The organism is Planococcus alkaliphilus (genome assembly GCF_057031095.1).
Genome location: NZ_CM168060.1, coordinates 115,344 through 172,076, shown reverse-complemented (window position 1 = coordinate 172,076; position 56,733 = coordinate 115,344). Strand labels below are relative to the sequence as shown.

General features: G+C 45.7%; 61 protein-coding genes, 7 tRNA genes, 3 rRNA genes and 1 other annotated feature (2 of these 72 running past the window's edge). Of the genes, 1 reads left to right on the top strand and 70 read right to left on the bottom strand.

Annotated features, from left to right (window positions below; translation table 11 throughout):
* Together AC2EXB_RS00930 and AC2EXB_RS00925 are read right to left on the bottom strand one after the other, a co-directional pair.
* Positions 1–215, bottom strand: partial view of a GNAT family N-acetyltransferase gene (locus AC2EXB_RS00930; protein WP_483603020.1) — the 5' portion only. It extends 349 nt beyond the left edge of the window; 215 of the gene's 564 nt are visible here — the first part of the coding sequence; it begins with the start codon at positions 213–215; its stop codon lies off the left edge, out of view.
* An 11-nt stretch (positions 216–226) separates the two neighbouring features.
* A complete protein-coding gene (locus AC2EXB_RS00925) occupies positions 227–1,108 on the bottom strand; it encodes a LysR family transcriptional regulator (RefSeq protein WP_483603018.1) in 882 nt (293 codons plus the stop codon).
* A gap of 106 nt (positions 1,109–1,214) precedes the next feature.
* Here AC2EXB_RS00925 and AC2EXB_RS00920 point away from each other — a divergent pair, with 106 nt between their 5' ends.
* Entirely contained in the window at positions 1,215–2,294 is a 1,080-nt protein-coding gene (locus tag AC2EXB_RS00920; protein ID WP_483603016.1) for a citrate synthase/methylcitrate synthase, read from the top strand.
* A gap of 51 nt (positions 2,295–2,345) precedes the next feature.
* On the opposite strand, the gene AC2EXB_RS00915 is transcribed toward AC2EXB_RS00920, so the two are convergent.
* The 68 genes from AC2EXB_RS00915 to rplJ form a co-directional block, all read right to left on the bottom strand.
* Entirely contained in the window at positions 2,346–3,569 is a 1,224-nt protein-coding gene (locus tag AC2EXB_RS00915; RefSeq protein WP_483601356.1) for an ISL3 family transposase, read from the bottom strand.
* A 186-nt stretch (positions 3,570–3,755) separates the two neighbouring features.
* A tRNA-Ala gene (locus AC2EXB_RS00910) sits at positions 3,756–3,828 on the bottom strand.
* Between the two features lie 30 nt (positions 3,829–3,858).
* Positions 3,859–3,931: transfer RNA gene (locus tag AC2EXB_RS00905), tRNA-Lys, on the bottom strand.
* 9 nt (positions 3,932–3,940) lie between these two features.
* Positions 3,941–4,015, bottom strand: a tRNA-Gln gene (locus AC2EXB_RS00900).
* 10 nt (positions 4,016–4,025) lie between these two features.
* Positions 4,026–4,109: transfer RNA gene (locus tag AC2EXB_RS00895), tRNA-Tyr, on the bottom strand.
* Positions 4,110–4,117: 8 nt separating this feature from the next.
* Positions 4,118–4,193 (bottom strand) — tRNA-Val (locus AC2EXB_RS00890).
* A 46-nt stretch (positions 4,194–4,239) separates the two neighbouring features.
* Positions 4,240–4,314: transfer RNA gene (locus AC2EXB_RS00885), tRNA-Glu, on the bottom strand.
* Between the two features lie 56 nt (positions 4,315–4,370).
* Positions 4,371–4,443, bottom strand: a tRNA-Thr gene (locus tag AC2EXB_RS00880).
* Between the two features lie 39 nt (positions 4,444–4,482).
* Positions 4,483–4,598, bottom strand: a 5S ribosomal RNA gene (rrf, locus tag AC2EXB_RS00875).
* Positions 4,599–4,680: 82 nt separating this feature from the next.
* A 23S ribosomal RNA gene (locus AC2EXB_RS00870) occupies positions 4,681–7,614 on the bottom strand.
* Positions 7,615–7,820: 206 nt separating this feature from the next.
* Positions 7,821–9,370 (bottom strand): 16S ribosomal RNA (locus tag AC2EXB_RS00865).
* The 16S, 23S and 5S rRNA genes sit together here with 7 tRNA genes alongside, the layout of an rRNA operon.
* Positions 9,371–9,907: 537 nt before the next feature.
* Complete coding sequence (locus AC2EXB_RS00860; RefSeq protein WP_483603014.1) at positions 9,908–10,591, bottom strand: KinB-signaling pathway activation protein; 684 nt, start codon at positions 10,589–10,591, stop codon at positions 9,908–9,910.
* Positions 10,592–10,753: 162 nt separating this feature from the next.
* Positions 10,754–11,818: an Mrp/NBP35 family ATP-binding protein gene (locus AC2EXB_RS00855; RefSeq protein ID WP_052654045.1), complete on the bottom strand. Its 1,065-nt coding sequence runs from the start codon at positions 11,816–11,818 to the stop codon at positions 10,754–10,756.
* 307 nt (positions 11,819–12,125) lie between these two features.
* Positions 12,126–12,518, bottom strand: coding sequence for a 30S ribosomal protein S9 (gene rpsI / locus AC2EXB_RS00850; RefSeq protein WP_033542771.1), 393 nt, complete (start codon positions 12,516–12,518; stop codon positions 12,126–12,128).
* Positions 12,519–12,547: 29 nt separating this feature from the next.
* A complete protein-coding gene (gene rplM / locus AC2EXB_RS00845) occupies positions 12,548–12,985 on the bottom strand; it encodes a 50S ribosomal protein L13 (protein ID WP_235197823.1) in 438 nt (145 codons plus the stop codon).
* A 207-nt stretch (positions 12,986–13,192) separates the two neighbouring features.
* Positions 13,193–13,936, bottom strand: a complete 744-nt coding sequence (truA, locus tag AC2EXB_RS00840; protein ID WP_483603011.1) for a tRNA pseudouridine(38-40) synthase TruA — start codon at positions 13,934–13,936, stop codon at positions 13,193–13,195.
* Positions 13,937–13,947: 11 nt separating this feature from the next.
* Entirely contained in the window at positions 13,948–14,745 is a 798-nt protein-coding gene (locus AC2EXB_RS00835; protein WP_483603009.1) for an energy-coupling factor transporter transmembrane component T family protein, read from the bottom strand.
* Positions 14,742–15,614 (bottom strand): energy-coupling factor ABC transporter ATP-binding protein, encoded by an 873-nt coding sequence (locus AC2EXB_RS00830; protein ID WP_483603007.1) that lies wholly within the window; start codon positions 15,612–15,614, stop codon positions 14,742–14,744. The genes AC2EXB_RS00835 and AC2EXB_RS00830 overlap by 4 nt, the downstream gene beginning before the upstream one ends.
* Entirely contained in the window at positions 15,590–16,438 is an 849-nt protein-coding gene (locus AC2EXB_RS00825; RefSeq protein ID WP_483603005.1) for an energy-coupling factor ABC transporter ATP-binding protein, read from the bottom strand. The genes AC2EXB_RS00830 and AC2EXB_RS00825 overlap by 25 nt, the downstream gene beginning before the upstream one ends.
* Positions 16,439–16,720: 282 nt before the next feature.
* On the bottom strand, positions 16,721–17,095 hold the full coding sequence (gene rplQ, locus AC2EXB_RS00820; RefSeq protein WP_052654065.1) for a 50S ribosomal protein L17: 375 nt from the start codon (positions 17,093–17,095) through the stop codon (positions 16,721–16,723).
* A gap of 48 nt (positions 17,096–17,143) precedes the next feature.
* The gene (locus tag AC2EXB_RS00815) at positions 17,144–18,088 is read right to left on the bottom strand and encodes a DNA-directed RNA polymerase subunit alpha (RefSeq protein WP_483603004.1); all 945 of its coding nucleotides are present in this window, start codon (positions 18,086–18,088) and stop codon (positions 17,144–17,146) included.
* A 130-nt stretch (positions 18,089–18,218) separates the two neighbouring features.
* Positions 18,219–18,608, bottom strand: a complete 390-nt coding sequence (gene rpsK, locus AC2EXB_RS00810) for a 30S ribosomal protein S11 (protein WP_052654071.1) — start codon at positions 18,606–18,608, stop codon at positions 18,219–18,221.
* A 25-nt stretch (positions 18,609–18,633) separates the two neighbouring features.
* Positions 18,634–18,999, bottom strand: a complete 366-nt coding sequence (gene rpsM, locus AC2EXB_RS00805) for a 30S ribosomal protein S13 (RefSeq protein WP_052654076.1) — start codon at positions 18,997–18,999, stop codon at positions 18,634–18,636.
* 23 nt (positions 19,000–19,022) lie between these two features.
* Complete coding sequence (gene rpmJ / locus AC2EXB_RS00800; RefSeq protein ID WP_006828951.1) at positions 19,023–19,136, bottom strand: 50S ribosomal protein L36; 114 nt, start codon at positions 19,134–19,136, stop codon at positions 19,023–19,025.
* Positions 19,137–19,173: 37 nt separating this feature from the next.
* On the bottom strand, positions 19,174–19,392 hold the full coding sequence (gene infA / locus AC2EXB_RS00795; protein ID WP_006828950.1) for a translation initiation factor IF-1: 219 nt from the start codon (positions 19,390–19,392) through the stop codon (positions 19,174–19,176).
* 416 nt (positions 19,393–19,808) lie between these two features.
* Positions 19,809–20,462: an adenylate kinase gene (locus AC2EXB_RS00790; RefSeq protein WP_251480203.1), complete on the bottom strand. Its 654-nt coding sequence runs from the start codon at positions 20,460–20,462 to the stop codon at positions 19,809–19,811.
* 60 nt (positions 20,463–20,522) lie between these two features.
* Positions 20,523–21,818, bottom strand: coding sequence for a preprotein translocase subunit SecY (gene secY, locus AC2EXB_RS00785; RefSeq protein WP_235197818.1), 1,296 nt, complete (start codon positions 21,816–21,818; stop codon positions 20,523–20,525).
* Complete coding sequence (rplO, locus tag AC2EXB_RS00780) at positions 21,818–22,258, bottom strand: 50S ribosomal protein L15 (RefSeq protein ID WP_052654087.1); 441 nt, start codon at positions 22,256–22,258, stop codon at positions 21,818–21,820. The genes secY and rplO overlap by 1 nt, the downstream gene beginning before the upstream one ends.
* A gap of 34 nt (positions 22,259–22,292) precedes the next feature.
* Entirely contained in the window at positions 22,293–22,475 is a 183-nt protein-coding gene (rpmD, locus tag AC2EXB_RS00775) for a 50S ribosomal protein L30 (RefSeq protein WP_235197817.1), read from the bottom strand.
* A 14-nt stretch (positions 22,476–22,489) separates the two neighbouring features.
* A complete protein-coding gene (gene rpsE / locus AC2EXB_RS00770) occupies positions 22,490–22,990 on the bottom strand; it encodes a 30S ribosomal protein S5 (RefSeq protein WP_052654093.1) in 501 nt (166 codons plus the stop codon).
* Positions 22,991–23,010: 20 nt separating this feature from the next.
* Positions 23,011–23,373, bottom strand: a complete 363-nt coding sequence (rplR, locus tag AC2EXB_RS00765) for a 50S ribosomal protein L18 (RefSeq protein WP_235197816.1) — start codon at positions 23,371–23,373, stop codon at positions 23,011–23,013.
* A gap of 33 nt (positions 23,374–23,406) precedes the next feature.
* A complete protein-coding gene (gene rplF, locus AC2EXB_RS00760) occupies positions 23,407–23,946 on the bottom strand; it encodes a 50S ribosomal protein L6 (RefSeq protein ID WP_235197815.1) in 540 nt (179 codons plus the stop codon).
* A gap of 30 nt (positions 23,947–23,976) precedes the next feature.
* Positions 23,977–24,375 (bottom strand): 30S ribosomal protein S8, encoded by a 399-nt coding sequence (rpsH, locus tag AC2EXB_RS00755; RefSeq protein WP_052654104.1) that lies wholly within the window; start codon positions 24,373–24,375, stop codon positions 23,977–23,979.
* Positions 24,376–24,404: 29 nt separating this feature from the next.
* The gene (gene rpsN, locus AC2EXB_RS00750; protein ID WP_006828941.1) at positions 24,405–24,590 is read right to left on the bottom strand and encodes a 30S ribosomal protein S14; all 186 of its coding nucleotides are present in this window, start codon (positions 24,588–24,590) and stop codon (positions 24,405–24,407) included.
* Positions 24,591–24,609: 19 nt separating this feature from the next.
* Entirely contained in the window at positions 24,610–25,149 is a 540-nt protein-coding gene (gene rplE / locus AC2EXB_RS00745; protein ID WP_036803924.1) for a 50S ribosomal protein L5, read from the bottom strand.
* 27 nt (positions 25,150–25,176) lie between these two features.
* Positions 25,177–25,488, bottom strand: a complete 312-nt coding sequence (rplX, locus tag AC2EXB_RS00740) for a 50S ribosomal protein L24 (protein ID WP_036803921.1) — start codon at positions 25,486–25,488, stop codon at positions 25,177–25,179.
* Positions 25,489–25,523: 35 nt separating this feature from the next.
* Entirely contained in the window at positions 25,524–25,892 is a 369-nt protein-coding gene (rplN, locus tag AC2EXB_RS00735; protein WP_052654106.1) for a 50S ribosomal protein L14, read from the bottom strand.
* A gap of 47 nt (positions 25,893–25,939) precedes the next feature.
* Positions 25,940–26,203, bottom strand: a complete 264-nt coding sequence (rpsQ, locus tag AC2EXB_RS00730; protein ID WP_052654109.1) for a 30S ribosomal protein S17 — start codon at positions 26,201–26,203, stop codon at positions 25,940–25,942.
* Positions 26,204–26,227: 24 nt separating this feature from the next.
* Entirely contained in the window at positions 26,228–26,428 is a 201-nt protein-coding gene (rpmC, locus tag AC2EXB_RS00725; RefSeq protein ID WP_052654121.1) for a 50S ribosomal protein L29, read from the bottom strand.
* The gene (rplP, locus tag AC2EXB_RS00720; RefSeq protein WP_052654124.1) at positions 26,418–26,852 is read right to left on the bottom strand and encodes a 50S ribosomal protein L16; all 435 of its coding nucleotides are present in this window, start codon (positions 26,850–26,852) and stop codon (positions 26,418–26,420) included. Before rplP ends, rpmC begins: the two co-directional genes overlap by 11 nt.
* 1 nt (position 26,853) lies before the next feature.
* Positions 26,854–27,510 carry a 30S ribosomal protein S3 gene (rpsC, locus tag AC2EXB_RS00715; RefSeq protein WP_235197813.1) on the bottom strand — a complete coding sequence of 219 codons (657 nt, stop codon included), beginning with the start codon at positions 27,508–27,510 and terminating at the stop codon, positions 26,854–26,856.
* Between the two features lie 3 nt (positions 27,511–27,513).
* Complete coding sequence (rplV, locus tag AC2EXB_RS00710; protein ID WP_052654130.1) at positions 27,514–27,855, bottom strand: 50S ribosomal protein L22; 342 nt, start codon at positions 27,853–27,855, stop codon at positions 27,514–27,516.
* A gap of 19 nt (positions 27,856–27,874) precedes the next feature.
* Positions 27,875–28,153 carry a 30S ribosomal protein S19 gene (rpsS, locus tag AC2EXB_RS00705; protein WP_006828932.1) on the bottom strand — a complete coding sequence of 93 codons (279 nt, stop codon included), beginning with the start codon at positions 28,151–28,153 and terminating at the stop codon, positions 27,875–27,877.
* Positions 28,154–28,213: 60 nt separating this feature from the next.
* Positions 28,214–29,044, bottom strand: coding sequence for a 50S ribosomal protein L2 (gene rplB, locus AC2EXB_RS00700; RefSeq protein ID WP_483602996.1), 831 nt, complete (start codon positions 29,042–29,044; stop codon positions 28,214–28,216).
* A 48-nt stretch (positions 29,045–29,092) separates the two neighbouring features.
* Positions 29,093–29,377: a 50S ribosomal protein L23 gene (rplW, locus tag AC2EXB_RS00695; protein ID WP_235197811.1), complete on the bottom strand. Its 285-nt coding sequence runs from the start codon at positions 29,375–29,377 to the stop codon at positions 29,093–29,095.
* Positions 29,377–30,000 carry a 50S ribosomal protein L4 gene (gene rplD / locus AC2EXB_RS00690; RefSeq protein ID WP_251480217.1) on the bottom strand — a complete coding sequence of 208 codons (624 nt, stop codon included), beginning with the start codon at positions 29,998–30,000 and terminating at the stop codon, positions 29,377–29,379. The genes rplW and rplD overlap by 1 nt, the downstream gene beginning before the upstream one ends.
* Before the next feature lie 28 nt (positions 30,001–30,028).
* A complete protein-coding gene (gene rplC / locus AC2EXB_RS00685; RefSeq protein WP_251480222.1) occupies positions 30,029–30,658 on the bottom strand; it encodes a 50S ribosomal protein L3 in 630 nt (209 codons plus the stop codon).
* 49 nt (positions 30,659–30,707) lie between these two features.
* Entirely contained in the window at positions 30,708–31,016 is a 309-nt protein-coding gene (gene rpsJ / locus AC2EXB_RS00680; RefSeq protein WP_033542800.1) for a 30S ribosomal protein S10, read from the bottom strand.
* A gap of 254 nt (positions 31,017–31,270) precedes the next feature.
* Complete coding sequence (locus AC2EXB_RS00675) at positions 31,271–32,596, bottom strand: Na+/H+ antiporter family protein (RefSeq protein WP_483602993.1); 1,326 nt, start codon at positions 32,594–32,596, stop codon at positions 31,271–31,273.
* 234 nt (positions 32,597–32,830) lie between these two features.
* A complete protein-coding gene (leuD, locus tag AC2EXB_RS00670; protein WP_483602991.1) occupies positions 32,831–33,421 on the bottom strand; it encodes a 3-isopropylmalate dehydratase small subunit in 591 nt (196 codons plus the stop codon).
* A gap of 19 nt (positions 33,422–33,440) precedes the next feature.
* Positions 33,441–34,859, bottom strand: coding sequence for a 3-isopropylmalate dehydratase large subunit (gene leuC / locus AC2EXB_RS00665; RefSeq protein WP_483602989.1), 1,419 nt, complete (start codon positions 34,857–34,859; stop codon positions 33,441–33,443).
* 18 nt (positions 34,860–34,877) lie between these two features.
* Positions 34,878–35,978 carry a 3-isopropylmalate dehydrogenase gene (leuB, locus tag AC2EXB_RS00660; protein WP_483602987.1) on the bottom strand — a complete coding sequence of 367 codons (1,101 nt, stop codon included), beginning with the start codon at positions 35,976–35,978 and terminating at the stop codon, positions 34,878–34,880.
* A gap of 30 nt (positions 35,979–36,008) precedes the next feature.
* On the bottom strand, positions 36,009–37,550 hold the full coding sequence (locus tag AC2EXB_RS00655) for a 2-isopropylmalate synthase (protein ID WP_483602985.1): 1,542 nt from the start codon (positions 37,548–37,550) through the stop codon (positions 36,009–36,011).
* The gene (gene ilvC, locus AC2EXB_RS00650) at positions 37,537–38,571 is read right to left on the bottom strand and encodes a ketol-acid reductoisomerase (protein WP_235197807.1); all 1,035 of its coding nucleotides are present in this window, start codon (positions 38,569–38,571) and stop codon (positions 37,537–37,539) included. The genes AC2EXB_RS00655 and ilvC overlap by 14 nt, the downstream gene beginning before the upstream one ends.
* Before the next feature lie 29 nt (positions 38,572–38,600).
* Entirely contained in the window at positions 38,601–39,113 is a 513-nt protein-coding gene (gene ilvN / locus AC2EXB_RS00645; RefSeq protein ID WP_052654169.1) for an acetolactate synthase small subunit, read from the bottom strand.
* Entirely contained in the window at positions 39,110–40,837 is a 1,728-nt protein-coding gene (gene ilvB, locus AC2EXB_RS00640; protein WP_483602982.1) for a biosynthetic-type acetolactate synthase large subunit, read from the bottom strand. The genes ilvN and ilvB overlap by 4 nt, the downstream gene beginning before the upstream one ends.
* A 174-nt stretch (positions 40,838–41,011) precedes the next feature.
* Entirely contained in the window at positions 41,012–41,140 is a 129-nt protein-coding gene (locus AC2EXB_RS00635; protein WP_285835976.1) for a hypothetical protein, read from the bottom strand.
* Between the two features lie 48 nt (positions 41,141–41,188).
* Complete coding sequence (gene ilvE / locus AC2EXB_RS00630) at positions 41,189–42,088, bottom strand: branched-chain-amino-acid transaminase (protein ID WP_052654708.1); 900 nt, start codon at positions 42,086–42,088, stop codon at positions 41,189–41,191.
* A 534-nt stretch (positions 42,089–42,622) separates the two neighbouring features.
* The gene (tuf, locus tag AC2EXB_RS00625) at positions 42,623–43,810 is read right to left on the bottom strand and encodes an elongation factor Tu (protein ID WP_483602980.1); all 1,188 of its coding nucleotides are present in this window, start codon (positions 43,808–43,810) and stop codon (positions 42,623–42,625) included.
* Between the two features lie 116 nt (positions 43,811–43,926).
* A complete protein-coding gene (gene fusA / locus AC2EXB_RS00620; RefSeq protein WP_235197805.1) occupies positions 43,927–46,005 on the bottom strand; it encodes an elongation factor G in 2,079 nt (692 codons plus the stop codon).
* A 54-nt stretch (positions 46,006–46,059) separates the two neighbouring features.
* Positions 46,060–46,530, bottom strand: coding sequence for a 30S ribosomal protein S7 (gene rpsG, locus AC2EXB_RS00615; protein ID WP_008432480.1), 471 nt, complete (start codon positions 46,528–46,530; stop codon positions 46,060–46,062).
* Between the two features lie 45 nt (positions 46,531–46,575).
* Entirely contained in the window at positions 46,576–46,995 is a 420-nt protein-coding gene (gene rpsL / locus AC2EXB_RS00610) for a 30S ribosomal protein S12 (protein WP_052654186.1), read from the bottom strand.
* A 100-nt stretch (positions 46,996–47,095) separates the two neighbouring features.
* Positions 47,096–47,344, bottom strand: coding sequence for a 50S ribosomal protein L7ae-like protein (locus AC2EXB_RS00605; protein WP_483602977.1), 249 nt, complete (start codon positions 47,342–47,344; stop codon positions 47,096–47,098).
* A 130-nt stretch (positions 47,345–47,474) separates the two neighbouring features.
* Complete coding sequence (gene rpoC, locus AC2EXB_RS00600; protein ID WP_483602975.1) at positions 47,475–51,080, bottom strand: DNA-directed RNA polymerase subunit beta'; 3,606 nt, start codon at positions 51,078–51,080, stop codon at positions 47,475–47,477.
* A 108-nt stretch (positions 51,081–51,188) separates the two neighbouring features.
* Positions 51,189–54,743 (bottom strand): DNA-directed RNA polymerase subunit beta, encoded by a 3,555-nt coding sequence (gene rpoB / locus AC2EXB_RS00595; protein WP_235197802.1) that lies wholly within the window; start codon positions 54,741–54,743, stop codon positions 51,189–51,191.
* Between the two features lie 215 nt (positions 54,744–54,958).
* Positions 54,959–55,561: a class I SAM-dependent methyltransferase gene (locus AC2EXB_RS00590; protein ID WP_483602973.1), complete on the bottom strand. Its 603-nt coding sequence runs from the start codon at positions 55,559–55,561 to the stop codon at positions 54,959–54,961.
* A 124-nt stretch (positions 55,562–55,685) separates the two neighbouring features.
* Positions 55,686–56,045 (bottom strand): 50S ribosomal protein L7/L12, encoded by a 360-nt coding sequence (gene rplL, locus AC2EXB_RS00585; RefSeq protein WP_235197800.1) that lies wholly within the window; start codon positions 56,043–56,045, stop codon positions 55,686–55,688.
* Between the two features lie 56 nt (positions 56,046–56,101).
* Entirely contained in the window at positions 56,102–56,602 is a 501-nt protein-coding gene (gene rplJ, locus AC2EXB_RS00580) for a 50S ribosomal protein L10 (protein ID WP_235197799.1), read from the bottom strand.
* A gap of 35 nt (positions 56,603–56,637) precedes the next feature.
* Positions 56,638–56,733: a sequence feature (ribosomal protein L10 leader region), on the bottom strand; it runs 52 nt beyond the window's last position.

The following is a 56,733-nucleotide window of genomic DNA, read 5'->3' as shown; positions in this document are numbered from 1 at the left end:
GTCCCGATAATTTCCGACGTTTCCGGGTTCTCGACGGCAAAGATCAACACGTTGGACTGGTTCAGCCCGGATGCAAGCCACGCTTCTAACTGCTCAAAAGTTTCCACTTTCGTCAGCATGTGTTCGAAAATCCCCGGGGTATACAATTCCCAAAGCGCTTCAAAATCCTCTCTCTTCAATAAACGCAAACGAATGCCTGGCTCTTCGATTATCATTTCTTTTCCTCCTAACTAAAATAGACGGATTGGATCCGCTGCAAAAATTCCTGTTCGAGCTCGCCCATCTCTTTCGCTAAAAAATAGGTCGATACTTTAGACAATGGAAACAAGTCAAAATGGGCATCCATCAAGCGTCCTTCAATCAATTCCCGCCGCACCATGGATCTCGGCAGAAACGATACGCCGAGCCCTTCCTGGATAAACCTTTTTACGATATGTGCCTGTGTCACTTTCATCGTCCGGATTCCCGTCACTTGCAAGCGCAATTTCAGCAGCAATTCTTCCCAAAATACCGGATGGTGATGAGTAAACAAAAATGAAGATTGAAGCATCGCTTCGGCTGAAACAGTCGGTCCACTTTCATCGTCATAGGCGTCTCTCGGCAAAATGAATAAGAGTGGATCGTCGTAGACAATTTCATGGAGAATATTCCTACGCACCGGCGGCAAGGCAGAAATTCCCGCTGAAACTTCTCCTTTTTCTACCAAGTCCTCGATTTTCTCGGATTCTTCGACCTGTATGACCAGTTCAATATCCGGATGATTCAATGTGAAGGATTTTAAGATATACGGGAGAACCGTCTCAGCCATTAACGGAGAAATAGCCAACCGCCATTTCTGACGATATCCTTGTGCAAAGGCATGCAGTCCGTCAACGCTCACCTCCACTTGCGCTAAAATTTTTATTGCTTCACCGAGAAAATGGCGCCCTTCATCGGTAAGTTCTACCCGATTCCTTTCCCGCTTAAATAGAAGTATTCCTAGACTCTCTTCTAACAAGCGGATGTGTACGGTCACATTGGGCTGTGACATCAACAAACGTTCAGATGTCTTTCTGAAGTTCAAGGTCTCTGCCGCATCCACAAAAGTTTTTAACCAAGAAAGTTCCATAATTGCCTCCTTTCTCGATTAATAATTTGAATTGTTTTAATTATATATCTTTAATTTTTATAATCAATACAGCGAGGTATGATAAAAGAAAAGGAGGAGAAGGAACATGTTCCAAAAAGGCTTAAAAGGTGTAGTAGCGGTCCAGACAGGCATTGCATCTGTCGACGGGGATAAAGGGGAATTACGCTATCGCGGAAAATTAGTGCATGAAGTGATCAAAGGAAAATCATTTGAAGAAACGGCTTATTTCTTATGGCATGGGCATAGCGCAAGCGCTGCAGAACTTGAAGACTGGGAAGCTTCTTTCATTAAATACCGGAAAGTACCGGAACACATCTTGGAAATCGCGAAATTGCTGCCAAAAGAAGCCCCTATCATGGACGGGCTGCGTACTTTACTTTCAGCTTATAGCCAACAAGAATTTTCACGTACAACTCCTGAGCAACAAGCGTTATCTCTCGTTTCAGTCTTTCCGGTTTTAACGGCTTTACTCTACCGCTTACAGCAAGGACTCCCACCCATCGATGCTCGGGAAGATTTGAACCACACGGCCAATTATTTATGGATGTTAAAAGGTACAGAGCCGACAGCTGCCCAAATTGAGGCATTGGAAACTTATTTAAAATTGACCATGGAGCACGGCATGAACGCCTCCACTTTCGCCGCACGGGTGACGGTTTCTACCGAATCGGATATGGTGTCAGCCATCACATCAGCGATCGGAACGATGAAAGGCCCCTTGCATGGCGGCGCTCCTTCTGGTGTCATCGATCTGTTGGAAGAAATCCAATCTCCCGAACGAATTGAACCCGTCATTGCCCATAAACTTGATGAAGGAGAGAAAATCATGGGGTTCGGCCATCGCATTTACCGGACAGAAGATCCGCGTTCCATTTTATTGCGTGAAACTTGTTTGGCACTCGCAGGCGAAGACCCTTGGCTCGATTTAGCTGTATCTGCAGAACAGAAAATCATCCGCTTGCTGAATGAACGAAAACCAGGGCGTGCCCTTTACACAAACGTTGAATTTTATGCAGCTGCCATTATGCGCTCGATTGATATGCCACCGACTTTATTCACACCCACTTTCAGTGTCGCTCGAATAGTCGGCTGGACTGCCCACGTACTCGAACAGCAGCGGGACAATGTCATTTTCCGGCCGCAATCCGAATACATTGGAAACTAACTAAAAAAGGTTCTCCGTCAAATGTTGGGGTGAGGTGAAATCTTCCTCACTCTAACCAACGTGAACTCCCATATTCTTATACTTGTGTGTCAGTAGTATTTTGGCGCGGGCGCGTTCGAAATTCTGAAAGCCGAACGCGTTCCGCTTAATCACTTTTGTCAGGTTATTGATGCCTTCCAAGAAACCATTGGAATACTTGAACGAGAAGCTGTTCAAGATTTCCGTCTGCCAGTTTCGGAAGGTGCCCATGGCTTTCTGGAACTCGGGAATGCCCGCTTGTTCCACCAGCCGATAAAATTCCAGCAACGCTTCTTTGGTCTTGAGGATTTCCTCGGGATCTCTTTTTTTGCTTGCCTGAAACCACGTGCAATACGCTTCCTTCAGTTCGTATGCTCGTTTGAGCTCCTCATCCATTTCAAGATACCGCTTCAAGTACCAACGGTCCTTTTCGGTTAACTTCTCACTGTTTTTGTAAAAGACGTAGCGCATCCGTTTGCCTTTTTTGCGGTCATAGTCGTTCCAACTTTTCTGCACGCGTCTGCGGACCGCGTCCAGCGCCCAGTAAATGTACCGGCAGAAGTGGAAGCGATCGGCGATGATCACCGGTTTGCCGAGTGCTTTTTTGACCGCGGCTTTAAAGGAATGGCTCATGTCCATGACGACGATTTCCACCGCAGCTCCGTGCTGTTGGAGATACTGTTTGATCGTCTCTTTTTTCCGGTTGGGCAGGATATCGATCGGTTCTCTCGTTTCGCCATCGGCGATAATCAGTTGGTACTTTCCTTCGCGGGTGTCGCCTTTGTATTCGTCGATGGCGATCACACGCGGTAATTTTGCGGTTTCAGTAACTTCCTGGAGCGCCACCAGATCGAAACGCCGAACGATGGTCGAAGCGGAAGCGCCGTATTGTCCGGCCACTTCCTTGAACGTTTTCGCCTTGACGCTGCGCACATGAACCGCTTGGTTCCACTCTTTTGAGAACCGTTGATAGCGGCCGATGAATGAATTCTGTTCGGCGAATTTCTTGCCGCACGCCCCGCATACGTAGCGTCTCTTCTTATAGAAAAGGTAAGTCTGGCGTTCAAACCATTTCAGGTGTTTGATCTTTTGGATCCGGTAATCGTGGACACGCCGGGTCTTCTCCTGGCAACGCGGGCAACGGTGTGCCTTCACTTCCAACTCCACATGCAGGGCCACCCGGTCCTCCACTTGTTCCATCTTCATGATTTTCACATCTTCTAATCCGGGAAATTTCATGGTAAAATTCAAGTGCACGCATCTCCTCTTCTTTACTTGTTATTCGACATTTCAAGTATAAAAGAATTTGGAGATTGCGTGTCTTTTTTTGGGCCGAATTGTTTCAACACCCCAACAATTAGTGTAGAACCCTAAAAAAAACCCGTCTCCAAGTTAATGGAAACGGGTTTTTACACATGGATAGTACAAATACACATGGAACAATGGAGCCTAGGGGGCTCGAACCCCTGACCTCGACACTGCCAGCGTCGCGCTCTCCCAGCTGAGCTAAGGCCCCGCGCTGAACAGGCGCAGGAAAAAATAAAAATGAGCCATGAAGGATTCGAACCTTCGACCCTCTGATTAAAAGTCAGATGCTCTACCAACTGAGCTAATGGCTCGAAAAAAAATGGCTGGGGTACCTGGATTCGAACCAGGGCATGACGGGATCAAAACCCGTTGCCTTACCGCTTGGCTATACCCCAAAGATAAAACTGGTGGTGGGGGGCAGATTCGAACTGCCGAACCCGAAGGAGCGGATTTACAGTCCGCCGCGTTTAGCCACTTCGCTACCCCACCGAGAAGAATGGTGGAGGATGACGGGATCGAACCGCCGACCCTCTGCTTGTAAGGCAGATGCTCTCCCAGCTGAGCTAATCCTCCACGAAAATCAAAATTTATTTCTATAAATTGTTTTTAAAAAACAATTTGGTGACCCCTACGGGATTCGAACCCGTGTTACCGCCGTGAAAGGGCGGTGTCTTAACCGCTTGACCAAGGGGCCAATATAAATAGTATAACAGTCTCTCACCAATCTACAAAACCTTATGGAAATCAAAAAGCTTCCAACCGGGTTCGAACCGGTGACCTCTTCCTTACCATGGAAGCACTCTACCTGCTGAGCTATGGAAGCAAGGTAAAAGATTCGTTGCGGTAAAAAAAACATAGAATAGCCCAGCGACGTCCTACTCTCACAGGGGGAGACCCCCAACTACCATCGGCGCAAAAGAGCTTAACTTCCGTGTTCGGGATGGGAACGGGTGTGGCCTCTTTGCCATCATCACTGGACTATTTTTTTCAGAGTGACTTGTTCACTCAAAACTGGATATTCGACATTGAATACAGGAAACGCGCGCTTCAGAAAGCCATTTTGGTTAAGTCCTCGATCGATTAGTATTCGTCAGCTGCACGTGTCGCCACGCTTCCACCTCGAACCTATCTACCTCATCGTCTTTGAGGGATCTTACTTGCTTGCGCAATGGGAAATCTCATCTTGAGGGGGGCTTCGTGCTTAGATGCTTTCAGCACTTATCCCGGCCACACATAGCTACCCAGCGATGCCCTTGGCAGAACAACTGGTACACCAGCGGTGTGTCCATCCCGGTCCTCTCGTACTAAGGACAGCTCCTCTCAAATTTCCTGCGCCCGCGACGGATAGGGACCGAACTGTCTCACGACGTTCTGAACCCAGCTCGCGTACCGCTTTAATGGGCGAACAGCCCAACCCTTGGGACCGACTACAGCCCCAGGATGCGATGAGCCGACATCGAGGTGCCAAACCTCCCCGTCGATGTGGACTCTTGGGGGAGATAAGCCTGTTATCCCCGGGGTAGCTTTTATCCGTTGAGCGATGGCCCTTCCATGCGGAACCACCGGATCACTAAGCCCGTCTTTCGACCCTGCTCGACCTGTACGTCTCGCAGTCAAGCTCCCTTGTGCCTTTACACTCTGCGAATGATTTCCAACCATTCTGAGGGAACCTTTGGGCGCCTCCGTTACTCTTTAGGAGGCGACCGCCCCAGTCAAACTGCCCGCCTGACACTGTCTCCCACCCCGATCAGGGGTGTGGGTTAGAATTTCAATACAACCAGGGTAGTATCCCACCGACGCCTCCTCCGAAGCTGGCGCTCCGGGCTCAAAGGCTCCTACCTATCCTGTACAAGTTGCACCAAAATTCAATATCAGGCTACAGTAAAGCTCCACGGGGTCTTTCCGTCCTGTCGCGGGTAACCTGCATCTTCACAGGTACTATAATTTCACCGAGTCTCTCGTTGAGACAGTGCCCAGATCGTTACGCCTTTCGTGCGGGTCGGAACTTACCCGACAAGGAATTTCGCTACCTTAGGACCGTTATAGTTACGGCCGCCGTTTACTGGGGCTTCAGTTCGCACCTTCGCTTGCGCTAAGCACTCCCCTTAACCTTCCAGCACCGGGCAGGCGTCAGCCCCTATACGTCACCTTACGGTTTTGCAGAGACCTGTGTTTTTGCTAAACAGTCGCCTGGGCCTATTCACTGCGGCTCTCTCGGGCTATTCACCCTACCAGAGCACCCCTTCTCCCGAAGTTACGGGGTCATTTTGCCGAGTTCCTTAACGAGAGTTCACTCGCTCACCTTAGAATTCTCTTCTCGCCTACCTGTGTCGGTTTGCGGTACGGGCACCTCCCGCCTCGCTAGAGGCTTTTCTTGGCAGTGTGAAATCAGGGACTCGAGGATGAATCCTCTTGCCGTCACAGCTTAACGTATCAGGAATGGGATTTGCCTCATTCCACGCCTCACTGCTTGGACGCGCACAACCAACGGCGCGCTCACCTTATCCTTCTGCGTCCCCCCATTGCTCAAACGGCGGGGAGGTGGTACAGGAATATCAACCTGTTGTCCATCGTCTACGCCTATCGGCCTCGACTTAGGTCCCGACTGACCCTGAGCGGACGAGCCTTCCTCAGGAAACCTTAGGCATTCGGTGGACGGGATTCTCACCCGTCTTTCGTTACTCATACCGGCATTCTCACTTCTAAGCGCTCCACCAGTCCTTCCGGTCTGACTTCAACGCCCTTAGAACGCTCTCCTACCACGGACCTCAGATGAGGTCCATCCACAGCTTCGGTAATCCGTTTAGCCCCGGTACATTTTCGGCGCAGTGTCACTCGACCAGTGAGCTATTACGCACTCTTTAAATGATGGCTGCTTCTAAGCCAACATCCTGGTTGTCTAAGCAACGCCACATCCTTTTCCACTTAACGGATATTTGGGGACCTTAGCTGGTGGTCTGGGCTGTTTCCCTCTTGACTACGGATCTTATCACTCGCAGTCTGACTCCCAATCATAAATCACTGGCATTCGGAGTTTGTCTGAATTCGGTAACCCGGGATGGGCCCCTAGTCCAAACAGTGCTCTACCTCCAGGATTCTAAACGATTGAGGCTAGCCCTAAAGCTATTTCGGAGAGAACCAGCTATCTCCAGGTTCGATTGGAATTTCTCCGCTACCCACACCTCATCCCCGCACTTTTCAACGTGCGTGGGTTCGGGCCTCCAGTAAGTGTTACCTTACCTTCACCCTGGACATGGGTAGATCACCTGGTTTCGGGTCTACAACTGCATACTCATTCGCCCTATTCAGACTCGCTTTCGCTGCGGCTCCGCCTTCTCAGCTTAACCTTGCATGCAATCGTAACTCGCCGGTTCATTCTACAAAAGGCACGCCATCACCCATTAACGGGCTTTGACTACTTGTAGGCACACGGTTTCAGGATCTGTTTCACTCCCCTTCCGGGGTGCTTTTCACCTTTCCCTCACGGTACTGGTTCACTATCGGTCACTAGGGAGTATTTAGCCTTGGGAGATGGTCCTCCCGGATTCCGACGGAATTTCACGTGTTCCGCCGTACTCAGGATCCACTCGGGAGATCCGAACCTTTCAGCTACAGGGCTGTTACCTTGTCTCGCGGACCGTTCCAGGTCGCTTCGCTTAAATTCGAATTTTGTAACTCCACAATGAGTGTCCTACAACCCCAAGAGGCAAGCCTCTTGGTTTGGGCTGTTCCCGTTTCGCTCGCCGCTACTCAGGGAATCGCATTTGCTTTCTCTTCCTCCAGGTACTTAGATGTTTCAGTTCCCTGGGTCTGCCTTCTCATGTGCTATGTATTCACACATGGATACCGCCCCATTAAAGGCGGTGGGTTCCCCCATTCGGAAATCTCCGGATCATCGCTCACTTACAGCTCCCCGAAGCATATCGGTGTTAGTGCCGTCCTTCTTCGGCTCCTAGTGCCAAGGCATTCACCGTGCGCCCTTTCTAACTTAACCAAGTGGTTTGTTAAAAAGTGGATCCCAATTGGGATCGTGCTTGCATGAATTGCTTGTTTTCATTTGTTTCAATGTCGTTTTATCCAGTTTTCAAAGAACAAGTTTGAAGTCACAAAACAGGCTCACGCCTGAAGGGTGAACCTTCAAAACTGAACGCAAAACGTCAACACAAGATCCGGAGATCTTGTTTCCGAATAAATCCTTAGAAAGGAGGTGATCCAGCCGCACCTTCCGATACGGCTACCTTGTTACGACTTCACCCCAATCATCTGTCCCACCTTCGGCGGCTGGCTCCACTAGGGTTACCCCACCGACTTCGGGTGTTACAAACTCTCGTGGTGTGACGGGCGGTGTGTACAAGGCCCGGGAACGTATTCACCGTGGCATGCTGATCCACGATTACTAGCGATTCCGGCTTCATGCAGGCGAGTTGCAGCCTGCAATCCGAACTGAGAACGGTTTTCTGGGATTGGCTCCCCCTCGCGGGTTGGCTGCCCTTTGTACCGTCCATTGTAGCACGTGTGTAGCCCAGGTCATAAGGGGCATGATGATTTGACGTCATCCCCACCTTCCTCCGGTTTGTCACCGGCAGTCACCTTAGAGTGCCCAACTGAATGCTGGCAACTAAGATCAAGGGTTGCGCTCGTTGCGGGACTTAACCCAACATCTCACGACACGAGCTGACGACAACCATGCACCACCTGTCACCGCTGTCCCCGAAGGGAAAGCCTTGTCTCCAAGGCGGGCAGCGGGATGTCAAGACCTGGTAAGGTTCTTCGCGTTGCTTCGAATTAAACCACATGCTCCACCGCTTGTGCGGGCCCCCGTCAATTCCTTTGAGTTTCAGCCTTGCGGCCGTACTCCCCAGGCGGAGTGCTTAATGCGTTAGCTGCAGCACTAAGGGGCGGAAACCCCCTAACACTTAGCACTCATCGTTTACGGCGTGGACTACCAGGGTATCTAATCCTGTTTGCTCCCCACGCTTTCGCGCCTCAGCGTCAGTTACAGACCAGAAAGTCGCCTTCGCCACTGGTGTTCCTCCACATCTCTACGCATTTCACCGCTACACGTGGAATTCCACTTTCCTCTTCTGCACTCAAGTTCCCCAGTTTCCAATGACCCTCCACGGTTGAGCCGTGGGCTTTCACATCAGACTTAAGGAACCGCCTGCGCGCGCTTTACGCCCAATAATTCCGGACAACGCTTGCCACCTACGTATTACCGCGGCTGCTGGCACGTAGTTAGCCGTGGCTTTCTGGTGAGGTACCGTCAAGGTACCAATAGTTAGTTGGTACGTGTTCTTCCCTCACAACAGAGTTTTACGATCCGAAAACCTTCGTCACTCACGCGGCGTTGCTCCGTCAGACTTGCGTCCATTGCGGAAGATTCCCTACTGCTGCCTCCCGTAGGAGTCTGGGCCGTGTCTCAGTCCCAGTGTGGCCGGTCACCCTCTCAGGTCGGCTACGCATCGTGGCCTTGGTGGGCCGTTACCCCACCAACTAGCTAATGCGCCGCGGGCCCATCCTGCAGTGACAGCAGAAACCGTCTTTCCGTGAAGCCTCAGGAGAGGCCTCAAACTATTCGGTATTAGCACCGGTTTCCCGGAGTTATCCCGATCTGCAGGGCAGGTTGCCCACGTGTTACTCACCCGTCCGCCGCTAAACGCTTGGAGCAAGCTCCAAGTGTTCCGCTCGACTTGCATGTATTAGGCACGCCGCCAGCGTTCGTCCTGAGCCAGGATCAAACTCTCCATTATAGAGTAGTATTGATTGCTCAATGCTGGCGCATCGCCGCCTCCGAAAAGACGCGCGATTCGCTTTGATCTGGCTAAGCCTGATCAGTAATCTTTTGCTCGACTGCTTGCGCAGCCTTCGCAAATTCTCGTACTCGCGATAAACGCTCGTATCGAGTATTCGTTGACGTTTTGCTGTTCAGTTTTCAAGGTTCATGTTGCCGCCGTTATTGTTTGTGTTGTTCGTTGTTGCTTGGCGACTTTTATTATATTAAAGCATGTTTATATTCCTGTCAACACTTTTGAAAAACTTTTTACCGAAGTTCTTTTTTTGTTTTCTTCATTCTTGAATTCACTTCACCAAAACCCTATTGCACCGCGATTCCAAGGAATTTCAATCAGCGATTTTAATAACCGAATGAGCGTGATTTTTGGAAGTAATACTTTTCTGAAATTTTATTTGTTGGCAGTTTCGTTTTCTTCCTCGATTTCGTTTATTCCTTTCTTATAAGAAAAAGCGTTTTGAACTTCTTCTATATAGAGAAGTTCAAAACGCTTTTTTTATTTTTTTGCAGTTGCTTGAGCCGCTGCTTTACGAGCTGCTCGCCGCTCTTCCAATCTCTGGCGGTCGATGTCCGACTGCTCATTGTATTTTGGCAAGACCAGTAATTGATAAGCATTTACCGCAAGGAACGGGAATAACAGCAAAGTTACCCAGCTATCGATATTCCCTGCCTCCACCATCAATGCAGGCAGCCATTCTACGGTAGTAATGACGATCATGAAGAATAAAGCTGAGATGAACGTGTCTTTGTTTGTCCATTTCGCTTTGAAGTAAGCTGTTACCACAGCTGTGATTAATAAAATCGCCAGCAATACGCCGTAGAGCCAAACTTGTCCGACCGTTTCCGCGTTAGGTGCAAAGCGGAACACAATCAAATCGAGAATGACTACTGCAATGATCAACAGCTGAACCCAGTTCCATAGCCGCAGCGTGCGGAAAATGTTCATGCCGATTTGGTGAACCGTCAAGTAGGCAAAGAAACAAAGCTGACTGATGATGCTCATTGTTAAACCGATAATGACCATCCAGACAAAGCCTGCCAATACTTCGCCCCATGCTCCGTCCGCTACTGCTTGTGAAAATATATCATCCCAGCGAATGAATAATCCTAGTACCCCAGTTACTCCTCCACCGATTAAAAGCGCTTTAAAGAAAAATTTGACCCAATTTCGTATCGTCACATCAATGCCTCCATTGTTTAAAATCCTCTTAAGATTGTACCAACCCCAGAGGAAAAATCCATTGAGCTCTCAGCTAAGATGTGAACAAAGCTTGAAAGTCGTGACAATTTGCCATATATAGAAGAAAAACCCGAGAGCCGGCATCGGCAATCGGGTTCAGCATTATTGTTTTTTAGCAAACTGGGCAAGAATCTGTTCAGCAATTTCGCCGTAGATTTTTCCAGTTGGATGGTCTTCCAAGTAAACCGAAGGCGCGAAATCTTCTTCGTTCCAATCCGGCTGGCCAAGTGGGATCTGGCCCAGCAATGGCGCTTGCAATTCTTCTGCAAGTTTCGGGCCGCCGCCTTGTCCGAATAAATATTCTTTCTTGCCTGTTTCTTTGCTTTCAAACCACGACATGTTTTCAATGACGCCTAATACTTCATGGTCGGTTTGAATCGCCATCGCTCCTGCACGTGCAGCAACAAATGCTGCAGTCGGGTGAGGAGTGGTAATAACGATTTCTTTAGATGCAGGAAGCATCTGGTGGATATCAAGCGCTACGTCTCCAGTCCCTGGTGGAAGATCCAATAGAAGGTAGTCCAGGTCGCCCCATTCTACATCACGGAAGAATTGGTCCAAGACTTTCCCAAGCATTGGGCCACGCCATACAACCGGCATATTGTCTTCAACGAAGAATCCCATCGAAATGACTTTCACTCCGAAACGTTCAACCGGAATAATCGTATCGCCGCGCACGACTGGGGATTTGTCGATGCCCATCATGTCTGGAACACTAAATCCGTAGATGTCCGCATCGATTAAACCAACTTTTTTGCCGAGGCGCGCTAATGCTACAGCCAAGTTGACCGATACTGTTGATTTACCGACGCCGCCTTTACCGCTGGCAATCGAAATGAATTCGACTTTATTCAGCGGAGACAATAAATCTTGTGCTTCCGATTCGCTGGCAGTCCCACGGAATTGCGCCAAAGCTTCAGGCGGCAGTTCTTCGAAACGGATTCCGACAGATCCTGCTCCCGCTCCTTTTAGCACTTCGACCACTTTCATCTGAAGCTGCATCTGTTCTGGTGTATTCGCTTTCGCAATCGCCAGTTTCACACTTACGTGGTTTTTCTCTTCTTTTATCTTCACGGACGTAATGCCGTTTGTCTCAGTCAGCGATCTATGTAAAAACGGATCTTGAAGCTCTCCGAGTAATTCGCGAACTTGTACTTCAGTCAACATATCTCAAACACTCCCTATCACTTTTGCTCACCCTAAAGTATAACATACCGACTTTTAAATTAAATCTAATGCGACTTAGAAAAGCGGAGGTGCCCGCTTAGCTCTGACCGGCATAAGCCGATTCGGCGAAGCGGCGTTTATTTGCTGTACAATCGGATCGGCTTATGACCCAAAGAATTGGGCACCGCAGCTGGACACTCAGAAAATCGGTGACGCCCATTTTCATTCCTAAAAGCAATATCGTTCTACCAGTTTCAAAGCAAAATAAAACCCCTTTTCTCCAAAGAGAAAAGGGGTTTCTGTAATATTAACGTTTTGAGAACTGTGGTGCACGACGAGCTGAACGCAAACCTGGTTTCTTACGTTCTTTCATACGTGGGTCACGAGTTAGCAATCCAGCAGATTTAAGTGCTGGACGGAAAGCAGGGTCTACAGTAAGTAGAGCGCGTGCAATTCCGTGGCGTACTGCTCCAGCTTGACCTGTGAAGCCTCCGCCTCTTACGTTTACAAGTACATCATAGCTTCCAAGAGTTTCAGTAGCTACTAATGGTTGTTTGATGATTTGCTCAAGTGTTTCGTATGGAACGTAGTCCGATACGTCACGGTTGTTGATTGTAATTGTGCCGTCTCCTGGTACTAAACGTACGCGAGCTGTTGAGTTTTTACGGCGACCTGTACCTAAATATTGAACTTGTGCCAAAGGTGTATCCTCCTCTTATTTACTAATGATTATCCGCGAAGCGTGTAAGCTTCTGGTTGTTGTGCTTGGTGAGCATGTTCTGGTCCAGCATAAACGTGTAGTTTTCTGAACATTTGACGTCCTAAAGAGTTTTTAGGAAGCATCCCTTTGATAGCCAATTCAAGCATTTTCGTTGGGTATTTTGTGCGCATTTCAAGTGCAGTACGCTGTTTCAACCCGCCGCTGAATTGTGTGTGGCGATAGTAGATTTTGTCAGTTAACTTTTTACCAGTTAAGTGGATTTTGTCAGCGTTGATGATGATCACGTGATCACCTGTGTCAACGTTTGGTGTGAATGTTGGTTTGTATTTACCGCGTAAGATTGAAGCGACTTCAGAAGCTAAACGTCCAAGAGTTTGCCCTTCTGCATCGACAACTAACCATTTACGCTCGACTTCGTGACCTTTAGCCATGAATGTTGTACGCATGTATATTGTCCTCCTAATATATCATCTCTTTTTTAAAATCACATGTTCCTATAGTTCCGTTGTTCCGTTGTTCCGTTTTTTCGTTATCCCTAAACACAAATAACCTTCCGGGGCATATCGTGGGGGTAATGAAAATACCATACATCATCATATAATGGATAGCCCTTAAAGTCAAGGGTTTTTATAAAAACACCAGGAAAAGTTGCTTCAGCTTTCATACTCCACATTTTCCAAGTATAAACCGTGTGCTGACGCCGTTTTACCAGCCAAGCTGCGGTCCGCTCCAGCGATGATTCCAGCCATCTCAGAAGCCTCCCTGCGCCCCGTTCCGATTTCCATCATCGTACCTGCAATAATCCGCACCATATTATAGAGGAAGCCGGTACCTTCGATCACCATATGCAATTCTTCCCCATGCTCTTCGAATTCCAGGCGGCGAACAGTCCGCACTTTATCCACTACAGCCGTATTCGCGGCACAGAAACTCGAGAAATCATGTGTCCCAAGAACCGCTTCCGCCGCTTTCCGCATTTCTTCGACATCAGGCTTCTGTTTGACATGAACCATATAATTCCGGGTAAACGGACTAATGATTGAACTGCGGTCCCATTTATAGCGGTACGTCTTGCCCGCCGTATGATAGCGTGCATGAAACGCTGGATCTGCCTCTTCAATCTCGAACACCCGAATATCCTCCGGCAATAAAACATTCAGTGCTTTTAGCCAACCGCTCATCGGAATCGAAAGAGGCGTATCAAAATGGATCACTTGACCCGTGGCATGCACTTTTGAATCGGTGCGCCCGCTCGCCACCACTTGAATCGTTTCGCCCTTATGGATGGTTTTTAGGACTTTCATTAATTCTGCCTGAACGGTTCTAGATTCCGGCTGAACTTGATACCCTGCAAATCCTGAACCGTCGTAGGCGATTTTCGCTTTTAATCGTTTCATGCTTTCTCTCCTTAAGTGCGGAAATACCAAAGTGCAGCCGTAAACCCAGCTAGAAGCAATAAACTCAAGCTGTCAATCAGCCGCCAATCCAGCTGCCGGTAGCGTGTCCGTCCTTCACCGCCGCGATAGCCCCGCACTTCCATAGCTGTCGCTAAATCTTCTGCCCGTTTGAACGCACTGACAAATAACGGGATCAAAAGTGGCACAACCGCTTTGATGCGCTCTTTGATCGGACCTGAGCCGATATCCGAACCTCTTGCCATCTGTGCTTTTAAAATCTTGCCGGTTTCATCCATTAAGGTCGGGATAAAGCGCAGCGAAATGGACATCATCAAGGCCAATTCATGCACAGGCAATTTAACCCGCTTAAACGGCCCCAGCAGCACTTCAATCCCGTCCGTAATCGAAATCGGCGATGTGGTCAAGGTCAGGATGCTCGTAATGAACACCAGAACCAAGAACCGGATGGAAATGAAAATCCCTTGCCTTAAGCCTTCTTCATACACTTCAACGAACCAGAAGCTGAACAGCACATCCCCTTCTTTTGTGAAGAAGATATGCAAAAGAAACGTAAAGATCAATAAAATAAAGACCGGCTTTAATCCATTAATCAAGAAATACAAACGAATCTTCGATAAAAAGACCACGAGCAAAGTGAATACCAACAAAAGCAAATACGTCAGGGCATTATTCGCCACAAAGACGATAGCGATAAACAGGAATACAAATAGGATTTTAGCTCGCGGGTCCAAACGGTGAACCAATGAGTCTCCCGGAATAAACCGTCCGAAAATCATTTTCTCCATCATTCAGCGCCACGCCCTTTCGCAAGAGCCAACGCGATGTTCTTCGCCAAAGCTTCTTCCGTTAACGAAATCCCGTCCAACTCGATTCCCAGCTTCTCTTCCAGCATCCGCTGCAATTTCACTGTCCGCGGCGGCTCCAGCCGGTAATCCATCAATTGTTCTTCATTCGCAAAAATGTCTCTCGGCTCTCCGGAAACGACGCATTTTCCATTATGCATAATCGCGATTTGATCGGCATACCGCGCAGCATCTTCCATGCTGTGCGTCACCAATACCGTCGTCAGCCCTTTTTGCACATGCAATTGATGGAATAAATCCATAATCTCCCGGCGCCCTCTCGGATCGAGCCCTGCCGTCGGTTCGTCCAACACCAGCACTTCCGGTTCCATCGCGAGGACTCCCGCAATAGCCACACGGCGCATCTGCCCTCCGGACAGATCAAATGGCGACTTTTCAAGCACTTCCGGCGGCAACCCCAGCTGAGCTACCAATTCAACAGCCCTGCGTTTTGCCTCTTCTTCCGGCACGCCATAATTCATCGGCCCAAACATGATATCTTTTAATACCGTTTCTTCAAATAATTGCTGTTCCGGAAATTGAAAGACGATCCCTACTTGCCGGCGGATTTCCCGAAGGTTTTTCGCTTTAACGCCCGCTTCCACTTTACGGTCGCCAATGATGACGGATCCTTCTGTCGGTTTCAATAACGCATTTAAATGCTGTAGAACGGTTGATTTCCCGGATCCCGTATGGCCGATAATCGCTGTATAAGATCCCGAAGGAATGTGGATGTTCACATGATGCAGCGCCCTTTTCTCAAAAGGCGTATTTTCAGCGTAGCTATAGCCTACTTCTTGGAGTAGAATGTCCATAAATCCTCCACCAGCCCGTCTTCTGACATATGTTCATTGCTCAATTGGACGCCGGCTTCCGTTAAGAGCTTTGACATCCGCATCGCAAACGGCAAATCCAGTCCAAGATCCGTTAACTTATTGCCCGCGAAGAATACCGTTTCCGGCGTTCCTTCCAATTGCTTATGGCCAGCATTCATCACGATGATGCGATCTGCCAATGCTGCTTCCTCTAAATCATGGGTAATCGAGATAACCGTCAAACCGGTCTCTTTCCGCAATTCCCGGATGGTCTCAATCACTTCCATGCGCCCTTGCGGATCGAGCATCGAAGTCGCTTCATCCAAGATCAGGAGCCTCGGACGCAAAGCAAGTGCCCCTGCAATTGCCACACGCTGCTTCTGGCCCCCTGAGAGGTGGTGCGGTTCATGATTCAGGTAATCCTCCATCTTCACTTGCCGCAGCGACTCATGCACGCGCTGCACCATTTCTGCATGCGGGACGCCGTTATTTTCCAAAGCGAAAGCTACGTCATCTTGCACCGTCGCTCCCACAAATTGATTGTCCGGATTTTGAAAGACCATACCCATCTGCGAACGGATTTCCCATAAGCTTTCTTCGGACATCTTCTGTTCCATCGTGGTCACTGTGCCGCTTTGCGGAAACAGCAACCCGTTCATCAATTTCGCAATGGTGGATTTCCCGGAACCGTTATGGCCCACGAGAGCGATCCACTCCCCTTGTTCAATGGAAAAGGAAAGTCCTTCAACTGCCGGCTTTACTGTTTCATCATCTGGCATATATGTAAATGTCACATTTTCAAAAGACATTATGTTCAAAGTCATCTCAGCTAACCTCCTCTGGCTGTTCTCATCTCTACTCTACTCGGTTTCCTAAGCATCTGTAAATATTGGTATAAATAAAAAAAGCGCGCACCTCATTCAGAGAAATGCGCTTTTCTGTCTCTATGGCTCCCCGGTTGCTTAAGCCAGGGTTGAATGAGGTGCGTAGAGCTAGACAAGACGCCGCCTTTCGGCTCGCTCATCATAACACTCAGCTTTTCATATATGTCGTATAAATCATTATGCTAAAAGAAGAGGGCGTTAACCCTCTCCCCGTAATTCAAATTAAACTAATTCAATAATGACAATCGGTGCGCCGTCTCCGCGACGAGGCCCCATTTTCATGATGCGCGTGTAACCGCCTTGGCGTTCTGCGTAGCGTGGAGCAACGTCATCAAACAATTTTTGCAAAGCAAAGATTGTGTTTTCGTTACCTTCAGCGTCCGTAGATGTTACTAGCTCACGACGAATATATGCTGCAGCTTTACGGCGTGCATGGATATCTCCACGTTTACCAAGCGTAATCATTTTTTCTACAGTTGAACGCACTTCTTTCGCACGAGCTTCAGTCGTTTGAATGCGTTCGTGTACGATTAAGTCTGTTGTAAGGTCACGTAATAGTGCTTTACGTTGAGAACTTGTACGTTGAAGCTTTCTCATTGAAGTTTCCCTCCTTTGTTGAATAGTTCGGATCAGAATTTAAGGCAATCAGTCTTCTTTGCGAAGGCCTAGTCCTAAATCTTCCAACTTCACTTTAACTTCTTCTAGTGATTTGCGTCCAAGGTTGCGGACTTTCATCATGTCGTCTTCCGACTTGCTTGCCAGTTCGTGTACCGTATTGATACCCGCACGTTTCAAACAGTTGTAAGAGCGAACCGAAAGATCAAGTTCTTCGATTGTCATTTCCAAGACTTTTTCTTTTTGATCTTCTTCTTTTTCAACCATGATTTCAGCCGTTTGTGCCTCATCAGTCAAACCAACGAAAATGTTTAAGTGCTCAGTGAAAATTTTTGCCCCAAGTGCAATTGCCTCTTTCGGACCAATGCTTCCATCTGTCCAAACATCAAGAGATAATTTATCGAAATTAGCGAGTTGACCTACTCGTGTATTTTCAACTTGGAAATTAACGCGTGAAACTGGAGTGTAAATAGAGTCAATCGGGATAACGCCGATCGGAAGATCTTCACGTTTGTTCTGATCTGCACGGGCATATCCGCGGCCTCTGTTCGCATACATGCGCATACGGAGATGGCCACCTTTAGCGATTGATGCAATATATAGATCCGGATTCAGAATTTCCACGTCACTATCGTGAGTGATATCTGCAGCCGTAACCGTTCCATCACCTTTAACATCAATTTCAATGACTTTTTCTTCGTCAGAGTAAATTTTAAGAGCCAGTTTCTTTATGTTCAAAATGATTGACGCAACATCTTCTTCTACACCTTCAACAGTGGAGAATTCGTGCAACACACCATCAATTTGAATTGAAGTAACAGCAGCGCCTGGTAAAGATGAAAGTAAGATTCGACGTAAGGAGTTTCCTAAAGTGGTTCCATATCCACGCTCAAGGGGTTCAACAACAAACTTGCCAAGTTTGGCATCGTTGCTGATCTCAACCGTTTCAATCTTTGGTTTTTCTATTTCGAGCATTCATTTTACCCTCCTTCAAAACGTCGGTGTTTTTTCGTTTCATCAAGAATTCGATAGTCACAGACTTTCGTTACGATTTAGATCCATCCAGCAAGTCGTGATGTTCAAAAATCCCATTCAGAATTAACGATTACACGCGACGGCGTTTAGGCGGACGGCAACCGTTATGAGGAACTGGAGTTACGTCTCTGATTGCAGTAACTTCTAGTCCAGCAGCTTGAAGTGCACGAATTGCAGCTTCACGGCCTGAACCAGGACCTTTAACAGTAACTTCTAAAGTTTTAAGACCATGTTCGATTGACGTTTTAGCAGCGGTTTCTGCAGCCATTTGAGCAGCGAAAGGTGTAGATTTACGTGAACCTCTAAATCCTAGAGCACCAGCGCTAGACCATGATACTGCGTTCCCTTGCATATCTGTAATCGTAACAATTGTGTTGTTAAATGTTGAGCGGATGTGAGCAATACCTGATTCGATATTCTTTTTCACACGACGCTTACGAGTTTGTTGTTTACGTGCCATGTTAAGAAGAAACCTCCTTTACTGATTATTTTTTCTTGTTAGCTACAGTTTTACGAGGACCTTTACGCGTACGCGCATTGTTCTTCGTATTTTGTCCGCGAACTGGAAGTCCACGACGGTGGCGGATACCTCGGAAGCTAGCAATTTCCATCAAACGTTTGATGTTCATTGAAACTTCACGGCGAAGGTCACCTTCAATTTTGTATTGATCCAATTGTTCACGGATATTGTTCAACTCGTCTTCAGTAAGATCGCGTACGCGAGTATCTTCTGAGATACCAGCTCCTGCAAGTACTTTCTGAGCAGTAGTTTTACCAACACCGAAAATGTATGTTAATGAAATAACAACGCGTTTGTCGCGCGGAATATCAACACCAGCAATACGTGCCATGTGTATGATGCACCTCCTTCTTATTAGCCTTGTCTTTGTTTATGTTTCGGATTTTCACAGATTACCATTACTTTACCGTTTCTGCGAATAACTTTACATTTTTCGCAGATCGGTTTCACAGATGGTCTCACTTTCATCTAACCCAACCTCCTTAGTAGTCCGGAGTGCAAAAGATTATTTAAAACGGTATGTGATACGACCGCGTGTTAAATCGTAAGGAGAGAGTTCCACTGTAACTTTATCTCCTGGCAGAATGCGGATGAAGTGCATGCGGATCTTGCCAGATACATGCGCAAGAATCGTATGGCCGTTCTCCAGTTCCACTTTAAACATCGCGTTAGGCAAAGTCTCAACGACTGTTCCTTCGATTTCAATTACATCGTCTTTCGCCATCGACCCAGTCTCCCTTCTGTATACAAATCAGGTTCTCATCTTCAAACAGTATTTGCTGATTGAATAATAGTATTCATTCACCAGGAATGCATGAGTGACAGTTGAAAGACAGTCTCCGAGTTCCGCTTTCCGCATAGCAGCGAATAGGGGGTAATCCGGTTAAGCCAGTCTGCCTCATGAATCCTCGACCGCCCGGACTGCCTAGGATGAGTTCCAAACCCGTTACACAGATGCTTCCACGAAACCCATTATACTATTTCCAGTGCGGGATTGCACGGTTCAGACATGGTCTGGAGCAATCTGCACCGGATTTCATATAACCAGGCATTTTATGCTTTTGCAGCTCTCGAAAATTCATATCTCCGGTGCTCCTTAAAGCCACATGGAGGCAACTAACTGCGCCCGGCGCCGAAGATTTAGCCTCGGTCGCCCTTTAGAAGAGCATCAATGTCAGCAAATACTTTTTGAATATCCTGCTGTCCATTTATATTTTTCAACACGCCTTTGCTTTCATAGAAATCAAGAAGCGGCTGAGTTTGTTGGATATTTACTTCTAAACGGTTTGTGACGGTTTCTGGATTGTCGTCTGCACGTTGGTAGAGTTCGCCGCCGTCTTTATCGCACACACCCTCAACTTGAGGAGGATTGAAAATAAGATGGTAAGCTGTTCCACAAACTTTACAGATACGGCGACCCGTTAATCGTTTGACAAGTTCGTCTTGTTCAACTTGGATGTTTACGACATGCTCGATTCTTTTGCCGAGATCGACAAGAAGAGATTCCAGCGCTTCAGCTTGTGGGACTGTACGCGGAAAGCCGTCTAATAGAAAGCCTTCTGCACAATCCGCAGCGCTAAGACGCTCACGGACGATACCGATAGTCACTTCATCAGGTACTAATGCACCTTTATCCATGAACGATTTTGCTTCCAAGCCTAGTTCCGTTCCACCTTTGATAGCAGCGCGAAACATATCACCTGTAGAAATATGAGGGATGTCGTACTTCTCAACAATTTTGTCTGCTTGAGTACCTTTGCCGGCACCAGGCAGACCCATTAATACGATATTCATACGTTTGCCCCCTCAGACAATTGGACAAGGAACGTCTTCACGTTCCTAAGCGCCCATTGATTATTTCATAAAGCCTTTATAATGACGTTTAACAAGCTGAGATTCCAGTTGTTTCATTGTCTCAAGTGCTACACCTACGACAATCAGAAGACTCGTTCCGCCAATTTGTGCCGATTGGGGCAAGCCCGCAAGGTTGATGAAGAAAATTGGCATTACGGCAATCAGTGCCAAGAAGATAGCGCCGACAAATGTTAAACGGTATAACACACTTGTTAAATAATCTTGCGTATTTTTACCCGGACGGATTCCTGGAATATAAGCACCTTGCTTTTTCAAGTTGTCCGACACGTTTTCAGGGTTAACCTGAATGAATGCATAGAAGTAAGTGAATGCCACGATCAAAGCGACATAAATGATCATGCCGACCGGACGCGTGTAATCAAATGTATTCTGGATTGCATCCGTAAACGCGTTGGCACCAAAGAAAGAAGCGATGGTTTGCGGCGTAATGATGAACGCCACTGCGAAGATTACCGGGATAACTCCGGCCGCGTTTACTTTCAAAGGCAAATGCGTCTGTTGTGCACTCGTTGTTTGGCCACGGCCAGCAACTCGTTTTGCATACTGAATTGGAATCTTGCGCAGCGCTTGCTGAACATAAATAACCAATACGGTAACAGCAACAACTGCTAATGCAAGCAACGCCATGATAGCGATATTGATTGGAAGCTGATCGCCAGCCCCTTCAATTTGCTGTGCATATAATTGGTTGATAGCTCCAGGTATTGCAGCGACAATCCCAGCGAAGATGATAATCGAAATACCGTTCCCCACACCTTTTGCCGTAATCTGCTCACCAAGCCACAGTAGAAATGCTGTACCGCCAGTTAAGACAATCGCGATTACCACATAGGTCATAATCGAGTCATCTTGAATCAAAGAGCCACCATAAATTTGGTTAAACCCATAAGACATTCCAATCGCTTGGATAAAGGCTAATACAATTGTGAAGTAGCGAGTGAATTGAGCAAGTTTCCGTCTTCCGACTTCTCCTTGTTTCGCCCACTCAGCAAATTTCGGTACAACATCCATCTGCAATAATTGCACGATGATCGATGCTGTAATGTATGGCATAATTCCCATTGCTAAAATCGAAAAGTTAGCAAGGGCGCCACCACCGAAAGTATTTAAGAATCCAATCAAGCCAGCTTGATCGGTAGCTTGCAGTACATCCGCATCAACATTCGGTACCGGAATGAAAGTTCCGATACGGAAAATGATGAGCATCAGTAATGTAAAGATGATTTTATTTCGAATATCAGTCACGCGCATAAAATTGGAGATTGTCTGAAACATTAAAGCACCTCAGTTTGTCCGCCAGCAGCTTCGATTGCTTCCTTAGCTGATCCAGAGAATTTGTGAGCTTTAACAGTCAATTTTTTCTCTAAGCTTCCGTTACCAAGAATCTTGATACCTGAACGTTCGTTGCTCACGACACCTGATTCGATTAACAATGCAGGTGTAATTTCTGTGCCTTCGTCGAAACGGTTCAATACATCAAGGTTCACAATAGCGTAGTCTTTACGGTTAATGTTCGTAAATCCACGTTTAGGCAAACGACGGAACAATGGGTTTTGTCCACCTTCAAATCCAGGACGAACTCCGCCGCCTGAACGTGCGTTTTGTCCTTTATGACCTTTACCTGCTGTTTTACCAGTACCTGAACCGATACCGCGTCCGATACGCTTTCTAGAACTGCGTGAACCTTCTGCTGGTTTTAATTCATGAAGTTTCATGTGGTTTGGCACCTCCTTCTATAGAAATCAGGGATTAAACTTCTTTGATAGTTACTAAGTGAGCGACTTTAGTGATCATACCACGGATAGCGGCATTATCTTGCTGCTCAACTGTTTGATGCATTTTACGCAAGCCCAAAGCTTGAACAACTTTACGTTGCCCTGGTTTTGAACCGATTACTGATTTTGTGAGGGTAATTTCTAGTTTAGTAGCCATGTAATTTTCCCTCCTTATCCTAATAGCTCTTCTGTAGTTTTGCCGCGAAGTTTTGCAACTTCATCAGCGCTCTTCAGTTGAGTTAAACCGTTAATAGTAGCACGTACCATGTTTATTGGAGTGCTTGAACCTAGAGATTTAGACAAGATGTCTTGTACTCCAGCTAATTCAAGTACCGCACGAACAGGTCCGCCTGCAATAACTCCAGTACCAGGTGAAGCTGGTTTGATAAGAATTTGGCCTGCACCAAAACGACCAGTTACTAAGTGTGGAGTTGTACCTTTAACCATAGGTACTTCGATTAAGTTTTTCTTCGCATCTTCAATAGCTTTACGGATTGCATCTGGAACTTCTTGTGCTTTACCAGTACCAAAACCGACTTTACCATTTTTGTCGCCTACAACAACTAATGCGGAGAAACGGAAACGACGTCCACCTTTTACAACTTTCGCTACGCGGTTAATCGTAACTACGCGTTCTTCAAGTTCAAGTTTGTTTGGATCAATACGACGCATGAAATGTGTCCCTCCTTCTTTTAAAATTGTAAACCGTTTTCACGTGCTGCTTCTGCAAGAGCTTTGATACGTCCGTGATATAAATAACCACCGCGGTCGAAAACGATTGAGTTTAAGCCTTGTTCAGTTGCACGTTTAGCGATTGTTTCGCCGATTTTTGCAGCAGCTTCCAAGTTGCCAGTAGATTCGCCTGTGAAATCTTTTTCCATAGATGAAGCACTAACAAGTGTAACGCCGTTTGTATCGTCGATCAATTGAGCGTAAATGTATTTATTTGAACGGAATACGTTTAAACGTGGGCGTTCTGCTGTACCCGTAATTTTAGAACGTACGCGTGCATGACGTTTTTTACGAGATGCGTTTTTATCGAGTTTCGTAATCACTGAGGTCACTCCTTTCAGCCTGCCTAAGCAGCATTATTTACCTGTCTTACCTTCTTTGCGGCGAACAACTTCACCTTCATAACGAATACCTTTGCCTTTATATGGCTCTGGCGGACGTGTTTGACGGATGTTTGAAGCAAGAGCTCCAACGCGTTCTTTATCGATGCCTTTTACAACGACCTTCGTGTTAGCAGGAACTTCAACTTGAACTCCTTCTTCCGGAGTAAATTCTACCGGGTGAGAGTATCCAACGTTAAGAACTAGCTTCTGGCCTTGTAATTGTGCACGATAACCGACACCGACTAATTCAAGCGTACGCTCGAATCCTTCTGAAACTCCTTGAACCATGTTCGCTAACAAAGCACGAGTTGTACCGTGGATTGTGCGGTGTTCTTTCGAATCTGAAGGACGTGTCGCTGTTAGTACGTTTTCTTCTACTGTAATTGCAATATCTTTATTGAAAGTACGAGTTAACTCGCCTTTAGGGCCTTTTACAGTTACGACGTTATTGTCAGCAATAGTGATCGTAACGTTAGCAGGAACCTCAATTGGTTTTTTACCTACACGTGACATTCTGTTGCACCTCCATTCGTTTGTTGTTTATTACCAAACGTATGCTATGATTTCTCCGCCGATTTTTTTCGCGCGGGCTTCTTTATCAGTTACCAAACCTTGTGATGTAGAGACTAAAGCGATACCAAGACCGTTTAGTACACGTGGCACCTCATCAGTTTTAGCATATACACGTAGTCCTGGTTTAGAAATACGTTTCAAACCAGTAATAACGCGTTCGTTGTTAGCACCGTATTTTAAGAAAATGCGGATCATGCCTTGTTTGTCATCCTCAACGTACTCAACGTCACGAACGAAACCTTCACGCTTAAGAACTTCAGCGATCTCTTTTTTCACATTAGAAGCTGGAAGCTCTAATTTCTCGTGACGAACCATGTTCGCATTACGGATGCGTGTCAGCATATCTGCAATCGGATCTGTCATTGTCATTACATTTACCTCCTTCCCAAATTAGGGGATTACCAGCTGGCTTTTTTCACGCCAGGAATTTGTCCCACATATGCAAGTTCACGGAAACAAATACGGCAAAGTTTAAATTTGCGTAATACTGAATGCGGACGTCCGCATCTTTCACAGCGTGTGTACTCTTGTACTTTAAACTTTGGCGTGCGTTTTTGTTTTGCGATCATAGATTTTTTAGCCACGTTTACGCCTCCCTCATATTTACTTTTGGAACGGCATTCCGAATTGTGTTAATAACTCACGAGCTTCTTCATCAGAGTTCGCAGTTGTTACAATTACGATGTCCATACCGCGTACTTTCGAAACTTTATCATAATCGATTTCAGGGAAGATTAACTGTTCTTTCACACCAAGTGTGTAGTTGCCGCGGCCGTCGAAAGATTTCTTCGAAACCCCACGGAAGTCACGAACACGTGGAAGTGAGATAGCAATCAATTTATCCAGGAAGTCATACATACGCTCTCCGCGTAGTGTAACTTTACATCCGATTGGCATACCTTCACGAAGACGGAAGCCAGCGATAGATTTCTTAGCTTTAGTAATAACTGGTTTTTGACCAGTGATCGTTTGTAATTCTTCAACAGCTGAGTCAAGTGACTTAGTGTTTTGGACAGCCTCGCCCACACCCATGTTGATAACGATTTTATCAACTTTCGGTGTTTGCATTACTGATTTATATTCAAACTTGCTCACTAGAGCAGGAGTGATTTCATTCACATATTTTTCTTTTAGGCGGTTCATGTGTGTACCTCCCTTCATTCAGGAATTTTATTTATCTAATTTTTCACCGGATTTTTTTGCAACACGAACTTTTTTACCATCTTCAACCTTGTATCCTACACGAGTCGGCTCGCCGGATTTAGGGTCAAGTAACATAACGTTAGAAACGTGAATTGCTGCTTCTTGGCTGACAATTCCACCTTGTGGGTTTGCCTGGTTCGGTTTTGTGTGCTTTTTGATGATATTGATACCTTCAACAAGCACGCGGTCTTTCTTAGGTAGAGCAGCTAAAACAACACCTGTTTTGCCTTTGTCTTTACCTGAGATTACCTTAACTGTATCGCCTTTTTTAACATGCATTCTGTCGCACCTCCTTGGTATGGCACATTGATTTATTAAAGAACTTCAGGAGCAAGTGAAACGATCTTCATGAAACTGTTGTCGCGTAGTTCGCGTGCAACAGGTCCGAAAATACGTGTTCCGCGTGGACCTTTGTCGTCACGAATGATAACACATGCATTTTCATCAAATTTGATGTAAGTACCGTCTTTACGGCGAGCTCCGCTTTTCGTGCGAACGATGACAGCCTTAACGACTTCACCTTTCTTAACAACGCCACCTGGTGTTGCTTTCTTCACGGTACAAACGATTACGTCACCGATGTTTGCAGTCTTACGACCAGAACCACCAAGTACTTTAATCGCTAGTACTTCACGAGCACCCGAGTTGTCTGCAACTTTTAAACGACTTTCCTGTTGGATCACTTAGGTTACCTCCCTTCGGAATTTCTTAGGTTCCGAAATTATTTAAATTAGATAATAACCGCTTTTTCTACAATTTCCAATACGCGGAAACGTTTAGTAGCTGATAGCGGACGAGTTTCCATGATGCGAACGATGTCGCCCATTTTAGCTTCGTTTTGCTCATCATGAGCCTTAAATTTCTTAGAGTATTTTACACGTTTGCCATAAAGTGCGTGCTTCTTTTGAGTTTCAACCATTACTGTAACGGTTTTGTCCATTTTGTCAGACACAACACGGCCTGTGTATACTTTGCGTTGGTTACGCTCAGTCATACTTGCAAACCTCCTCTCGAATTATCAGTTAGTTCCACTGATTTCTCTTTCATGAATCACAGTTTTCATACGGGCAATCGCTTTACGTACTTCGCGGATGCGAGCAGTATTTTCTAATTGACCAGTAGCCAATTGGAAGCGAAGGTTGAAAAGCTCTTCTTTCAGTGATTTCACTTTTTGTTCGATTTCAGCAGTGGTTAAGTCACGGATTTCTTTAGCTTTCATTCGATTCACCACCAATTTCTTCGCGTTTTACGAACTTCGTTTTGATCGGAAGTTTGTGAGATGCAAGGCGCAATGCTTCGCGTGCCACTTCTTCTGATACTCCTGCAAGTTCAAACATAATTTTACCTGTTTTTACTACTGCTACCCAGCCTTCAGGTGAACCTTTACCGGATCCCATACGAACCTCAAGAGGCTTTTTCGTATATGGCTTATGTGGGAAGATTTTAATCCAGACTTTACCGCCACGTTTCATGTAACGAGTCATGGAAATACGTGCTGCTTCGATTTGGCGGTTAGTGATCCAAGATGATTCCAAAGCTTGGAGACCAAATTCACCGAATGCGATTTCTTTGCCGCCTTTAGCTTCTCCGCGCATCTTGCCACGGTGCTCACGACGATATTTAACGCGTTTAGGCATTAACATATTATTTGCCTCCTTCCTCAGATTTCTTCTTAGTTGGAAGGACTTCACCGCGGTAGATCCATACTTTTACGCCAAGTTTGCCGTAAGTAGTGTCTGCTTCAGCATGTGCATAGTCGATATCAGCACGAAGCGTATGGAGCGGAACAGTACCTTCACTGTAGTGTTCAGCACGCGCAATGTCAGCGCCGCCTAGACGTCCAGATACTTGAGTTTTGATCCCTTTAGCGCCAGAACGCATAGTGCGCTGGATTGCTTGTTTTTGTGCACGGCGGAAAGACACGCGGTTTTCCAATTGACGTGCTACACTTTCAGCAACTAGTCTCGCATCAAGGTCAGCTCTTTTGATTTCAATGATGTTGATGTGTACACGCTTGCCAGTCATTGTGTTAAGTTGCTTGCGAAGTACTTCTACTTCAGAACCACCTTTACCAATTACCATACCTGGTTTCGCAGTGTGAATTGTTACGTTTACACGGTTTGCAGCGCGTTCGATTTCAACTTTAGAAACTGAAGCTTCTTTCAAACGTGCTTCGATGTATTCACGGATTTTAATATCTTCGTGAAGAAGTGTCGCATAGTCTTTTTCAGCGTACCATTTTGACTCCCAGTCACGAATGATTCCGATACGCATCCCGATTGGATGTATTTTTTGTCCCACGAATTATCCCTCCTTCTTCTCAGATACCACTAGTGTGATGTGGCTTGTACGTTTGTTGATTGCGCTTGCGCGTCCCATTGCACGTGGACGGAAACGTTTCAATGTTGGACCTTCATCAACGAATACTTCGCTGACGATCAAGTTGTCCAGGTTCATTTCGTAGTTATGTTCAGCGTTTGCAGCTGCAGATTTTAGTAACTTCTCAACAACAATAGATGATGCTTTCGGAGTATGTTGTAAAATCGCAACGGCTTCGCCAATTTGCTTGCCTCGGATTAAATCTACTACTAAACGGACTTTACGAGGAGCAATACGTACTGTTCTAGCGACAGCTTTTGCTTGCATGGGGAAATCCTCCTCTCAATTAACGTCTTGTTTTCTTATCGTCTGCACCATGGCTTGCGTATTTGCGTGTTGGAGCAAATTCACCAAGTTTATGGCCTACCATATCTTCTGTTACGTATACGGGAATGTGTTTGCGACCATCGTAGACTGCAATTGTTTGTCCGATAAATGTCGGGAAAATTGTAGAACGGCGAGACCACGTTTTAATCACTTGTTTTTTCTCAGAGTCCTTTTGTGCTTCAACTTTTTTCATAAGATGATCATCAACAAAAGGTCCTTTTTTCAAGCTGCGACCCATTTGGGATCCTCCCTTCGTGATTGCACCACGGCTCTTTTGGCGAACCGCAGCGGAATCAAATTATTTTTTACGACGACGCACGATGAACTTGTCTGACTTGTTCGTTTTCTTGCGTGTTTTGTATCCAAGAGTTGGTTTGCCCCATGGAGACATTGGTGATTTACGTCCGATTGGCGAACGTCCTTCACCACCACCGTGTGGGTGATCGTTAGGGTTCATTACAGAACCACGGACTGTTGGGCGATTGCCCTTCCAGCGGTTACGTCCTGCTTTACCAATGTTAATCAATTCGTGTTGCTCGTTCCCTACAGCACCGATAGTAGCACGGCAAGTAGCAAGGATCATGCGAACTTCCCCTGATTGCAAACGTACAGTTACGTATTTGCCTTCTTTACCAAGCACCTGAGCTGAAGTTCCTGCTGAGCGTACTAATTGTCCGCCTCCGCCTGGCTTCAATTCGATGTTATGGATTGTAGAACCCATTGGGATGTTTGATAGTGGCAAAGCGTTACCCGCTTTGATATCAGCTTCTACGCCTGACATGATCTGCGTTCCAACTTCGATTCCTTTAGGAGCCAAAATGTAACGTTTTTCACCATCAGCATAATTAATCAATGCGATGTTTGCAGAGCGGTTTGGATCGTACTCGATTGTAGCAACGCGTCCTGGAATGCCATCTTTGTTACGTTTGAAATCGATGACACGGTATTGACGTTTGTGTCCACCACCGTGGTGGCGTACAGTGATTTTACCTTGGTTATTACGGCCGCCTTTACGCTTCGTCGGTTGCAAAAGCGATTTTTCTGGCTTGTTCGTAGTGATTTCAGCGAAATCCGAAGTTGTCATGTTACGACGACCGTTTGTGGTAGGTTTATATTTTCTAATCCCCACGTTGTGTCCCCTCCTTCTTTTATTAGTTCCTAAAAGAACTTATGAGAATTAAATCTCGAATAATTCGATGTCTTTAGATTCAGCAGTCAATTTAACGATCGCTTTGCGGCGTTTGTTAGTGTATCCTGCGTGTTTGCCCATGCGTTTGAATTTCCCTTTGTAGTTCATGATGTTGACTTTCTCAACTTGAACTCCGAAGATTTCTTGAACTGCATGTTTAACTTGTGTTTTGTTAGCGCGAGTGTCCACTTCAAAAGTGTACTTCTTATCTGCCATTACTTCAGAAGAACGCTCAGTAATGACCGGACGCTTTAAAATATCACGTGCTTCCATTAACTAAGCACCTCCTCTATTTTTTCTACTGCTGCTTTTGTCATAACAACTTTGTCATGTCCAAGCAAGTCTAAAACGTTGATGCCAGTCGCTGCTACCACTGTCATACCTTGGATGTTGCGAGCAGATAATGCTACGTTTTCATCCGGGTCAGCAGTTACGAACAAAGCTTTTTTACCGATTGAAAGGTCTGAGATCAATTGAGTAAATGCTTTTGTTTTTGGTGCATCGAAAGTCAAACCTTCAAGTACCATCAATTTTTCTCCAACTACTGTTGATGAAAGTGCAGAGCGTAAAGCTAAGCGACGGACTTTCTTAGGTAATTTATAGCTGTAGCTGCGTGGTGTCGGTCCGAAAACGATACCGCCTCCGCGCCATTGTGGTGAACGGATAGAACCTTGACGCGCACGTCCAGTTCCTTTTTGGCGCCATGGTTTTTTACCGCCGCCTGCTACCTCAGAACGATTTTTTACTTTATGGTTACCTTGACGAAGTGAAGCGCGTTGAGCGATTACAGCGTCAAATAACACGGCTTCATTTGGTTCGATACCGAATACGAAATCATTCAATTCGATGTCGCCCACTTGTGAACCTGTTTGATTTAATAAAGCTACTTTAGGCATTCCTGTTTCCTCCTTTCATTTAAAAATATTATTTCGCTTTAATAGCCGATTTTACTCGGATAAGTGCTTTGCGAGAACCAGGAACATTACCTTTGATTAGAAGCAAGTTACGATCCGTATCAACTCGTACGATTTGCAAGTTTTGGATTGTAATTGTTGTTCCACCCATTTGACCAGGTAATTTCTTCTGTTTGAATACACGGTTTGGAGCAACCGGACCCATTGATCCAGGACGACGGTGGTAACGTGAACCGTGAGCCATTGGCCCGCGTGATTGTCCGTGGCGTTTAATAACACCTTGGAAACCTTTACCTTTTGTTGTACCTGTGACATCTACTACATCGCCTTCTGCGAATACATCTACTTTGACTTCTTGACCAACCTCGTAATCAGCTAAGTTTACATTGCGAAGTTCGCGAATGAAGCGCTTAGGAGCAGTGTTCGCTTTAGCTACGTGTCCTTTAGCAGGTTTGTTGGAAAGCTTTTCGCGCTTATCTTCAAAACCTAACTGGATTGCTTCGTAGCCGTCAACCTCAACTGTTTTCTTTTGAAGTACTACGTTTGGAGCAGCTTCAACTACAGTTACAGGGATTAAATCACCGTTCTCAGCAAAAACTTGCGTCATACCGATTTTTCTACCTAAGATTCCTTTGGTCATGTTGTCACACCTCCTGATAATATTTGTGTTTTTCTATTTCGTTTACCGATTAAAGTTTAATTTCAATGTCTACGCCGGATGGTAAATCCAGTTTCATTAACGCATCCACAGTTTGTGGTGTTGGGTTAACGATATCGATTAGACGTTTGTGTGTGCGCATTTCAAATTGCTCACGAGAATCTTTATAGATGTGGACTGAACGCAAGATTGTGTAAACCGACTTTTCAGTTGGCAACGGGATTGGACCCGATACACTTGCACCTGAACGTTTAGCTGTTTCCACAATTTTCTCTGCAGACTGATCTAGAATTCTGTGATCATATGCTTTTAAACGGATACGAATTTTTTGTTTTGCCATTATTTTCCCTCCTTTTCGCCTATTTTTGATAGACATTCTCCACGAAAATTTTCTGCACACTCGCCATGGCAAAGCGGCCGGGTGTATCAGTAACCTCTCGCTTCATCGCAGTCAAAGACCAACATTCACCATTATACAAAAGAAAAAAGAATTCCGCAAGTGTTTCCACGAAATTCTTTTCAATTCGCTTTTATTAGTATAACAGGATTTCTCGAGAGTTCAACACATACGATAATAGTCCGAACATTTTAATCTTAAGCCAGTACCATGACGGCAATCCAGCCGAAAATTACGAGCGGAATATTGTAATGGATGAAGGTTGGAACGCATGTATCCCAGATGTGGTTATGCTGTCCGTCCGCGTTCAGCCCGGCAGTCGGTCCGAGCGTCGAATCGGATGCCGGTGATCCTGCGTCTCCAAGCGCACCCGCTGTGCCGATCAAAGCGATGATGGCAATCGTTGAAAATCCGAACTCCATGCTGAGCGGCACGAAGATGGCTGCAATGATCGGAATGGTGGCAAACGATGAACCGATGCCCATCGTGACGACCAAGCCGACGATCAGCATCACGAACGCCGCGATTCCTTTATTGCCTGCAAATAAATCTGCGACGCTTTCAACGAGCGGCTCGATCGCTCCCGTCGCTTGGATGACGGAAGCAAAGCCGTTCGCTGAAATCATGACGAAGCCGATGAATGCCATCATCCGCATGCCAGCTGTCAGCACTTCATCCGCTTCGCGCCATTTCATCGCTCCGAACAGATTAAGGACGATGATGCCTGCAAGCGCTCCAATGAGCATCGAATCCGTTTCAATTTGCCCGTACAGAGCAGCAGCGAGCGCAAGGATCGTCACAACAACATCTTTCTTCGAAGCCGTTTTGTTTGGAGTTTCTTCTATAATATTTGTAGTTGGTTCATTATAGTCCCGAGGTTTGCGGTACGAGACGAAAACCGCCACTGCCAAACCGATGGCCATGCCCACTACCGGAATCGCCATCGCTGTCGGAATATCTGCCATATCGATCGGCAAGCCCGCAAGACCCATTTGCTTTTCAATGATTTCATGGAACAGTAAACCGAAGCCGTAAGGCAATAAAATATACGGCGCGGTCAAACCGAATGTCAGCACAGAAGCAATCAGGCGGCGATCGATCCGCAGCTCGTTCAAAATGTGCAAAATCGGCGGAACCAATAAAGGAACAAAAGCGATGTGGATCGGAATAAGGTTTTGGGAAAAGATCGCCATGACAAGCAAAGCCAAAATGATCAGCGCTTTCGCCAAGTTTTGCCGCGTTGCTTCTCCTTCTTTATTGACCAGCTTTAATACACTACCCACCAGAAGCTCCGGGATTCCCGTTCTCGAAATAGCCACTGCAAATCCGCCGAGCATGGCGTAGCTGAGAGCAATGGTTGCCCCTGCCCCTAATCCGTCGGTAAATGATGACACGGTATCCATAAATGATAAACCGCCGCTGACTCCACCTGCGAGCGCTCCGATCAATAGGGCAAAGACTACATTGACCCGCAGCAAGCTCAATACAAGCATGACCAGGACGGCAACTAGTACTGCATTCATATCATTATATCCTTTAGTTTGCTAAAGCGCTAAAGTGTACACTTTAAATTAACAAATCTTTGATGGCGTTGTCAACACAAAATGCCTCTACTCCTTAATGAAGAAAAAATCTGAAAATCTTGTGGTCCCCATTAACCTTAGTAATCCCTTTTTCGGCCACACAAAAACCCTTCATGCCATTCATGAAGGGTTTCACTGTATAACTATTTGTCTTTTTGGAGCCAATTTTATTAGCTACGCTTGCTGTTGTTTTTGCTCATAAGCGGCAATATACGAATCGTACTGGATGGTCAATGCGATTTCGTCCCATCCTTTTAACAGCATTTCTTTCCAATACGGATCAATCGAAAAAGCATAACGGCTTCCGTCTTGGCCTGTGACCGTCTGCTCTTCTAAGTTGATGTCCAACTGGAAAACTTCTTGCTGCCCTTTCCGGATCAATTCATCCACTTCCTGCTCACCTAAGCGAATCGGCAAAATGCCGTTCTTCACGCAGTTATTATAGAAGATATCCGCATAACTCGGTGCAATGACGACACGGAAACCATAATCAAGAATCGCCCACGGGGCATGTTCACGTGAAGATCCGCAGCCAAAATTCTCTTGCGCAACAAGAATTTCAGAGCCTTGGAAGCGCGGATCGTTCAATACAAATTCTTGGATCGGCGAGCCATCCGGGTGGAACCGCCAGTGGTAAAATAAATACTTGCCGAAACCGGTGCGCTCAATGCGCTTCAGAAACTCTTTTGAAATAATTTGGTCGGTATCAACGTTTTTACGGTCAAGCGGGGTCATGACGCTTGTGATTTTATTGATCGGTTCCATTTTATTGCCTCCTTGTCTCTTACGCTGTCGGTACAGGTTCTCTCATATACTTGCGGACGTCGGTCAAATGCCCTTCAATCGCTGCTGCCGCTGCCATTACCGGACTGACTAAATGCGTCATCGACCCGGCGCCTTGGCGTCCTTCGAAATTCCGGTTGGAAGTAGAGGCACAACGCTCTCCAGCCGGCACAGCGTCATCATTCATCGCCAAGCACATGCTGCAGCCCGTTTCCCGCCATTCAAATCCGGCTTTTAAGAAAATCTGATCCAGCCCTTCCGCCTCTGCAGCCCGCTTAACCGATTCAGAACCCGGTACCACAATCGCCGTGACCGAAGGATGAACTTTTTTGCCGGCAATGATCTCACTTGCTGCCCGTAAATCCCCGATCCGGGCGTTCGTACAAGATCCAATAAAGACATGCTGGATTTCAATTGAAGCTAACGGTGCACCTTCTTCAAGCTGCATATAAGCCAAAGCCTGTTTGAGCGCTTCCTGATCTGCCGGATCTTTGTAGTCTTTTGCGTAAGGAATGTGCTCTGCGATTCCAGATCCCATCGACGGGTTCGTGCCCCATGTAACGAAAGGAGAAATTTCATCCGCATGAATGGTGCGCGTTACATCGTATGCCGCACCTTCATCTGTCGCCAGCGCTAACCATCCTGCCGCCGCTCTGTCAAACGCCTCTCCTTGCGGCACATGTCTGCGCCCTCTCATGTACTCAATCGTCGTTTCATCCGGGCTGATCAAACCGGCACGAGCTCCCGCTTCAATTGACATATTGCAAATGGTCATGCGCTCTTCCATCGAAAGCCGGCGGATGGCTTCACCTGTATATTCCACGATATGGCCCGTTCCCATATCGACGCCGTATTTTGAAATGATCGCTAAAATCACATCTTTTGCAGAAACGCCAAATCCAAGTTCTCCGTCAATGCGGATCTGCATCGTTTTCGGCTTTGATTGCCATAGCGTTTGAGTGGAAAGCACATGCTCGACTTCACTGGTGCCGATCCCGAAAGCAAGCGCCCCAAAAGCACCGTGCGTCGACGTATGGCTGTCGCCGCAGACAATCGTTTTCCCCGGCTGCGTCAACCCAAGCTCTGGTCCGATAACATGTACGATGCCTTGGTCTGGATGATTGATGCCAGCAAGCGGAACACCGAACTCTTCGCAGTTCTCCTGCAAAGTCTTGATTTGCTTGCGGGAAATCGGATCAGTGATCGTCTCCCGGTTCCGCGTCGGCACGTTATGGTCCATCGTTGCAAAACATAGATCCGGGCGGCGCACTTTCCGTCCGTTCAACCGCAGCCCTTCAAACGCCTGAGGAGAAGTGACTTCGTGCAATAAATGAAGATCAATATAGAGAAGGTCCGGCTTCCCTGCTTCTTCAAAGACAATATGCTGTTCCCAAATCTTTTCAATAATCGTTTTTGCCATTTTAACCGCTCCTCTTACTTAGACATATGAATACATGATGTGTTCTGACACCAATTCGCGCTCTAGCTCTTCGATGACTTTCTCAACAAACCGTCCGGTTGAAACGACGCGCTTTCCTGTACCTGACAAGTCCCCTGTGCAATAGCCGTCTTCCAAAACGCTCATGACAGCTTCTTCAATCGCCGCTGCTTCTGTCTGCATTCCGAACGAATGGCGCAGCATCATCGCCGCTGACAAAATAGCTGCGGATGGATTGGCTTTATTTTGTCCAGCAATGTCCGGTGCCGATCCGTGTACCGGTTCGTAAAGGCCAAAGCCATCTGAACGTACACTTGCGGATGGCAGCATGCCAAGTGACCCCGTGATCACCGAAGCTTCATCGCTCAAGATGTCGCCGAACATATTTTCCGTCACCATGACATCAAATGCCCGCGGATCGGTGATTAACTTCATCGCAGCTGAATCGACTAGCATATGCTCCACTTCAACATCTGGATAGAATGCCTTGCGTTCTTCTACGACTTCTCTCCAAAGTTTGCTCGTCTCCAGTACATTCGCTTTATCGACCGACGTCACTTTCCCTCTTCGGCCGCGTGCAATTTCAAATGCCTGATCCACAATCCGCTCGATTTCCTTTCGGGTATATACAAGCGTATCCACCGCTGCTTTTTCTGTCCGGCGTTTCGGTTCCCCAAAATACAAACCGCTCGTCAACTCACGGACAATCACCATATCCACTTCTTTCGCCACTTCCTCCTTTAATGGAGAAGAGCCAAGCAACGCAGGCACAGCTTTGACCGGGCGGATATTCGCGAATAAATCAAAATGCTTCCGGATATTCAGCAATCCTTTTTCCGGACGCTGATGCGCAGGTTTCTGATCCCATTTCGGACCTCCGACAGCACCAAGGAGAATCGCGTCGCTCGCCTCGCATGCTGCGATGGTTTCATCCGGAAGCGGTGTCTCATGCGCATCTACAGCACTGCCTCCGATCAACGCGTGCTTCAAATGAAAAGTATGTCCATAACGCATTGCAATGGATTGCAGCACTTTTACTGCCGCTTCTGTTACTTCTGGTCCGATTCCGTCTCCTGGCAATACCGCTATTGTTTTTTTCATTTTAAATTCCTCCTCTTTCGATTTATCCGTTTAAACTACGGCTGCTTTTGCTTTCTGCCCCACTTTTACCAATTGGCGGTTAACGGCATTTAAATAGGCTTTCGCTGTAGCTTCCAAGACATCTTGCGCGACATCGCGGCCTGTTACGGTTTCCCCGTTATATGTCATATTGACGACTGCTTCGCCAAGTGCGTCCCGGCCTTTGCCGATTGAAGTGACGCGGTAATCTAAGATATGCACTTCTCCTGCAACCACTCGCTCCAATGTGTTGAAAATCGCTTCCACGGAGCCGGCACCGGTTGCTGCTTCTGTCACCAATTCACCGTTCGGATGAGTGGCTGATACCGTCGCAGTCGGAATATTTACGGAACCATAATGCACTTGCACACTTTCCAATTCGTAGACCGCGACCTCTTTTTCATTGATTTGCTGATCCGTCAATAAAACAAACAAATCATCTTCCACAATTTCCTTTTTGCTATCCGCTAATTTCTTGAACTCCGCAAAAGCTTTATTCAATTTCTCGTCCGTCAATTCAAAGCCCATTTTAATCGCGCGGTCTTTGAAAGCATGTCTGCCGGAATGTTTGCCAAGCACCAATTCAGTCGATGCATCGCCAATCAATTCCGGCGTAATAATTTCATACGTCAACGGATTTTTCAGCATGCCGTCCTGATGGATGCCGGATTCGTGGGCAAATGCATTTTTGCCGACTACCGCTTTATTGGGCTGGATCAGGCTGCCGGTCAATTGGCTGACCAATTGGCTGGTCCGTTTGATTTCTTTTAACTGAATGCCCGTTTCAGTTTGATAGATTTTATTGCGAATATGCAGAGCTACTGCAATTTCTTCCAAAGCGACGTTCCCGGCCCGTTCTCCAATGCCGTTGATCGTTCCTTCAATTTGCGTCGCTCCGTTTTCGATTGCCGCCAACGTATTCGCTGTCGCCATCCCGAGATCATTATGGCAATGCGCCGATAGTTTTACATGTTCAATGCCGACTACATTTTCCTGGATATAGCGGAACATGGCACCGTATTCTTCTGGCGTTGCGTATCCGACCGTATCCGGAAGGTTGATCGTTGTCGCTCCAGCCGCGATGACTTTACGGATAATATGAGCCAAGAATTCTGGATCTGAACGCGAAGCATCTTCTGCTGACCACTGGACAAGCGGGAAGTATTTGCGGGCGTATTTGACTGACTCTACCGCGATCTCAACCACTTGTTCCGGTGTTTTCATTAACTTATGTTCCATATGGATCGGTGACGTAGCCAGGAAAATATGGACGTGGGGCTGTTCGCCGCCTTTTAACGCTTCCCACGCAGTGGAAATATCTTTTTCAACCGAACGGGCAAGGCCCGTTACGATTGAATTCTTCACTGTATCAGCGATGCGTTTGACTGCATCGAAATCACCGGGTGAAGCTGCCGGAAATCCGGACTCGATGATTGTAGCGCCAAAACGTTCCAGCTGGCGGGCAATCTCGATCTTCTCCGCTGTATTTAAGTTAATCCCAGCCGACTGTTCTCCGTCCCGAAGCGTTGTATCAAAGATGTCAATTTTGCGCACTGGCGACCACCTCTTTTGTTTTTGTCTTTTTGCCTTCATTTACAAACGGCATCATCGCACGAAGCACGCGGCCGACTTGTTCGATTTGATGCGTTTCTTCCGCTTTTTCGATAGCCGTAAACTCAGGGCGGTTCAATTGGTTCTCAAGCAGCCAGCCTTTCGCGAATTTGCCTGTCTGGATATCCGTCAACACATCTTTCATACGCTCTTTCGTCGCCGCATCCACAATGCGCGGCCCTGAAACGAAATCGCCCCACTGAGCAGTATCCGAGATGGAGTAGCGCATTCCTGAAAGTCCGCCTTCATACATCAAATCGACGATCAATTTCAGTTCATGCATACATTCGAAGTAAGCAACTTCCGGCTGATAACCCGCTTCCACCAATGTTTCAAATCCAGCTTTCACTAATGATGTAACCCCGCCGCACAGTACCGCTTGTTCTCCGAATAGATCCGTTTCCGTTTCTTCTTTAAACGAAGTTTCAAGCACCCCGGCGCGTGCAGCCCCGATTCCTTTGGCATAAGCAAGTGCCACTTCCTGGGCTTGCCCCGAAACATCTTGATGGATAGCGAACAATGCCGGAACTCCAGCTCCCGCCTCGTATGTACGGCGAACAAGATGGCCTGGCCCTTTTGGTGCTACTAAGAACACATCGACATCTTCCGGTGCAACGATCTGGTTGAAGTGGACGTTAAAACCATGAGCGAAAACTAAAGACTTTCCAGCTGTCAATGCCGGTTTGATTTCTTCGTTGTAGATTTTCGTCTGCTTTTCATCCGGCACTAAAATCATGATGACATCTGCTGCCTGTGCCGCTTCGGCTACCGTCGTTACATTCATGCCATCTTCTTTTGCCTGTTCGAACGATTTTCCAGGTCTTACCCCGACGACTACGTTAAAGCCTGATTCTTTTAAGTTTTGTGCATGTGCATGGCCTTGTGAACCATATCCGATGATTGCGATCTTTTGTCCTTTTAGTACTTCCTCGTTTACATCTTGGTTATAATACATTTTCGCCATTTTCATTTCCTCCTCGGATTTTTAGGTTTTTATAAAATGGATAGTTGTGCTGTATGTGTTTTCTGAGTTTCACGGACAAACGCGGATACGCCCGTTCTCGTTAACTCCTTGATGCCATAAGGCCGCATTAAATCAATAAAAGCTTCAATTTTCTCGGGATCGCCTGCCACTTGGAAAGTGGTGACGTTTTTGCTCATATCCACTACCGTCGCCCGGAACGGTTCGACGATACTGTAGATTTCATTTCTCGCAGCCGGTGGCGTGACCACTTTGATTAACGCGAGTTCTCTCATCACCATCGCTTTGTCGGTGATATCATTTACCTTGATCACGTCAATTTGCTTTTGAAGCTGTTTTAGCAGCTGCTCCAGTTTCCCTTCATCTTCGACATTTACGACAAAGGTCATTTTCGACATTCCGGGCTGCTCGGTGTGCCCGACTGAAATGCTTTCGATATTGAACTGCCTTTTCATCAAAAGCCCAGTCACACGATTTAAGACGCCGCTTTGATTGATTACCGTCGTTGTTATGACTCGTTTCATTCGATTTTCACTCCTATCATTTCATTCAGCCCCTTGCCTGGTGCTACCATTGGATAAACGCATTCCATCTGAACCACTCTGCAATCGATCAATACCGGTTCATTTGAAGCTAACGCTTCGGCAAAAACCACTTCCGCTTGTTCCATCGTTTCCACTTTATAGCCTTTTACATCGTAGGCTTCAGCAAGCTTGACGAAATCCGGCTGTACGTGCACCAATGATTGAGAATAACGTTCCTCGTAGAAAGTCTCTTGCCATTGCCGGACCATCCCGAGGCTTCGATTGTTCAAGATGATGATTTTGACCGGAAGCCTCAATTCTTGCAATAACGATAATTCCTGCAACGTCATTTGGAAACCTGCATCTCCAACAATAGAGATGACTTGGTCATTCGGTCTGGCGAGCTGTGCTCCGATGGCTGCCGGGAATCCAAAGCCCATCGTTCCAAGCCCTCCGGAAGTCACCCAATTATGCGGATGATTGAACTTATAATACTGGGCCGTCCACATCTGGTGCTGCCCGACATCTGTCGTAACCACTGCATTTCCATCAGTCAATCGCTGGATTAACTCAATCGCTTGTTGAGGGAGAATGCCTTTTTCTTCACCCGTTTTATAGCAAAGCGGATATTCTTCTGAATTCGCGGTCAGCTTGTCCAGCCATTCCGCTTTCTCTGATGTTTCAAAGTTCTGTTCCAGCAATGCTTTTAGCGCCTCTTTTGCATCTGCCACAATCGGAATCGCCGTCGGCACATTTTTGCCGATTTCCGCTGGATCGATATCCACATGAATCACTTTTGCATTCGGAGCAAAGTGGGCTAAGTTACCAGTCAGCCGATCATCAAAGCGGGCTCCGATATTCAATAACACATCACATTCGCAAATTGCAGTGTTCGCGGTATATGTTCCGTGCATTCCAGCCATCCCGAGGAATAAAGGATGAGTGCCTTCTATCGTTCCAAGCCCGAGCAAAGTATTCGTAATCGGGATTTGGTGCCGTTCGATAAACGCCTTCAGCTCTTCAGTTGCTTCCGCTGCAAGTACACCCGCACCCGCCAAGATCAAAGGTTTTTCGGCTTTTGATAAAAGCTGGACTGCTTTCTGGATTTGCAGGTAATTTGGATGCGTCGTCGGCTGATAGCCTGGAAGATTTACTTTCGACTGTTCTTCAGTGCCTTTGAACAATTCGTTTGAGATATCTTTCGGAACATCTACCACTACCGGTCCCGGGCGCCCCGTGGAAGCGATATAAAAAGCTTCTTTGATAATCCGGGGGAAATCTTCTACACTTTTCACTTGGTAATTATGCTTCGTGATCGGCTGCGTGATGCCGATGATATCGGCTTCTTGGAAAGCATCTGTTCCGATGACGGTGCTGGCAACTTGTCCAGTAAATACCACCAATGGCAGCGAATCCAGCATCGCATCTGCAATTCCCGTTACCAGGTTAGTCGCTCCCGGCCCTGAGGTCGCAATCACCACTCCCGGCTTTCCTGACACCCGAGCGTATCCTTCGGCGGCGTGGATCGCGCCTTGCTCATGTCGCGCAAGCACGTGCCGGATTGGGTTTCTATGCAAAGCATCGTAAATCGGCAGCACCGCTCCTCCTGGGTAGCCAAAGATGATATCCACACCTTGCTCTTTCAAAGATTGAATCAGGATATCAGCCCCGCTGCCTTTCAGTTTTTGTTCCGTTTTTTCTTCAACTTCTACGTTTACTCCCAATCTCTCCGCCTCCTTTTGGATTATGTCTTCGGTAGAATAAAAAAAGCTTTTTCATCCCTACACAAAGAAACTTGTTCTTTGCATAGGGATGAAAAAGCTTCATGGTACCACCCTATTTCGCTGCGCAACCGCAGCCTCATGGATAAGTTGAACTTATCCTTTGTTAACGATAACTTATTCAGACCAGTTACCGGGAATGCCTAAACGGTTCGAACCTTTCAGCACTCCACTCAGAGGGGATGTCGCTAATGGCAGTAATGCCGGCTTCCACCAATACCGGCTCTCTGTGATTACAAATCCCATTAACTTTAACCTCGTCATCGAATTGTTTTATGTAATTGTCTAGAAAAATCAAACGACATTCAATTGCTCTGAATAAACTTTTACTCCATCTTGCTGTACGAGTTCTCGGAATGAACCAAGCAAATCGTTCGTTACAGGCCCAGGAGTTCCATCTCCAATCACTCGGCCGTCTACTTTGACTACGGCGATCACTTCTGCTGCAGTACCGGTTAAGAATACTTCGTCCGCCACATATACATCGTGTCTTGTAAAGACGCCTTCTTGGATGTCATATCCTTTCTCAGCAGCTACTTCCATGATGGCGTTTCGGGTAATGCCTTCAAGCGCTCCAACATAACCTGGAGGTGTGAGCAATTTGTTCTTTCGAACGATAAATATATTATCGGCTGATCCTTCGGCAACATATCCTTGGTCATTAAGCATAAGCGCTTCAGAAACGCCGGCAAGATTAGCTTCGATTTTCACTAGAATATTATTCATGTAATTTAAGGACTTCACTTTTGGGCTTAAGACATCTGAGCGATTTCTTCGGGTTGCCACTGAAACAATCTCAATGCCTTTTTCATATAATGCTTTTGGAAACAAGGACAAAGCTTCTGCAATGACAATGACGCTTGGTTTAGAACATGTCTGCGGATCAATTCCTAAGTTCCCGACGCCTCTTGAAACAATCAATCGGATGTAAGCATCCTTTAATTGATTTTGCCGGAGCGTTTCAACAACAAGACTCGTCATTTCTTCAAAAGTATGTGGAATTTCAAGCATGATTGATTTTGCTGAATCGTAAAGGCGTTCCAAATGTTCCTCTAGCCGGAATACGTTTCCGTTGTAAGAACGAATTCCTTCGAAGACTCCGTCTCCATATAAGAATCCATGATCATAAACCGAAACTTTCGCATCTTCCTTTTTAACAAATTCACCATTCATGTAGATAACTTGTTGTCCCATGCTTTCCACTTCTTTCTGAAAAAGTTTTGTTTACTTTAACGTCAAATAATTGTTTCCTTCTTGTAAATTGTTGTTATCATATCGCCTATTCTAAGGGCTGTCAATCGCCTTTTTACGACTTTTTAGTTTATTTTGAATATTATATTTTTATGTATCCGTTTACATTGTTGTGATACCAACGGTTTGAAGAAATCTAAAAAAGCGAAAAATTTTTGTACGCAATATATTACATATGCGATAAAATCAAAAAAAGAGCAGCCTATTTGCTGCTCCTAACTTATAAGAAATTCTTTTTTAATGACTAATTATGATCCATAAATCCAATCAATCAATCTATTTAAAAAGTTATCAGAGAGGGCTCAAATTGACGAAAAAAGTTAGAAAACAAACGAGAAATGTGTAAATAGGTTGTCCTTTCTAACTTCCTAACTCTAAATAAAGAGAGTGCCTGAAAAATCTAATCAGCCACCTGTCTTTTATTCCACAAAAAAATCCCTAGCTCATTTAATGAGCTAGGGATTAAACACTTACGAATTACTTCTGGATAGAAGCTACAACGCCAGCGCCTACAGTACGTCCACCCTCACGGATAGAGAACTTAGTTCCTTCTTCGATAGCGATTGGAGAGATTAGAGATACCGTCATTTCAACGTTATCTCCAGGCATAACCATTTCTACGCCTTCAGGAAGGTTACAAACACCAGTTACGTCAGTTGTACGGAAGTAGAACTGAGGACGGTAGTTTGAGAAGAATGGAGTGTGACGTCCACCCTCTTCTTTTGAAAGAACATAAACTTCAGCTTTGAAATCAGTGTGTGGAGTGATTGTGCCTGGTTTAGCCAATACTTGTCCACGTTGAACGTCGTCACGAGAAACCCCGCGAAGAAGAGCACCGATGTTATCGCCAGCTTCAGCATAGTCTAACAATTTACGGAACATTTCTACACCTGTTACAGTAGTAGGTTTTGGTTCTTCAGTAAGACCGATGATGTCAACAGTGTCACCAATTTTAACTTGTCCACGTTCAACGCGACCAGTTGCAACTGTACCACGACCAGTGATTGAGAATACATCCTCAACTGGCATCATGAATGGTTTGTCAGTTTGGCGTTCTGGAGTTGGGATGTAGCTATCTACAGCGTCCATCAATTCCATGATTTTTGCTTCCCATTCTGCTTCGCCTTCAAGAGCTTTAAGTGCAGAACCTTTGATTACAGGAATGTCGTCGCCAGGGAAATCGTATTCAGAAAGAAGATCACGAACTTCCATTTCAACTAATTCTAGTAATTCTTCGTCGTCAACCATATCACATTTGTTCATGAATACAACTAGGTATGGAACACCTACTTGTTTAGACAAAAGGATGTGCTCACGAGTTTGTGGCATTGGGCCGTCAGCAGCAGATACTACTAGGATCCCGCCGTCCATTTGCGCAGCACCAGTGATCATGTTTTTAACATAGTCAGCGTGTCCTGGGCAGTCAACGTGTGCATAGTGGCGAGTAGCAGTTTCGTACTCAACGTGTGAAGTATTGATAGTGATACCGCGTTCTTTTTCTTCAGGTGCGTTATCGATTTGGTCGTAAGAACGAGCTTCCCCGCCTGATGCTTTAGCAAGTACTGTAGCGATTGCAGCAGTTAAAGTTGTTTTACCATGGTCAACGTGACCGATTGTACCAATATTCGCATGTGTTTTAGAGCGATCAAATTTAGCTTTTCCCATTAGAAAAATCCTCCTCGAAATATAAGTTAATTGGTCGTTTGAAGTGCCTGGAATAATAGGGCCCTATTATTCCAGGCATACAAACTATTTATACTTTATTAAAGATCAAAATTCAATTATTGACCTTTATTTTTTTTGATAATTTCTTCAGAAATTGATTTTGGTACTTCTTCATAGTGATCGAAGTGCATTGAGAACACACCACGGCCTTGCGTATTAGAACGCAATGAAGTTGCATAACCAAACATTTCTGCAAGAGGAACCATAGCACGGACAACTTGTGCGTTTCCGCGAGCGTCCATACCTTCTACACGGCCGCGGCGTGACGTAATGTCACCCATGATATCTCCAAGGTATTCCTCAGGGATAACAACCTCAACGCGCATAATAGGCTCAAGAATTACAGGGTTAACCTTAGAGATAGCGTTTTTAAGAGCCATAGATGCAGCTACTTTAAATGCCATTTCGTTCGAGTCAACATCGTGGTAAGATCCATCAAACAATTTAGCTTTGATGTCGATCAATGGATATCCGGCGATAACACCGTTGTCTAGAGAGTCACGAAGACCCGCTTCAACAGCTGGGATGTATTCACGTGGAACAACACCACCAACGATAGCATTTTCAAACTCAAAACCTGCTCCTTCTTCGTTTGGAGAGAACTCGATCCAAACGTGTCCGAATTGTCCGCGACCACCAGATTGGCGTACAAATTTACCTTCAACTTGAGCTGAACTGCGGAATGTCTCACGGTAAGATACCTGAGGCGCCCCTACGTTAGCTTCAACGTTGAACTCACGGCGCATACGGTCAACTAGGATATCAAGGTGAAGTTCACCCATACCTGCGATGATCGTTTGACCAGTTTCCTGATCTGTATGCGCACGGAATGTTGGATCCTCTTCTTGCAATTTAGCAAGGGCTTGACCCATTTTGTCTTGGTCCGCTTTTGATTTCGGCTCAACTGACAATGAGATAACTGGTTCTGGGAACACCATGCGCTCAAGGATTACTTGGTGTTTCTCATCACTCAATGTATCTCCAGTTGAAGTATCTTTTAAGCCGATTGCAGCAGCGATATCTCCGCAATATACTTCAGAGATCTCTTCACGGGAGTTTGCGTGCATTTGAAGGATACGTCCAACGCGCTCACGCTTGCCTTTAGAAGAGTTTTGTACGTAAGAACCTGATTTCAAAGTACCAGAGTATACGCGGAAGAATGTTAATTTCCCTACGTATGGATCTGTCATTACCTTAAACGCTAGCGCTGAGAACGGCTCGTCTTCGCTAGGTTTACGCAATACTTCTTCATCAGAATCCGGAAGTACACCAGTCATTGGAGGTACATCCAATGGTGATGGTAGGTAATCAATTACTGCATCAAGCATTAACTGAACACCTTTGTTTTTGAAAGCAGTTCCGCAAACCACAGGATAAAACTCAACGTCTAAAGTTCCTTTACGGATAGCCGCTTTAAGTTCATCAACTGTGAGTTCTTCCCCACCAAGATATTTTTCCATCAATTCTTCGTCAAGCTCAGCAACAGCTTCCACTAATTTAGTGCGCCATTCCTCAGCAAGTTCACGATGAGTTTCAGGAATATCTCCCTCAGTAATATCAGTTCCCAAATCGTTTGCATAGAAGCGCGCTTTCATTTCTACAAGATCAATGATCCCTGAAAATTCGTCTTCAGCACCGATTGGCAATTGGATCGGGTGTGCATTCGCTTGTAGGCGGTCATGCAATGTTCCTACAGAATATAGGAAGTCAGCTCCGATTTTATCCATTTTGTTGACAAACACAACACGTGGCACGCCATATGTTGTTGCTTGACGCCAAACTGTTTCAGTTTGAGGTTCAACACCTGATTGTGCATCAAGAACCGTTACCGCACCATCAAGTACTCGTAGTGAACGTTCAACTTCAACAGTGAAGTCTACGTGTCCAGGAGTATCGATGATATTAACACGGTGGTTTTTCCATGCAGCAGTTGTCGCAGCAGAAGTGATCGTGATTCCACGCTCTTGCTCTTGCTCCATCCAGTCCATTTGAGAAGCACCTTCATGTGTTTCTCCGATTTTGTGGATTTTACCTGTGTAGTACAAAATACGCTCCGTAGTAGTCGTTTTACCGGCATCAATGTGTGCCATGATTCCGATATTACGTGTTTTGTCTAAGGAGAACTCTCTAGCCATGTTGTTTTTCTCCTTCCGTTTCGGATTAAGATGCCATAGGCATCTCGAAAGAAATTACCAGCGATAGTGAGCAAACGCTTTGTTTGCTTCCGCCATTTTATGAATATCTTCACGTTTCTTAACAGCTGCACCAGTGTTGTTAGCAGCATCTAAAATTTCATTAGCCAAACGCTCTTCCATTGTTTTCTCTCCACGAAGACGTGAATAGTTTACAAGGTAGCGAAGACCTAAAGTTGTACGGCGTTCAGGGCGAACTTCAACCGGTACTTGGTAGTTAGCTCCACCAACACGGCGAGCGCGAACTTCAAGAACTGGCATAACATTTGTCAATGCTTGTTCGTATACTTCAATCGGATCTTTACCGCTGCGTTCTTTAACTAGTTCAAACGCTCCGTATAGGATCTTTTGTGAAGTACCTCTTTTTCCGTCAACCATCATTTTATTAATTAAGCGTGTCACCAATTTCGAATTATAAATTGGATCTGGCAACACGTCACGTTTAGCTACAGGACCTTTACGAGGCATGTATGTTCCTCCTTTCAAACGAATTCTCTTCGTTATTTCAAGTTATTATTTTTTGACTTTAGGGCGTTTAGTTCCGTATTTAGAACGTCCTTGCATACGGCCGTTTACTCCAGCAGTATCAAGTGCTCCACGTACGATATGGTAACGTACACCCGGTAAATCTTTTACGCGTCCTCCGCGTAGAAGTACAACACTGTGCTCTTGAAGGTTGTGGCCTTCGCCGCCAATGTATGCATTGACCTCAATTTGGTTTGTTAACCGTACACGCGCGTATTTACGTAATGCGGAGTTAGGTTTTTTCGGTGTCATCGTACCAACACGAGTACAAACGCCGCGTTTTTGAGGTGAGCTCACGTTAGTCTGAGACTTTTTGAAGCTGTTATACCCTTTGTTCAACGCTGGTGAGTCTGATTTCGTGCTTTTTGGTTTACGAGGCTTGTTAACTAATTGGTTAATTGTAGGCATCGATTTTTTCCTCCTCTCAAAAGGTGTTCTAATACCACATATCCAGGTGGTTCATTTTTTGGGTAAAAACAAAGTCTTTGTGTTTTCTACACAAAAACTGTTATCCAGTAATCGCTACAGCAGCTGCACCGACATGAATGCCATATGCTTTTCCAAGCTTTAATCGTGAATCTGCAAATCCGATCGGAATACCTTTTTCTTGAGCTAGTTCTATAATCTGTTCGGTCATTCGATCGTCCGCGTCTTTTGCCACTATTACCTCTTGGACAATGCCGCTTTTCAATGCTTTTACTGTCTGCTTTGTACCGATGATCGTTTTGCTTGCCTGCTTTACTTTTTCATAAGACATTTGCATATCCTCCAAAGTTCCAGACGGTTAAACCATCAACCCTCAACATGTTACCACTGTATTCAAATGGTGTCAACAATATTTCTAAAAAAACCCCGGAGAGTTTTACGAACTCTCCGGAATCCAAATTTTATGATTCTGTTCCGACAATTTCTTCTTGCGCTTGTTTTTCACTTTGCGCAATCTTAATTTGGCGGTAACGCTGCATTCCTGTTCCAGCTGGAACAAGTTTACCGATGATAACGTTCTCCTTCAGACCTAACAATTCATCACGTTTTCCTTTGATCGCTGCATCTGTAAGGACGCGAGTCGTTTCTTGGAATGATGCTGCTGACAGGAAGGATTCTGTCTCAAGTGAAGCTTTCGTAATACCGAGAATTACCGGACGGCTAGTAGCTGGCAAGTTACCTTCTAGAACCGCTTTTTCGTTCGCTTCTGTAAATTGGTGAATGTCTAAAAGTGAACCTGGCAACAAGTCAGTATCGCCGGCTTCGATTACGCGGACTTTACGGAACATTTGACGAACCATAACTTCTACGTGTTTATCGCCGATTTCTACCCCTTGCATACGGTAAACTTTTTGAACTTCTTTCAACAGGTACACTTGGACAGATTGAACATCTTTAACTTGCAATAATTGCTTAGGATCAATCGAACCGTCTGTCAATACTTCTCCACGGCGGATTACATCGCCTTCTTGCACTTTCAAACGCGCATTATATGGAGCAAGATATTTACGAGTTTCGACATCGCCTTGAATCGTGATTTCTTTTTGGCCTTCGCGAATTTCATCCACTTCGGTAATCGTACCGTTGATTTCTGAAATGACTGCTTGACCTTTTGGATTTCTTGATTCGAAAATTTCTTGGATACGCGGAAGACCTTGTGTAATATCGTCTCCTGCAACCCCGCCTGTATGGAATGTACGCATTGTAAGCTGAGTTCCTGGCTCTCCGATTGATTGAGCGGCAATAATACCTACTGCTTCGCCCACTTCAACTTCATCGCCAGTCGCCAAGTTTGTACCGTAGCATTTCTTACAAACGCCGTGCTTCGTATTACATGTAAACGCAGAACGGATTGTCACTTCTTTTATGCCCGCTTCCATAATCAAACGAGTCAAATCTTGAGTGATCAGTTCGTCTTTCGCTACAATTACTTCTTGTGTTTCAGGATGGCGGATCGTTTTCTTCGCGTGGCGGCCTAAGATACGTTCATCCAGCTCTTCGATCACTTCTGTGCCTTCCATCAATGCTCCAACCAGCAAGCCGCGGTCCGTTCCACAGTCGTTTTCGCGGACAATTGCATCTTGTGCAACGTCAACTAGACGGCGTGTCAAGTAACCTGAGTCAGCTGTTTTCAGTGCTGTATCGGCAAGACCTTTACGGGCACCGTGAGTAGAGATGAAGTATTCCAATACTGTTAAACCTTCACGGAACGAAGATTTAATCGGAAGTTCAATGATTCGTCCAGCCGGGTTGGCCATCAATCCGCGCATACCAGCAAGCTGTGTAAAGTTGGACGCGTTACCACGTGCTCCAGAATCACTCATCATATAAATTGGATTCAGTTTGTTAAGAGATGCCATCAGTTTTTCCTGGATGATATCTTTTGCACTGCTCCAATAAGAAATAACACGTGAGTAGCGTTCTTCTTCAGTAATCAATCCACGGCGGAATTGTTTCATTACTTTATCAACGTTCGCTTGCGCTTCTTCTAGGATTTCCCCTTTATCAGGAAGAACGACGATATCTGCAACACCAACAGTGATTCCTGCTTGTGTTGAATATTTGAACCCAAGACTCTTCATGCGGTCAAGCATTCTAGAAGTTTCCGTAATGTGGAAACGTTTGAAGACTTCCGCAATGATTTCTCCAAGAATTTTCTTCTTGAATGGAGTTACTAATTCAGCTTCCGCAAAATAGCTGCGGATATCTGTAGTAGTTGGAACAAAATATTTCGAAGGTGTCTCTACCTGCAAATTATAATCAGTCGGTTCGTTGATGTACGGGAACGACTCCGGCAGAATTTCATTGAAAATGACTTTACCGACAGAAGTCAATAAAAGCATTTTGTTTTGTTCTTCTGTGAAAGTCGGGTTTTTAACCGATCCGGCAAGGATTGCAATTCTTGTGTGAAGGTGGACATGGCCATTTTGATAAGCGACCAGCACTTCTTCAGGACCTGAGAATGTAGCACCTTCACCAGTAGCTCCTTCGCGTTCAAGAGTTAAGTAGTAGTTTCCTAATACCATATCCTGAGACGGCGTTACAACCGGTTTACCATCTTTAGGGTTCAAGATGTTTTGAGCAGCAAGCATGAGAAGACGTGCTTCAGCTTGCGCTTCTGATGACAATGGTACGTGAACAGCCATTTGGTCACCATCGAAATCGGCATTGTAGGCTGTACATACAAGCGGATGCAGACGGATCGCTTTACCTTCAACAAGTGTCGGTTCAAATGCCTGGATACCAAGTCTGTGAAGAGTTGGTGCTCGGTTCAATAGAACCGGATGCTCCTTGATTACGTCTTCTAATACATCCCAGACTTCTGAATGCAGACGTTCAATTTTGCGTTTCGCACTCTTAATGTTATGGGCAAGTCCGCGCTCAACAAGTTCTTTCATTACGAAAGGCTTGAACAGCTCAATCGCCATCCCTTTCGGCAATCCACATTGATACATTTTCAAGTTCGGTCCAACAACGATAACGGAACGGCCTGAATAGTCAACACGTTTACCAAGAAGGTTCTGACGGAAACGACCTTGTTTCCCTTTAAGCATATGAGAAAGAGATTTTAATGGACGGTTACCTGGTCCAGTTACTGGACGGCCACGGCGACCATTATCGATTAGCGCATCTACAGCTTCCTGAAGCATGCGTTTTTCATTTTGAACGATGATGCTTGGAGCGCCAAGATCTAATAGACGTTTTAAACGGTTGTTCCGGTTGATTACCCGGCGATACAAATCGTTTAAGTCGGAAGTTGCAAAACGTCCGCCATCTAATTGAACCATTGGGCGAAGCTCAGGTGGAATAACCGGAAGAACATCTAGAATCATCCAGTCAGGGTTGTTCCCAGAGTTACGGAAAGATTCTACAACCTCAAGGCGTTTAATCGCACGCGTACGGCGTTGGCCTTGAGCAGTTTTCAATTCTTCTTTCAACGAATCTGTTTCGCGTTCAAGATCGATTTCTTGAAGAAGGCGTTTGATCGCTTCTGCACCCATAGCAGCTTGGAATTTCTTGCCAAACTTGTCGCGGTATGCACGGTATTCTTTTTCTGAAAGAAGCTGTTTCTTCTCAAGCGGTGTATCTGCAGGATCGATTACTACGTAAGAAGCAAAGTAAATTACTTCTTCTAGTGAGCGCGGAGACATATCCAAGATAAGGCCCATGCGGCTCGGAATCCCTTTGAAATACCAAATATGTGATACAGGAGCTGCAAGTTCAATATGCCCCATGCGTTCACGGCGAACTTTCGAACGAGTGACTTCAACGCCACAGCGATCGCAGACTACGCCTTTATAACGGACACGTTTGTATTTTCCGCAGTGGCATTCCCAGTCTTTTGTAGGACCGAAAATACGTTCACAGAACAAACCGTCTTTTTCTGGTTTTAATGTACGGTAGTTAATTGTTTCTGGCTTTTTGACTTCTCCATAAGACCATGAGCGGATTTTATCGGGTGAAGCTAATCCGATTTTCATATACTCAAAATTGTTAACATCTATCAAGGAGCCTACCTCCCTTTTGTCTCGAGTTTCTATGTGGCTCTTCCTCGTTTACGACCAAGTGATTAGAAGACAGACGGTAGGCTTGGACCGTCTGCTTCCAAAATTTTATCAATCAACTGTTCCAACTGTTTCTTCTTTATCTGCAATTGGCAGGATATTCAATGAATCCGCAGGTTGAAGATCTTCTTCTTCGTCCAAATCGCGCAATTCAATTTCTTCGTCATCGATCGTTAGCATTTTTACATCCATACCTAAACTTTGAAGCTCTTTGATCAAAACTTTAAATGATTCTGGAACGCTTGGTTCAGGAACACTTTCGCCTTTGACAATCGCTTCATAAGTTTTCACTCGGCCAACAACATCATCCGATTTGACCGTTAAGATTTCTTGGAGTGTATGAGCGGCACCGTATGCTTCAAGTGCCCACACTTCCATCTCACCGAAACGCTGTCCACCGAATTGAGCTTTACCGCCAAGTGGCTGTTGTGTAACCAATGAGTATGGTCCAGTAGAGCGGGCGTGCAATTTATCGTCAACCATGTGGGCAAGTTTGATCATGTACATGATCCCTACCGATACACGGTTATCGAATGCTTCACCTGAACGGCCATCATAAAGGATGGTTTTTCCGTCACGTGACATCCCTGCTTCTTCCATCGTTTCCCATACATCCGCTTCATTTGCACCGTCAAATACTGAAGATGCCATGTGAATACCAAGTGAACGAGAAGCCATACCTAAGTGTAGCTCAAGTACTTGTCCGATATTCATACGGGATGGTACACCAAGCGGGTTAAGCATGATATCAACCGGAGTTCCATCTGGCATAAACGGCATATCTTCTTCTGGAAGAATGCGTGAAATTACACCTTTGTTTCCGTGACGTCCAGCCATCTTATCCCCGACTTGGATTTTACGTTTTTGGACGATATAAGCGCGCACTAATTGGTTTACACCTGGTGGCAACTCATCGCCGTCTTCACGATTGAAGATCTTCACGTCAAGAACAATACCGCCGGCGCCGTGAGGCACTCGTAATGAAGTATCGCGGACTTCACGTGCTTTTTCTCCAAAGATTGCATGCAATAGACGTTCTTCAGCTGTCAGTTCCGTTACACCCTTAGGCGTTACTTTCCCAACCAGGATATCTCCGTCTTTCACTTCTGCTCCCACACGGATAATTCCGCGGTCATCAAGATTACGAAGTGCATCTTCACCAACGTTTGGAATGTCGCGTGTGATTTCTTCAGGTCCGAGCTTTGTATCACGCGAATCTGATTCGTATTCTTCGATATGGACAGAAGTATATACATCATCTTTTACAAGACGTTCGCTCATAATGATCGCATCTTCATAGTTGAAGCCGTCCCAAGTCATGAATGCGACAAGAACGTTGCGGCCAAGAGCCATTTCTCCGCGTTCCATCGAAGGGCCATCTGCTAAGATATCGCGTTTTGACACGCGGTCGCCGACTTTTACAATCGGACGTTGGTTATAGCTGGTACCTTGGTTTGAACGGACGAATTTTTGCAATTTATAAGTAGTCAGGTCACCTTTTACTTCTTTGCCATCGATTTCTTCGATGCGGCGAACTTTGATTTCTCTTGCTTCTACGGATTCTACGATACCTTCGTATTTTGCAATTACAGCTGCCCCAGAATCACGCGCTGCCAAATGCTCCATTCCTGTACCGACAAACGGCGCTTCAGGGTTTAACAATGGAACTGCTTGGCGTTGCATGTTTGCTCCCATTAACGCACGGTTGGAGTCATCATTTTCAAGGAACGGAATACAAGCTGTCGCTACAGATACTACCTGTTTTGGAGAAACGTCCATATAATCAATGCGGTCGCGTTTGATCAATGTGTTTTCCCCGCGGAAACGTGCTACTACTTCTTCTTCTACGAAAGAGCCGTCTTCCGATAACTCGGAGTTGGCCTGAGCCACTACATAGTTATCTTCTTCGTCTGCAGTCAAGTAGTCGATGTGAGGAGTAACCACTCCAGTTTCCGGGTCAACCCGGCGGTAAGGCGTTTCGATGAAACCGAATTTGTTCACTTTCGCGAATGTTGAAAGTGTATTGATCAATCCAATGTTCGGCCCCTCAGGCGTTTCAATCGGACACATGCGGCCATAATGCGAATAGTGAACGTCACGCACTTCAAATCCAGCGCGCTCACGTGTCAAACCACCAGGCCCAAGCGCTGATAGACGGCGTTTGTGCGTCAACTCACCCAATGGATTTGTTTGATCCATGAACTGGGAAAGCTGCGAACTTCCGAAGAACTCTTTAATTGACGCAATAACCGGACGGATATTGATCAATTGCTGAGGCACGATTGCCTGCGTATCATTGATAGACATACGCTCACGCACAACACGTTCCATACGGGATAAACCGATGCGGAACTGGTTTTGCAGAAGCTCTCCTACTGAACGCAAACGGCGGTTACCCAAGTGATCGATATCATCTGTGTTTCCAACTCCGTAAAGAAGGTTAAAGAAGTAACTGATGGATGAAATAATATCAGCTGGCGTTACATGTTTGATCTTGTCTTCAATATAAGCATTGCTGATGACATTGATCTCTTTTTGGTTTTCGTCATTCGGCGCATAGATCTTAACTGATTGCAATGTAACATCGCCTTCAAGAACTCCGCCCGTTTGACTTACCGTATGGAAATTGACGCCACTTTCCAAATAAGGAATTAGACGATCCAATACTCGGCGGTCAATGACTGTACCAGCTTCCACTAAAATTTCGCCTGTTTCAGGATCCACCAAAGTTTCAGCTATGGTTTGGTTGAAGAGGCGGTTTTTGATGTGAAGCTTTTTGTTCATTTTATAGCGGCCCACATTCGCTAAGTCATAGCGTTTTGGGTCGAAGAAACGCGAATAAAGTAAGCTTTTTGCACTTTCAACTGTCGGCGGCTCGCCCGGACGTAAACGTTCGTAGATTTCAAGAAGCGCTTTTTCCGTGCTTTCCGTATTGTCTTTTTCAAGCGTATTTTGAAGGAATTCGTTATCCCCAAGCAAATCAATGATTTCTTGGTCAGATCCGAAGCCAAGCGCTCTTAAAAGAACTGTTACCGGCAATTTACGTGTGCGGTCGATTCTTACGTAAACGACGTCTTTTGCATCTGTTTCATATTCCAGCCAAGCTCCACGGTTCGGAATAACCGTAGCTCCAAAGCCTTTTTTACCGTTTTTGTCGGTTTTGTCGTGGAAATAAACGCTTGGTGAACGCACTAATTGAGAAACAATAACGCGTTCTGCTCCATTGATGACAAAAGTTCCTGTTTCAGTCATTAATGGGAAATCACCCATAAAGACATCCTGTTCTTTCACTTCATCTGTCTCTTTGTTGTGCAAGCGAACTTTCACGCGCAAAGGAGCCGCATAAGTGACGTCGCGCTCTTTCGATTCAGAGACTGGATACTTTGGTTCCGCGAGACTGTAATCAACAAACTCAAGCGATAGATTTCCTGTGAAATCTTCGATCGGCGAGATATCTCGGAACATTTCGCGCAGTCCTTCTTCGAGGAACCACTCATAAGACGCTGATTGGATTTCAATCAGGTTAGGAAGTTCAAGCACTTCTTTAATTCTCGAAAAACTTCTACGTTGACGATGTTGCCCGTACTGAACTAGTTGACCTACCAACTTATTCACCCCTCAATAAAACGATTATAGGTCTTTGCGATTCCCACTAAATAGTGTATGATATCGAAAAGACAAAAAGAAAACGAGGCTAAAAATTAGCTCATTCTCGGTTTACCGTGATCAAATCTGTCGCTATGCCATGCCCTAAAAAGGGCAAACGACCTCAAAATAATAAATTTTGCATTTAGTTATAATACCATAGCGGTTTTGTCAAGTCAAACTTTTCTTGCCTCGAAAATAAAATACCCTTTTTTCTTGTCAATTACTTGGCAATCTCCGAAAAGCTCCGTTAATTTCTCTTGAGTCGAAGGCGCCCCTTGCTTTTTCTGTATCACAACCCACAACGATCCACCCTGCTTCAGCTTCTCGTAAGCTTCTTCATAAAAACGGAAAATCGTTTCTTTGCCTGCGCGGATTGGCGGATTGGTCAAAATCGCTGAGAAGTCGTTTTCTGCTATAGCAGACAACCCATCGCTTTCATAGATCTTCACGTTCTCAATGCTGTTTTTTTCCGCATTTTTCTTTGCTAATTCAATTGCGCGTGTGTTTACGTCAACCATGTGGACTTCTTTTTGAGGAAACGCTTTGGCGATCGCCATTCCGATCGGTCCATACCCACAACCCACATCTAAAACGGGGCCATCAATTGATGAATCTTCATACGTTTCAACCAATAAACGGGAACCAAAATCAATATCACCTTTGCTGAATACGCCTGAATCTGTCTGAAAATGGAATTTCTCGCCTCGCAATGTATTTGTCCATTCTTGAGGATTGCTTTTTGTTTGAGGATTTTTAGAATAATAATGCTGGGACATCGATAGCCCTCCTTACCATAATCAACTTACCCGTGAAACCTTCAGCTGATTTGAATATAAAAAGAAGAAAAAGCCCGTCGGTATAAACTGACGAGCTTTCTTTCTTATTCATAAGTTGTTGAAATTATTTAACTTCTACAGAAGCGCCGACTTCTTCAACTTTAGCTTTGATTTCTTCAGCTTCTTCTTTAGAAACGCCTTCTTTAAGTGCTTTAGGAGCTTCGTCAACTAGTGCTTTAGCTTCTTTCAAGCCTAGCCCAGTAACTTCGCGTACTGCTTTGATAACTTTGATTTTTTGATCTCCAGCAGAAGCTAGGATTACATCAAATTCAGTTTGTTCTTCAGCAGCAGCACCGCCAGCAGCAGCTGCAGCAACAGGAGCAGCAGCAGTTACGCCGAACTCGTCTTCGATTGCTTTTACTAGGTCGTTAAGTTGAAGAACTGTCATTTCTTTGATTGCGTCTAAGATTTGTTCTTGTGTCATTATAGTTTCCTCCTATGGAAAGTTGATTTTTTTGTCGTGCTTATCCGGCTAACTTATTAAGCGCCTTGTTCTTCTTTGCTGTCTGCAACTGCTTTTGTAATAGCAGCGAAGTTGCGGACTGGAGCTTGTAGTACGCTGAGTAGCATAGAAAGTAGACCTTCGCGTGATGGAAGTTCTGCCAATGCTTTGATATCGTCAGCAGATGATACAGTGCCTTCGATGATACCCGCTTTAATTTCAAGCGCTTCGTTCTTTTTAGCGAAATCGTTGATGATTCTCGCTGGTGCTACTACATCTTCGTTAGAAAATGCAATCGCATTTGGTCCTGTAAAGTGTTCGTTGATTGCTTCAAGTCCGTGCATTTCAGTAGCACGACGAGTCATTGAGTTTTTGTAAACTTTAAACTCAATGCCTTCTTCACGAAGCTGTTTACGAAGTTCTGTTAATTGAGCAACGTTCAAGCCGCGGTAATCCACAACTACAACCGAAGCTGCAGCTTCGAATTTGTCAGCGATCGTTTGCACAACAACTTTTTTCGTTTCAACTGCTTTTCTCATTTTGGCACCTCCTATAGATTTTTCATTCGTACCGTTCGTCCATAAGAAAAGCCTCTGGTCTTTACAGACACAGAGGCATAAGTTCAGCATCAAAAAGATGTTTACTGAATTCATCATGTCCTCGGCAGGGA

Coding starts and splice junctions, on each gene's coding strand:
- AC2EXB_RS00925 (WP_483603018.1), bottom strand. CDS start 1,108: ATGGAACTTTCTTGGTTAAAAACTTTTGTGGATGCGGCAGAGACCTTG.
- AC2EXB_RS00920 (WP_483603016.1), top strand. CDS start 1,215: ATGTTCCAAAAAGGCTTAAAAGGTGTAGTAGCGGTCCAGACAGGCATT.
- AC2EXB_RS00855 (WP_052654045.1), bottom strand. CDS start 11,818: ATGTTGACTGAAGTACAAGTTCGCGAATTACTCGGAGAGCTTCAAGAT.
- rplM (WP_235197823.1), bottom strand. CDS start 12,985: ATGCGTACAACATTCATGGCTAAAGGTCACGAAGTCGAGCGTAAATGG.
- truA (WP_483603011.1), bottom strand. CDS start 13,936: ATGAAACGATTAAAAGCGAAAATCGCCTACGACGGTTCAGGATTTGCA.
- AC2EXB_RS00835 (WP_483603009.1), bottom strand. CDS start 14,745: ATGATGGAGAAAATGATTTTCGGACGGTTTATTCCGGGAGACTCATTG.
- AC2EXB_RS00830 (WP_483603007.1), bottom strand. CDS start 15,614: ATGGACATTCTACTCCAAGAAGTAGGCTATAGCTACGCTGAAAATACG.
- AC2EXB_RS00825 (WP_483603005.1), bottom strand. CDS start 16,438: ATGACTTTGAACATAATGTCTTTTGAAAATGTGACATTTACATATATG.
- rplQ (WP_052654065.1), bottom strand. CDS start 17,095: ATGAGAAAGCTTCAACGTACAAGTTCTCAACGTAAAGCACTATTACGT.
- AC2EXB_RS00815 (WP_483603004.1), bottom strand. CDS start 18,088: ATGCTCGAAATAGAAAAACCAAAGATTGAAACGGTTGAGATCAGCAAC.
- rpsK (WP_052654071.1), bottom strand. CDS start 18,608: ATGGCACGTAAACAACAAACTCGTAAGCGTCGTGTGAAAAAGAATATC.
- rpsM (WP_052654076.1), bottom strand. CDS start 18,999: ATGGCACGTATTGCTGGTGTTGATATTCCGCGCGACAAACGCGTTGTT.
- rpmJ (WP_006828951.1), bottom strand. CDS start 19,136: ATGAAAGTGAGACCATCTGTGAAACCGATCTGCGAAAAATGTAAAGTT.
- infA (WP_006828950.1), bottom strand. CDS start 19,392: ATGGCGAAAGACGATGTAATTGAAATCGAAGGAACAGTCGTTGAGACT.
- AC2EXB_RS00790 (WP_251480203.1), bottom strand. CDS start 20,462: ATGAATATCGTATTAATGGGTCTGCCTGGTGCCGGCAAAGGTACTCAA.
- secY (WP_235197818.1), bottom strand. CDS start 21,818: ATGTTTCAGACAATCTCCAATTTTATGCGCGTGACTGATATTCGAAAT.
- rplO (WP_052654087.1), bottom strand. CDS start 22,258: ATGAAACTTCATGAATTAAAACCAGCAGAAGGTTCACGCAGTTCTAGA.
- rpmD (WP_235197817.1), bottom strand. CDS start 22,475: ATGGCTACTAAACTAGAAATTACCCTCACAAAATCAGTAATCGGTTCA.
- rpsE (WP_052654093.1), bottom strand. CDS start 22,990: ATGCGTCGTATTGATCCAAACAAACTTGAACTTGAAGAACGCGTAGTT.
- rplF (WP_235197815.1), bottom strand. CDS start 23,946: ATGTCACGTGTAGGTAAAAAACCAATTGAGGTTCCTGCTAACGTTACG.
- rpsH (WP_052654104.1), bottom strand. CDS start 24,375: ATGACAATGACAGATCCGATTGCAGATATGCTGACACGCATCCGTAAT.
- rplE (WP_036803924.1), bottom strand. CDS start 25,149: ATGAACCGCCTAAAAGAAAAATATGTGAATGAAATCACTCCTGCTCTA.
- rplX (WP_036803921.1), bottom strand. CDS start 25,488: ATGCATGTTAAAAAAGGCGATACAGTTAAGGTAATCTCAGGTAAAGAC.
- rpsQ (WP_052654109.1), bottom strand. CDS start 26,203: ATGACTGAGCGTAACCAACGCAAAGTATACACAGGCCGTGTTGTGTCT.
- rpmC (WP_052654121.1), bottom strand. CDS start 26,428: ATGAAAGCTAAAGAAATCCGTGACTTAACCACTGCTGAAATCGAACAA.
- rplP (WP_052654124.1), bottom strand. CDS start 26,852: ATGTTAATGCCTAAACGCGTTAAATATCGTCGTGAGCACCGTGGCAAG.
- rplV (WP_052654130.1), bottom strand. CDS start 27,855: ATGCAAGCAAAAGCTGTCGCTAGAACAGTACGTATTGCTCCTCGTAAA.
- rpsS (WP_006828932.1), bottom strand. CDS start 28,153: ATGGGTCGCAGCTTGAAAAAAGGACCTTTTGTTGATGATCATCTTATG.
- rplW (WP_235197811.1), bottom strand. CDS start 29,377: ATGGAAGCACGTGATATTTTAAAGCGTCCGGTCATTACTGAGCGTTCT.
- rplD (WP_251480217.1), bottom strand. CDS start 30,000: ATGCCTAAAGTAGCTTTATTAAATCAAACAGGTTCACAAGTGGGCGAC.
- rplC (WP_251480222.1), bottom strand. CDS start 30,658: ATGACCAAAGGAATCTTAGGTAGAAAAATCGGTATGACGCAAGTTTTT.
- rpsJ (WP_033542800.1), bottom strand. CDS start 31,016: ATGGCAAAACAAAAAATTCGTATCCGTTTAAAAGCATATGATCACAGA.
- AC2EXB_RS00675 (WP_483602993.1), bottom strand. CDS start 32,596: ATGAATGCAGTACTAGTTGCCGTCCTGGTCATGCTTGTATTGAGCTTG.
- leuD (WP_483602991.1), bottom strand. CDS start 33,421: ATGGAACCGATCAATAAAATCACAAGCGTCATGACCCCGCTTGACCGT.
- leuC (WP_483602989.1), bottom strand. CDS start 34,859: ATGGCAAAAACGATTATTGAAAAGATTTGGGAACAGCATATTGTCTTT.
- leuB (WP_483602987.1), bottom strand. CDS start 35,978: ATGAAAAAAACAATAGCGGTATTGCCAGGAGACGGAATCGGACCAGAA.
- ilvC (WP_235197807.1), bottom strand. CDS start 38,571: ATGGCGAAAATGTATTATAACCAAGATGTAAACGAGGAAGTACTAAAA.
- ilvN (WP_052654169.1), bottom strand. CDS start 39,113: ATGAAACGAGTCATAACAACGACGGTAATCAATCAAAGCGGCGTCTTA.
- AC2EXB_RS00635 (WP_285835976.1), bottom strand. CDS start 41,140: ATGGGATTTGTAATCACAGAGAGCCGGTATTGGTGGAAGCCGGCATTA.
- ilvE (WP_052654708.1), bottom strand. CDS start 42,088: ATGGGACAACAAGTTATCTACATGAATGGTGAATTTGTTAAAAAGGAA.
- tuf (WP_483602980.1), bottom strand. CDS start 43,810: ATGGGAAAAGCTAAATTTGATCGCTCTAAAACACATGCGAATATTGGT.
- fusA (WP_235197805.1), bottom strand. CDS start 46,005: ATGGCTAGAGAGTTCTCCTTAGACAAAACACGTAATATCGGAATCATG.
- rpsG (WP_008432480.1), bottom strand. CDS start 46,530: ATGCCTCGTAAAGGTCCTGTAGCTAAACGTGACGTGTTGCCAGATCCA.
- rpsL (WP_052654186.1), bottom strand. CDS start 46,995: ATGCCTACAATTAACCAATTAGTTAACAAGCCTCGTAAACCAAAAAGC.
- AC2EXB_RS00605 (WP_483602977.1), bottom strand. CDS start 47,344: ATGTCTTATGAAAAAGTAAAGCAGGCAAGCAAAACGATCATCGGTACA.
- AC2EXB_RS00590 (WP_483602973.1), bottom strand. CDS start 55,561: ATGTCCCAGCATTATTATTCTAAAAATCCTCAAACAAAAAGCAATCCT.
- rplL (WP_235197800.1), bottom strand. CDS start 56,045: ATGACACAAGAACAAATCTTAGACGCAATCAAAGAAATGACAGTTCTT.
- rplJ (WP_235197799.1), bottom strand. CDS start 56,602: ATGAGAAAAGCAGTTGAAACGAAAAAAGTTGTTGTGCAAACGATCGCT.